This is a genomic window from Exiguobacterium sp. s80 (assembly GCF_018618725.1).
Classification (GTDB): Bacteria; Bacillota; Bacilli; order Exiguobacteriales; family Exiguobacteriaceae; genus Exiguobacterium_A; species Exiguobacterium_A oxidotolerans.
Genome location: NZ_JACSMP010000002.1, coordinates 115,343 through 173,013, shown reverse-complemented (window position 1 = coordinate 173,013; position 57,671 = coordinate 115,343). Strand labels below are relative to the sequence as shown.

General features: G+C 46.8%; 57 protein-coding genes (1 of these 57 cut by a window edge). 33 read left to right on the top strand and 24 right to left on the bottom strand.

From position 1 onward, the window contains the following. Window positions 1-126 precede the first annotated feature (126 nt). The 9 genes from KNP94_RS07380 (at window position 127) to queF (ending at window position 6,375) form a co-directional block, all read left to right on the top strand. The gene (locus KNP94_RS07380) at window positions 127-744 is read left to right on the top strand and encodes a DUF47 domain-containing protein (RefSeq protein WP_029332023.1); all 618 of its coding nucleotides are present in this window, start codon (window positions 127-129) and stop codon (window positions 742-744) included. A gap of 16 nt (window positions 745-760) precedes the next feature. Beyond that, window positions 761-1,765 (top strand): inorganic phosphate transporter, encoded by a 1,005-nt coding sequence (locus KNP94_RS07375; RefSeq protein WP_088838176.1) that lies wholly within the window; start codon window positions 761-763, stop codon window positions 1,763-1,765. 132 nt (window positions 1,766-1,897) lie between these two features. After that, a complete protein-coding gene (locus KNP94_RS07370; RefSeq protein ID WP_215115511.1) occupies window positions 1,898-2,713 on the top strand; it encodes a bifunctional hydroxymethylpyrimidine kinase/phosphomethylpyrimidine kinase in 816 nt (271 codons plus the stop codon). A gap of 64 nt (window positions 2,714-2,777) precedes the next feature. Further along, on the top strand, window positions 2,778-3,143 hold the full coding sequence (locus KNP94_RS07365; RefSeq protein ID WP_088838178.1) for a YojF family protein: 366 nt from the start codon (window positions 2,778-2,780) through the stop codon (window positions 3,141-3,143). Further along, window positions 3,143-3,799 carry a bacillithiol biosynthesis deacetylase BshB2 gene (gene bshB2, locus KNP94_RS07360; protein ID WP_353048339.1) on the top strand — a complete coding sequence of 219 codons (657 nt, stop codon included), beginning with the start codon at window positions 3,143-3,145 and terminating at the stop codon, window positions 3,797-3,799. The genes KNP94_RS07365 and bshB2 overlap by 1 nt, the downstream gene beginning before the upstream one ends. A gap of 251 nt (window positions 3,800-4,050) precedes the next feature. After that, window positions 4,051-4,719, top strand: coding sequence for a 7-cyano-7-deazaguanine synthase QueC (queC, locus tag KNP94_RS07355; RefSeq protein WP_088838180.1), 669 nt, complete (start codon window positions 4,051-4,053; stop codon window positions 4,717-4,719). Beyond that, window positions 4,703-5,158, top strand: coding sequence for a 6-carboxytetrahydropterin synthase QueD (gene queD / locus KNP94_RS07350; RefSeq protein ID WP_029332031.1), 456 nt, complete (start codon window positions 4,703-4,705; stop codon window positions 5,156-5,158). Before queC ends, queD begins: the two co-directional genes overlap by 17 nt. Beyond that, entirely contained in the window at window positions 5,155-5,871 is a 717-nt protein-coding gene (queE, locus tag KNP94_RS07345) for a 7-carboxy-7-deazaguanine synthase QueE (protein ID WP_088838181.1), read from the top strand. Before queD ends, queE begins: the two co-directional genes overlap by 4 nt. A 15-nt stretch (window positions 5,872-5,886) precedes the next feature. Continuing rightward, window positions 5,887-6,375: a preQ(1) synthase gene (gene queF, locus KNP94_RS07340; RefSeq protein WP_029332033.1), complete on the top strand. Its 489-nt coding sequence runs from the start codon at window positions 5,887-5,889 to the stop codon at window positions 6,373-6,375. 90 nt (window positions 6,376-6,465) lie between these two features. Here queF and KNP94_RS07335 read toward each other — a convergent pair whose 3' ends face one another. Next, window positions 6,466-6,750 (bottom strand): helix-turn-helix domain-containing protein, encoded by a 285-nt coding sequence (locus KNP94_RS07335; protein WP_088838182.1) that lies wholly within the window; start codon window positions 6,748-6,750, stop codon window positions 6,466-6,468. Window positions 6,751-7,005: 255 nt separating this feature from the next. Here KNP94_RS07335 and KNP94_RS07330 point away from each other — a divergent pair, with 255 nt between their 5' ends. The 5 genes from KNP94_RS07330 to KNP94_RS07310 all read left to right on the top strand — a co-directional run bounded on the left by KNP94_RS07330 (window position 7,006) and on the right by KNP94_RS07310 (window position 13,032). Beyond that, window positions 7,006-8,661, top strand: a complete 1,656-nt coding sequence (locus KNP94_RS07330; protein ID WP_088838183.1) for a PTS transporter subunit IIBC — start codon at window positions 7,006-7,008, stop codon at window positions 8,659-8,661. Window positions 8,662-8,753: 92 nt separating this feature from the next. Beyond that, window positions 8,754-9,557, top strand: a complete 804-nt coding sequence (locus KNP94_RS07325) for an endonuclease/exonuclease/phosphatase family protein (RefSeq protein ID WP_088838184.1) — start codon at window positions 8,754-8,756, stop codon at window positions 9,555-9,557. A gap of 175 nt (window positions 9,558-9,732) precedes the next feature. Next, window positions 9,733-11,145 carry a sucrose-specific PTS transporter subunit IIBC gene (locus KNP94_RS07320; RefSeq protein ID WP_088838185.1) on the top strand — a complete coding sequence of 471 codons (1,413 nt, stop codon included), beginning with the start codon at window positions 9,733-9,735 and terminating at the stop codon, window positions 11,143-11,145. Between the two features lie 106 nt (window positions 11,146-11,251). Further along, window positions 11,252-12,097, top strand: a complete 846-nt coding sequence (locus KNP94_RS07315) for a PRD domain-containing protein (protein WP_088838186.1) — start codon at window positions 11,252-11,254, stop codon at window positions 12,095-12,097. Further along, on the top strand, window positions 12,097-13,032 hold the full coding sequence (locus KNP94_RS07310; protein ID WP_215115510.1) for a carbohydrate kinase family protein: 936 nt from the start codon (window positions 12,097-12,099) through the stop codon (window positions 13,030-13,032). Before KNP94_RS07315 ends, KNP94_RS07310 begins: the two co-directional genes overlap by 1 nt. 55 nt (window positions 13,033-13,087) lie before the next feature. On the opposite strand, the gene KNP94_RS07305 is transcribed toward KNP94_RS07310, so the two are convergent. Further along, window positions 13,088-13,783 carry an alpha/beta hydrolase gene (locus KNP94_RS07305; protein ID WP_215115509.1) on the bottom strand — a complete coding sequence of 232 codons (696 nt, stop codon included), beginning with the start codon at window positions 13,781-13,783 and terminating at the stop codon, window positions 13,088-13,090. A 161-nt stretch (window positions 13,784-13,944) separates the two neighbouring features. Between KNP94_RS07305 and KNP94_RS07300 the strand changes: the two genes are divergently transcribed. Beyond that, entirely contained in the window at window positions 13,945-15,216 is a 1,272-nt protein-coding gene (locus tag KNP94_RS07300) for a purine/pyrimidine permease (protein ID WP_029332042.1), read from the top strand. Window positions 15,217-15,277: 61 nt separating this feature from the next. Here KNP94_RS07300 and KNP94_RS07295 read toward each other — a convergent pair whose 3' ends face one another. From KNP94_RS07295 to KNP94_RS07280, 4 genes are all read right to left on the bottom strand, one after another. Continuing rightward, window positions 15,278-16,771 carry a peptide MFS transporter gene (locus tag KNP94_RS07295; RefSeq protein WP_088838189.1) on the bottom strand — a complete coding sequence of 498 codons (1,494 nt, stop codon included), beginning with the start codon at window positions 16,769-16,771 and terminating at the stop codon, window positions 15,278-15,280. A gap of 232 nt (window positions 16,772-17,003) precedes the next feature. Beyond that, window positions 17,004-17,639, bottom strand: a complete 636-nt coding sequence (locus KNP94_RS07290) for an NAD-dependent epimerase/dehydratase family protein (protein WP_215115508.1) — start codon at window positions 17,637-17,639, stop codon at window positions 17,004-17,006. A gap of 14 nt (window positions 17,640-17,653) precedes the next feature. Next, window positions 17,654-18,862 (bottom strand): glutathionylspermidine synthase family protein, encoded by a 1,209-nt coding sequence (locus KNP94_RS07285; protein WP_215115507.1) that lies wholly within the window; start codon window positions 18,860-18,862, stop codon window positions 17,654-17,656. Beyond that, window positions 18,859-19,188, bottom strand: coding sequence for a hypothetical protein (locus KNP94_RS07280; RefSeq protein WP_029332046.1), 330 nt, complete (start codon window positions 19,186-19,188; stop codon window positions 18,859-18,861). The genes KNP94_RS07285 and KNP94_RS07280 overlap by 4 nt, the downstream gene beginning before the upstream one ends. 144 nt (window positions 19,189-19,332) lie before the next feature. Here KNP94_RS07280 and KNP94_RS07275 point away from each other — a divergent pair, with 144 nt between their 5' ends. The 4 genes from KNP94_RS07275 to KNP94_RS07260 all read left to right on the top strand — a co-directional run bounded on the left by KNP94_RS07275 (window position 19,333) and on the right by KNP94_RS07260 (window position 23,577). Continuing rightward, window positions 19,333-19,779 (top strand): hypothetical protein, encoded by a 447-nt coding sequence (locus tag KNP94_RS07275; RefSeq protein WP_214766360.1) that lies wholly within the window; start codon window positions 19,333-19,335, stop codon window positions 19,777-19,779. A gap of 86 nt (window positions 19,780-19,865) precedes the next feature. Beyond that, window positions 19,866-20,039: a hypothetical protein gene (locus tag KNP94_RS07270; RefSeq protein WP_012371785.1), complete on the top strand. Its 174-nt coding sequence runs from the start codon at window positions 19,866-19,868 to the stop codon at window positions 20,037-20,039. A gap of 35 nt (window positions 20,040-20,074) precedes the next feature. After that, complete coding sequence (locus tag KNP94_RS07265) at window positions 20,075-21,631, top strand: ABC-F family ATP-binding cassette domain-containing protein (RefSeq protein WP_029332048.1); 1,557 nt, start codon at window positions 20,075-20,077, stop codon at window positions 21,629-21,631. Between the two features lie 1,160 nt (window positions 21,632-22,791). Further along, entirely contained in the window at window positions 22,792-23,577 is a 786-nt protein-coding gene (locus tag KNP94_RS07260) for an alpha/beta hydrolase family protein (RefSeq protein WP_214802283.1), read from the top strand. Window positions 23,578-23,594: 17 nt separating this feature from the next. Here KNP94_RS07260 and KNP94_RS07255 read toward each other — a convergent pair whose 3' ends face one another. The 3 genes from KNP94_RS07255 to KNP94_RS07245 are packed head-to-tail and all read right to left on the bottom strand — an operon-like array spanning window position 23,595 to window position 25,368. Next, a complete protein-coding gene (locus KNP94_RS07255) occupies window positions 23,595-24,167 on the bottom strand; it encodes a ferric reductase-like transmembrane domain-containing protein (protein WP_088838194.1) in 573 nt (190 codons plus the stop codon). Further along, on the bottom strand, window positions 24,155-25,045 hold the full coding sequence (locus tag KNP94_RS07250) for an FAD:protein FMN transferase (protein ID WP_215115506.1): 891 nt from the start codon (window positions 25,043-25,045) through the stop codon (window positions 24,155-24,157). Before KNP94_RS07250 ends, KNP94_RS07255 begins: the two co-directional genes overlap by 13 nt. An 11-nt stretch (window positions 25,046-25,056) precedes the next feature. Then, complete coding sequence (locus KNP94_RS07245) at window positions 25,057-25,368, bottom strand: hypothetical protein (RefSeq protein WP_215115505.1); 312 nt, start codon at window positions 25,366-25,368, stop codon at window positions 25,057-25,059. Window positions 25,369-25,480: 112 nt separating this feature from the next. On the opposite strand from KNP94_RS07245, the gene KNP94_RS07240 reads away from it, so the two are divergent. The 3 genes from KNP94_RS07240 (at window position 25,481) to KNP94_RS07230 (ending at window position 27,805) form a co-directional block, all read left to right on the top strand. Beyond that, the gene (locus KNP94_RS07240) at window positions 25,481-26,158 is read left to right on the top strand and encodes a response regulator transcription factor (RefSeq protein ID WP_088838197.1); all 678 of its coding nucleotides are present in this window, start codon (window positions 25,481-25,483) and stop codon (window positions 26,156-26,158) included. Then, window positions 26,151-27,317 carry a sensor histidine kinase gene (locus KNP94_RS07235; RefSeq protein ID WP_215115504.1) on the top strand — a complete coding sequence of 389 codons (1,167 nt, stop codon included), beginning with the start codon at window positions 26,151-26,153 and terminating at the stop codon, window positions 27,315-27,317. Before KNP94_RS07240 ends, KNP94_RS07235 begins: the two co-directional genes overlap by 8 nt. 80 nt (window positions 27,318-27,397) lie before the next feature. After that, on the top strand, window positions 27,398-27,805 hold the full coding sequence (locus tag KNP94_RS07230; protein ID WP_088838199.1) for a DUF2231 domain-containing protein: 408 nt from the start codon (window positions 27,398-27,400) through the stop codon (window positions 27,803-27,805). 84 nt (window positions 27,806-27,889) lie between these two features. Here the strand turns inward: KNP94_RS07230 and KNP94_RS07225 are convergent, their stop codons facing one another. The 5 genes from KNP94_RS07225 to KNP94_RS07205 all read right to left on the bottom strand — a co-directional run bounded on the left by KNP94_RS07225 (window position 27,890) and on the right by KNP94_RS07205 (window position 33,530). Next, window positions 27,890-29,125: a DEAD/DEAH box helicase gene (locus KNP94_RS07225; RefSeq protein WP_088838200.1), complete on the bottom strand. Its 1,236-nt coding sequence runs from the start codon at window positions 29,123-29,125 to the stop codon at window positions 27,890-27,892. Window positions 29,126-29,227: 102 nt separating this feature from the next. Next, window positions 29,228-29,527, bottom strand: a complete 300-nt coding sequence (locus KNP94_RS07220) for a DUF3817 domain-containing protein (protein ID WP_088838201.1) — start codon at window positions 29,525-29,527, stop codon at window positions 29,228-29,230. Window positions 29,528-29,603: 76 nt separating this feature from the next. Beyond that, the gene (locus tag KNP94_RS07215; RefSeq protein ID WP_214770181.1) at window positions 29,604-30,569 is read right to left on the bottom strand and encodes a ring-cleaving dioxygenase; all 966 of its coding nucleotides are present in this window, start codon (window positions 30,567-30,569) and stop codon (window positions 29,604-29,606) included. A gap of 121 nt (window positions 30,570-30,690) precedes the next feature. Beyond that, entirely contained in the window at window positions 30,691-30,891 is a 201-nt protein-coding gene (locus tag KNP94_RS07210) for a cold-shock protein (protein WP_012371797.1), read from the bottom strand. Between the two features lie 260 nt (window positions 30,892-31,151). Then, window positions 31,152-33,530, bottom strand: a complete 2,379-nt coding sequence (locus KNP94_RS07205) for an immune inhibitor A domain-containing protein (protein ID WP_215115503.1) — start codon at window positions 33,528-33,530, stop codon at window positions 31,152-31,154. A 245-nt stretch (window positions 33,531-33,775) separates the two neighbouring features. Between KNP94_RS07205 and KNP94_RS07200 the strand changes: the two genes are divergently transcribed. The 3 genes from KNP94_RS07200 (at window position 33,776) to KNP94_RS07190 (ending at window position 37,676) form a co-directional block, all read left to right on the top strand. Further along, the gene (locus KNP94_RS07200) at window positions 33,776-35,269 is read left to right on the top strand and encodes an HD-GYP domain-containing protein (protein ID WP_088838204.1); all 1,494 of its coding nucleotides are present in this window, start codon (window positions 33,776-33,778) and stop codon (window positions 35,267-35,269) included. Window positions 35,270-35,291: 22 nt separating this feature from the next. Next, a complete protein-coding gene (locus tag KNP94_RS07195) occupies window positions 35,292-35,726 on the top strand; it encodes a GyrI-like domain-containing protein (RefSeq protein ID WP_214770186.1) in 435 nt (144 codons plus the stop codon). Between the two features lie 414 nt (window positions 35,727-36,140). Continuing rightward, window positions 36,141-37,676 (top strand): M4 family metallopeptidase, encoded by a 1,536-nt coding sequence (locus tag KNP94_RS07190; RefSeq protein WP_088838206.1) that lies wholly within the window; start codon window positions 36,141-36,143, stop codon window positions 37,674-37,676. 251 nt (window positions 37,677-37,927) lie between these two features. Here the strand turns inward: KNP94_RS07190 and KNP94_RS07185 are convergent, their stop codons facing one another. The 3 genes from KNP94_RS07185 to KNP94_RS07175 form a co-directional block, all read right to left on the bottom strand. Continuing rightward, a complete protein-coding gene (locus tag KNP94_RS07185; RefSeq protein ID WP_215115502.1) occupies window positions 37,928-38,791 on the bottom strand; it encodes a hypothetical protein in 864 nt (287 codons plus the stop codon). Between the two features lie 69 nt (window positions 38,792-38,860). After that, the gene (locus KNP94_RS07180) at window positions 38,861-39,844 is read right to left on the bottom strand and encodes a YhdH/YhfP family quinone oxidoreductase (RefSeq protein ID WP_214805310.1); all 984 of its coding nucleotides are present in this window, start codon (window positions 39,842-39,844) and stop codon (window positions 38,861-38,863) included. A gap of 175 nt (window positions 39,845-40,019) precedes the next feature. After that, window positions 40,020-40,790, bottom strand: coding sequence for a hypothetical protein (locus KNP94_RS07175; protein ID WP_214802304.1), 771 nt, complete (start codon window positions 40,788-40,790; stop codon window positions 40,020-40,022). 145 nt (window positions 40,791-40,935) lie between these two features. Between KNP94_RS07175 and KNP94_RS07170 the strand changes: the two genes are divergently transcribed. Then, complete coding sequence (locus KNP94_RS07170) at window positions 40,936-42,570, top strand: glycoside hydrolase family 55 protein (RefSeq protein ID WP_215115501.1); 1,635 nt, start codon at window positions 40,936-40,938, stop codon at window positions 42,568-42,570. Between the two features lie 40 nt (window positions 42,571-42,610). Here KNP94_RS07170 and KNP94_RS07165 read toward each other — a convergent pair whose 3' ends face one another. From KNP94_RS07165 to KNP94_RS07155, 3 genes are all read right to left on the bottom strand, one after another. Further along, complete coding sequence (locus KNP94_RS07165) at window positions 42,611-43,432, bottom strand: DUF1028 domain-containing protein (protein ID WP_214770202.1); 822 nt, start codon at window positions 43,430-43,432, stop codon at window positions 42,611-42,613. A 102-nt stretch (window positions 43,433-43,534) separates the two neighbouring features. Next, window positions 43,535-44,941 carry a YfcC family protein gene (locus KNP94_RS07160; RefSeq protein WP_215115500.1) on the bottom strand — a complete coding sequence of 469 codons (1,407 nt, stop codon included), beginning with the start codon at window positions 44,939-44,941 and terminating at the stop codon, window positions 43,535-43,537. A gap of 169 nt (window positions 44,942-45,110) precedes the next feature. After that, window positions 45,111-45,392 carry a putative quinol monooxygenase gene (locus tag KNP94_RS07155; protein ID WP_214770206.1) on the bottom strand — a complete coding sequence of 94 codons (282 nt, stop codon included), beginning with the start codon at window positions 45,390-45,392 and terminating at the stop codon, window positions 45,111-45,113. 144 nt (window positions 45,393-45,536) lie between these two features. Here KNP94_RS07155 and KNP94_RS07150 point away from each other — a divergent pair, with 144 nt between their 5' ends. From KNP94_RS07150 to KNP94_RS07130, 5 genes are all read left to right on the top strand, one after another. Next, window positions 45,537-46,022 (top strand): cupin domain-containing protein, encoded by a 486-nt coding sequence (locus KNP94_RS07150; protein WP_214802309.1) that lies wholly within the window; start codon window positions 45,537-45,539, stop codon window positions 46,020-46,022. A gap of 75 nt (window positions 46,023-46,097) precedes the next feature. Then, complete coding sequence (locus KNP94_RS07145; RefSeq protein WP_214770213.1) at window positions 46,098-46,988, top strand: aldo/keto reductase; 891 nt, start codon at window positions 46,098-46,100, stop codon at window positions 46,986-46,988. A gap of 14 nt (window positions 46,989-47,002) precedes the next feature. Further along, the gene (locus KNP94_RS07140; RefSeq protein ID WP_088838216.1) at window positions 47,003-47,935 is read left to right on the top strand and encodes an aldo/keto reductase; all 933 of its coding nucleotides are present in this window, start codon (window positions 47,003-47,005) and stop codon (window positions 47,933-47,935) included. 109 nt (window positions 47,936-48,044) lie between these two features. After that, the gene (locus KNP94_RS07135; protein ID WP_029332077.1) at window positions 48,045-48,491 is read left to right on the top strand and encodes an OsmC family protein; all 447 of its coding nucleotides are present in this window, start codon (window positions 48,045-48,047) and stop codon (window positions 48,489-48,491) included. A 439-nt stretch (window positions 48,492-48,930) separates the two neighbouring features. Continuing rightward, on the top strand, window positions 48,931-52,092 hold the full coding sequence (locus KNP94_RS07130; RefSeq protein WP_215115499.1) for a DUF3427 domain-containing protein: 3,162 nt from the start codon (window positions 48,931-48,933) through the stop codon (window positions 52,090-52,092). Here KNP94_RS07130 and KNP94_RS07125 read toward each other — a convergent pair. Further along, window positions 52,067-52,471: a (deoxy)nucleoside triphosphate pyrophosphohydrolase gene (locus KNP94_RS07125; RefSeq protein ID WP_088838220.1), complete on the bottom strand. Its 405-nt coding sequence runs from the start codon at window positions 52,469-52,471 to the stop codon at window positions 52,067-52,069. The genes KNP94_RS07130 and KNP94_RS07125 overlap by 26 nt on opposite strands. A 461-nt stretch (window positions 52,472-52,932) precedes the next feature. On the opposite strand from KNP94_RS07125, the gene KNP94_RS07120 reads away from it, so the two are divergent. Further along, window positions 52,933-54,120 carry a class I SAM-dependent rRNA methyltransferase gene (locus KNP94_RS07120; RefSeq protein ID WP_215115498.1) on the top strand — a complete coding sequence of 396 codons (1,188 nt, stop codon included), beginning with the start codon at window positions 52,933-52,935 and terminating at the stop codon, window positions 54,118-54,120. A gap of 110 nt (window positions 54,121-54,230) precedes the next feature. On the opposite strand, the gene KNP94_RS07115 is transcribed toward KNP94_RS07120, so the two are convergent. Continuing rightward, on the bottom strand, window positions 54,231-55,220 hold the full coding sequence (locus KNP94_RS07115; RefSeq protein ID WP_215115497.1) for a zinc-binding dehydrogenase: 990 nt from the start codon (window positions 55,218-55,220) through the stop codon (window positions 54,231-54,233). A gap of 108 nt (window positions 55,221-55,328) precedes the next feature. Here KNP94_RS07115 and pepT point away from each other — a divergent pair, with 108 nt between their 5' ends. Then, a complete protein-coding gene (pepT, locus tag KNP94_RS07110; protein ID WP_214802319.1) occupies window positions 55,329-56,561 on the top strand; it encodes a peptidase T in 1,233 nt (410 codons plus the stop codon). A gap of 48 nt (window positions 56,562-56,609) precedes the next feature. On the opposite strand, the gene KNP94_RS07105 is transcribed toward pepT, so the two are convergent. Both KNP94_RS07105 and KNP94_RS07100 read right to left on the bottom strand, forming a co-directional pair. Beyond that, window positions 56,610-57,623 (bottom strand): WxLIP family cell surface protein, encoded by a 1,014-nt coding sequence (locus KNP94_RS07105; protein WP_215115496.1) that lies wholly within the window; start codon window positions 57,621-57,623, stop codon window positions 56,610-56,612. 16 nt (window positions 57,624-57,639) lie between these two features. Next, window positions 57,640-57,671, bottom strand: partial view of a WxL domain-containing protein gene (locus KNP94_RS07100; RefSeq protein ID WP_088838226.1) — the end only. The gene runs 676 nt beyond the window's last position; the window shows 32 of its 708 coding nt (coding positions 677-708); the start codon falls outside the window, past its right edge; the stop codon is at window positions 57,640-57,642.

The following is a 57,671-nucleotide window of genomic DNA, read 5'->3' as shown; positions in this document are numbered from 1 at the left end:
TAAGTTTTATTAAGTTTTCGTAAACGCGGTACATAGTTGTATTCTTTTACAATAACGTCTGATACAATCGAACTCGTGAAGTTACTTCACTATTCTATTCTTGTTCTTAATATGGAGGCAGAAGAAATGTTTAGTAAAAAACAAGATCCATTCGCAGTGAAATTATCCGAGATTGCCGGACACTTGCAACAGACGTCTCAGTTTTTCGTTGATTTTAAAATCAATGGTATTGCGGACGTTAAAGAATTCGCGCATAAAGTCAAAGACTTTGAAACTGCTGGTGACGACTTGATGCACCAATTGATCATCGACTTGAACAATGCATTCATCACACCGATTGATCGCGAAGACTTGCTTGCACTCGCGAACTCACTGGATGATGTACTCGATGGATTTGAAGAATGTTCCGCGATTTTTGAGATTTATAACATCGTCCGTGCCGACGAACATATGATTAAATTCGTCGATGAGATTCATATCGCCGTCAACGAACTCGCTTTAGCGATGGACCTTCTTGTCGCACGTAAGCTTCAACCGATGCGTGAACATGTCATCAAAGTAAAAGAACAAGAAACGATTTGTGACGACTTACGTCGTAAATCAATCAAAGCATTGTTCGCGACTGAAACTGATCCAATTAAAATCATTCAATATAAAGAAATCTATGAATCGCTCGAATCAATCGCCGATTACTGCCAGGACGCAGCAAACGTCATTGAAACGATCATCATGAAAAACGCATAAGTGAGGAGCTAACGAGATGGATAGTCTGTTTATCATCACCGCTATAATCGTGATTCTCGCACTTGGCTTCGATTTCATTAATGGTTTCCACGATACGGCGAACTCGATCGCGACTTCAGTGTCGACTCGTGCATTGAAACCACGTCACGCCATTATCCTTGCTGCGACGATGAACTTTTTAGGGGCAATCACATTTACTGGAGTCGCTAAGACGATTTCCGGGGACATTGTTGACCCGTCAACACTAGAACACGGAAGTTATGTCGTCATCGCTGCTCTCCTCTCTGCGATTGCTTGGAATCTATTGACGTGGTACTTCGGTATTCCGTCCAGTTCTTCGCATACGTTGATTGGTTCGATTGCCGGTGCTGCGGTTGCTTCAGTCGGATTCGGCGGTATTGAAACAAAAGGCTTCTTAAAAATCGTCCAAGCCTTATTGATTTCGCCAATCCTTGCTTTTACACTCGGTTTTCTCGTCTACGGCATTTTTAAAGTAGTTTTCAAAAAAGGGAACTTGGCGAAGACGAATCGTCGCTTCCGTCATATGCAGATTGCGACTGCAGCCCTTCAATCATATACACACGGAACGAATGATGCGCAAAAAGCGATGGGGATCATTACCCTCGCCCTGATTTCTTCTGGTTTTCAGACCGATCATGATGTGGCCCTTTGGGTAAAACTCTCTTGTGCCATCGCGATGGGACTCGGGACGTCTGTCGGTGGATGGCGGATCATCAAAACAGTTGGTGGTCAAATCATGAAAATTCGTCCTGTCAACGGCGTAGCGGCTGACTTGACGTCTGCTGCCATCATCTTTGGTGCGACGGCGATTCACCTTCCTGTATCAACAACGCATGTGATTTCCTCTGCCATCATGGGTGTCGGAACATCGCATCGTAAAAAAGGCGTTAAATGGGGTACGGCTAAACGAATGCTGATCACATGGGTCATCACATTACCGATTTCGATGGCATTCGCCGCTCTGATTTATACGATTCTTGATTTTCTTTTCATTAAATAGTCTCGTCCCCCACTCGTTCATTTGAGGTGGGGGTTTTACTTACACTTCATAAGTTGCCGCAGTTGTCGCTCTGGTCATAATTCGCTATGATGAGAAAAAGAAGTAGCGCTATTTTATTAGGAGGAATTCCAAATGACAAAACGTAAAGCATTAACGATTGCTGGTTCTGACACGAGTGGCGGAGCCGGTATCCAAGCAGACTTAAAAACGTTTCAAGAACTTGAAGTCTACGGCATGAACGCGCTGACAGTCATCGTCGCGCAAGATCCTGATCAGGCTTGGCACCATGCGGTTTATCCAATCGATGCAGAACTCATCCGGACACAAATCCATACAGTCCTCGGAGGAATCGGTGTCGATGCAATGAAAACGGGGATGCTTCCGACTGTCGAAATCATCGAAGTCATTGCTGAAAAAATTAAAGCATCAGGCGTTAAAAACGTCGTCATCGATCCGGTCATGGTCTGTAAGGGTGAAGATGAAGTACTCAACCCGGATACAGCGAATGCCTTACGTGACATTTTGACACCGCTCGCGACAGTCGTCACACCGAACGTTTTCGAAGCGGGACAATTGTCCGGTCTTGGAAAAACACCTTCGACGATTGACGAGATGAAACTTGCAGCAGCACGGATTCATGAAAAAGGTGCACAATATGTCCTCGTTAAAGGTGGCAGCAAGATTGATCACCCTCGAGCAGTTGACGTGCTTTATGATGGGAAAGAGTTTATCCTAATTGAGGATGAACGCATTGAGACACCATATACGCACGGGGCAGGATGTACGTATTCTGCAGCGATTACAGCAGAACTCGCTAAAGGCGCTTCGGTCGAAGAAGCTGTCCGAACTGCCAAATCGTTTATCACAGCAGCGATTCGTAACTCATTCCGTTTGAATGAATATGTCGGTCCGACTGATCATGCTGCACATCGTACAGTTAAGTCTTAACACGTTCAGGAAGTCCGCGCAGTGATTCGCGGGCTTCTTTCTGTATTCGAAGGGAGAGATACTATTGCAAACACTTGATTTAAAGGTCGTTCAACAGTACATTGACGATCATGCGAACACACCACTTTACGTCCATGTCGAAACAACGAACGGTGCGTATGCGACGCACCAAGACCCGACGTTCCACAGTGCGGGGATGTTTTTCCGCAATGCGGAAATCACATACGAACGCGGCTTGATCACAGGAAACGGTCCATACCGGATTGGTCTTAAACTTGCCCACGGATGGCTATACGGTGAAGGATTAACCGATTATGAATTCGCGGGAGAGCAACTCTTGATCGCAGGACATGATGTCGAAGGCCGCCTCGCGATTGCTTTTGAGCTCAGTCCGACACCATTCGCTCAAGGCGCAGAGGAGGTAGAATGATGGCTTACAATGAACACGATCACCTGCTCGTCATCTTCCCTCACCCGGACGATGAAGCATTCAGCTCGGCCGGGACAATCATCGAGCATGCAACGAACCGCGGACCTGTTACGTACGCCTGTTTGACGCTCGGTGAAATGGGACGCAACATGGGACGTCCCGTCTTTACGAACCGGGAACAACTCGCGACGATCCGCAAACGTGAATTAATCGCAGCAGCTGAAAAAATGCAGATTACCGATCTTCAAATGTGGGGATTACGGGATAAGACGGTCGAATTCGAAGATGAAGCAGCACTCGCTGAACGGATTGGACAGTTGATTCAAAAAACACGTCCGACTCGCGTGATTTCATTTTATCCGGGCTATGCCGTCCATCCGGACCACGAAGCAACAGCACGTGCTGTCGTTCGTGCCCTTCGCGCAATCGACGAAGCCGATCGTCCTGAATTTCTTGCCGTCGCTTTTGCGAACAACACAAAAGACGAACTTGGCGAAGGTACGTTCATTCATGATGTCAGTGCATATACGGATCAAAAAGTTGCCGCCCTTGAAGCCCACGCTTCTCAAACAGGTGGACTGATGAAGGTCATCTCGGAAGACTCGAACATCCGGGATCTCCTTGTCAAAGAACGCTATTACCACTATCCATTATAATGAAGAACCTCGAAACGACTCCGACGTCGTTCGAGGTTTTTTTTTCGTAGATTAAATGATTCGCACGACGTTGACTCTGCGCACTTTTCCCTGTCGGAGTCACAGGAGGCTGAGTCTTTTGAAACCCGCAACGATTGACGCGAGAAAGAGTCGACTTTTTTTCTCCCGTCTGCTAGTGTGAATAGTTGAGACTGTGTCTCCGGAGTTCGTAACCTCCTCCGTCACAAAAACTAGGAATGGAAGTGTAAACTATGAAAAATGAACGTGCTCTTGTCGTCTTCAGCGGCGGCCAAGACTCGACGACTTGTCTGTTTCAGGCACTCGCGAACTATTCCGAAGTCGAAGTCGTTACCTTCAACTACGGACAGCGTCATGCCGAGGAACTCGAAGTCGCGCGAACGATCGCAGCAGAACTTGGTGTCAAACACCATGAGCTCGATCTCTCACTCCTCAGTCAACTCACAAGCAATTCGTTGACCGATCACACTCAAACAATCACGACGAACGAAGATGGACTTCCTTCTACATTCGTAGATGGCCGAAACCATCTGTTCTTATCTTTCGCAGCCGTCCTTGCTAAGGGACGTGGCATCCGCCATATCATCACGGGTGTATGCGAAACTGATTTCTCCGGATACCCGGATTGTCGTGACTCCTTCATCAAGTCACTTAACGTGACACTCAACCTCGCGATGGATTATCCATTCGTCATTCACACGCCACTGATGTGGCTCGATAAAAAAGAAACATGGGCGCTAGCCGATTCGCTAGATGCTTTTGATTTCGTCCGTGAACGGACACTGACGTGTTACAACGGCATTATCGGAGATGGTTGCGGCGACTGCCCAGCTTGTGAATTACGGAAAAAAGGCTTAGACGCCTACATCGAGGAGGGAACTACCCATGAAATTCAACTATGAAGCACCTGAAACTGTCGAGCGCCCGACCGGCGACTCGCTCATCTATACAAAATCACGCGTCATGATCGTCAAAAAATTGACGTTTGATGCTGCCCATCACCTGTATGACTACGATGGAAAATGCCGTGCTTTGCATGGGCATACGTATCACGTCGATCTCGGAATCAGTGGATTCCTGGACCACCGCGGGATGACACTTGACTTTGGTGACCTGAAAAAGATCTTCAAAGAACATCTCGAACCGTTGCTCGACCACCGTTATTTAAACGAATCGCTTCCCTATATGAATACGACGGCTGAAAACATGTCGGCCTGGATTTTTGAAACGCTCGGACAGCATTTACCGGACGAACGCGGTCTTCGTGTCGAATTCGTCAAGTTATATGAGACACCGACTGCATTCGCTGAAGTCCGTCGCGAATGGATGAATGAAGCATGAGTCAACTGAAAAAAATACCAAAGATTCCTGTGCTTGAAATTTTTGGTCCAACGTTTCAAGGAGAAGGTCGTTCGATCGGACAAAAAACAATGTTCGTCCGGACAGGCGGATGCGACTATTCATGTGCCTGGTGTGATTCTGCCTTTACCTGGGACGGATCAGAAAAACCGGACCTTCTGACGGCAGAAGATATCCTGACGCGTCTCGATGCGCTCGGCTCGTATGGGCACGTGACGATTTCCGGGGGGAATCCATTGCTCCACGCATCGATCGGTACGCTCGTCGACGCCTTGAAGGTACGTGGCATCACGATGTCCGTCGAAACACAAGGTTCGTATTGGCAAAACTGGTTACTCGATATCGAAGACGTCACCATCAGTCCGAAGCCGCCATCAAGCGGCATGACGGTCGATTACGATCGGCTCGACGTCTTCTTCAAACGTCTCCCTGAACTGCAACGTGCTGTCAAAATCGTCATCTTCGACGAAGCGGACCTCGACTTCGCAGCAGCGATTTCTGAACGATATGCGTTAAAAACACTGTATCTATCACTCGGTAATCCGGATCCGGCGGAAGAAGGTACGATTGCTCCGCGGATGTTGTCCGACTTAAAAACTTTATGGGAACGCGTTGCGCAAGATGAACGATTTAATCATGCCCGTGTTCTACCACAACTGCACGCCCTCGTTTTCGCGAACGATCGTGGCGTTTAAAAAGGAGTTCTATTCATGCGTCCAGAAGATTTAAACGACTTATCTTTGCTCGGTCAAAAGGCCGTTCCTTATATTTTTGAATATCAACCGGAAGTGCTCGAAGCGTTCCCGAACCGTCACCCAGAGAACGATTACTTCGTTAAGTTCAATGCACCGGAATTCACGAGCCTTTGTCCGATCACGAATCAACCGGACTTTGCGACCATCTATATTTCGTACATTCCTGACGAAAAACTCGTCGAGTCAAAATCATTGAAGCTTTACCTCTTCAGCTATCGTAATCACGGGGATTTCCATGAGAACTGCATCAATGTCATCGGAAAAGACCTCGTCAAATTGATGGAGCCGCGCTACCTTGAAGTCTGGGGGAAATTTACACCACGCGGTGGCATCTCGATTGATCCGTACTATAACTACGGAAAACCCGGTACAAAATACGAAAGAATGGCAGAACACCGTTTGTTCAACCATGATCTTTATCCAGAAACGGTCGATAACCGTTAATCCGAAAACCATCAAAAAAAGCCAAATTCCTGACGTGATCATTTCACGAGAATTTGGCTTTTCTTCTATCTAATCGACTGTGTATGAACGTCAGCTCGATGGTAAATCCACGATTTTTTCTCGTTCTGCCTGAGCATGAATCGCTTCTGCTGACCAAATATGTCGTAAGAGGTGCTCATAAGGAACGCCCAGCGCCTTCGCTAAGCGATCAATCATCGAAACGGACGGATGCGCGATACTTGACTCAATCCGTTGAATCATCTCAAACGTTGTTTCCGTCATAAGCGCAAGTTTTTCTTGGTCGATGTTCTGTCGCTCACGTAATGTTTGGATACGCTCTCCATAATTCGCAAGTGGATTCATCGCTTGATTCATGAGTTTTCAGTCTCCTTTATCGTCTCCCAGCTACTCCTACCCGATGCTACTTTTAGTTTATTCCCGCTTTTCATTTTCAAAACACATTTTAGTTTAATATTTTTCACTATATGAAATATAATTTCAAATTATTCATTAAAAAAGACTAGCTTTTTAAAAGGTTATCGCTTACAATTTTAAATGCAAACGGTTGCATTAATCGCTTACATATTTGCACAATAAAGAGAAAATAGTCTGTCTGAGGAGTGAGAAAACATGCGTAAAACAATTTCATTCGACTTTTGGCAAAAGCTCGGAAAAGCTTTAATGGTTGTCATTGCAGTTATGCCAGCTGCCGGAATAATGATTTCAATCGGAAAATTAATCGGGATGTACGGTGGCGATATCACCATTGTGCAAACGATTGCAAGAATTGTTGAAGATCTCGGTTGGGCCATCATTACGAATCTCCACGTCCTCTTCGCCGTCGCGATCGGTGGTTCATGGGCTAAAGAACGTGCCGGTGGTGCCTTTGCCGCATTACTCGCGTTCATTTTAGTCAACCGCGTAACGGGTGCAATCTTCGGTGTCAATTCAACGATGCTCGCTGATCCGAAAGCAACGGTTAGTTCGTTACTCGGATCTGACTTGATCGTAAAAGATTATTTCACTTCTGTACTCGGTGCACCCGCTCTTAATATGGGCGTTTTCGTCGGAATCATTTCTGGTTTCCTCGGTGCCGTTCTCTTTAATAAATTCTATAACTTCAGCAAATTACCAGATGCACTGGCCTTTTTCAACGGCAAACGGTTCGTCCCATTCGTCGTCATCGGTGGTTCCGTCGTCGCAGCATTTGTTTTATCGCTCGTCTGGCCGTTCGTCCAAGGCCTCCTAAACGATTTCGGTCGTTGGATTGCGACGTCACGTGATACAGCCCCAATCATCGCCCCATTCGTTTACGGAACGCTCGAACGTCTCCTACTGCCATTCGGTCTTCACCATATGTTGACTGTGCCGATGAACTATACGGAACTCGGCGGAACGTATAAAATTCTGACGGGTGCTGCACAAGGCTCGACAGTAGCAGGGCAAGATCCACTTTGGCTCGCCTGGGTGACCGATCTCGTCAACTTAAAGCAAGCCGGTAACACACAAGGCTATAACGACTTACTCAACAGCGTCGTTCCTGCCCGCTTCAAAGAAGGACAGGTCGTCACGTCACTTGCTTCTTTGATTGGTGTCGCAGTCGCGATGTATATGTCGGTCGACGAAGATAAAAAGAAAGCATACAAACCCGTCTTCCTGTCTGCCGGTCTCGCTGTGTTCTTGACAGGTGTCACGGAGCCAATCGAATTCATGTTCATGTTCATCGCACCTGTCCTGTACGTCGTCTACGCTGTCTTGACGGGTGTCGCGTTCGCACTTGCTGACGTCATGCACCTTCGGATCCATGCATTCGGGGCAATTGAACTCTTGACCCGGATTCCATTGATCGCGAAAGCTGGTCTGATCGGTGATTTGTTACGTTTCATCGGAGTCTGCGTGTTCTTCTTCTTCCTCAACTTCTTTACGTTCCGCTTTGTCATCAAGAAGTTTAACTACGCGACACCAGGTCGTAACGGAAACTACCTCGATGACATCGTCGTCAAAGAGGACGGGACAAGTGAAGTCGCTGCAACTGTCGTCGCTGACGGTTCGCAAGCAGCACGCATCATCGAACTGCTCGGTGGTCAACAAAACATCGAAGACGTCGATGCCTGCATGACACGTTTACGCGTCACGGTCAAAGATCCAAGCCTCGTCGCAAAAGAACAAGACTGGAAAGCGAATGGCGCACTTGGTCTTATCCTAAAAAATAACGGCGTGCAAGCCATCTATGGTCCGAAAGCGGATGTCTTGAAGTCTGATATCCAAGATCGGATCGGCGCATAAACCAGACGAATTAGGGTAAATAAAAAAAGGTGGAGCTCATCCGTGAGTTTCACCTTTCTTTATTCAGAATCAACACTCAGGAGGAACGACAGATGCGCCTACTCACACTCAATTGCCATTCCTGGCAAGAAGAACACCAGCTTGAAAAAATCAATCAAATCGTCGCTCAAATCATCCAACAGGATTATGATGTCGTCGCCTTACAAGAAGTAAGCCAATTAATGGATACACCAATCGTTTATGGTGCAATCCGTGAAGATAATTTCGCCTACATGATTCAACAAGCACTTAAAGAACGTGGGCATGACTATGAATTCGTTTGGGACTTCTCGCACATCGGATACGATGCGTACGAAGAGGGACTCGCCCTCTTGACGAAACATCCGATTTTGAAATCCGATTCGTACTATGTCAGCCGAAGCCAAGATACGATGGACTGGAAGTCACGCAAAATCGTCCGCGCGACGATTGATGTCGATGGAACCCAAATTACGTTCAACTCTTGTCATCTCGGTTGGTGGGAAGATGCCGACGAACCGTTCAGCGAGCAGTTCAATCATTTGATTGCTCGGATGGATCCACTCGAATGGACCTTCTTCTTAGGTGACTTCAACAATGATGCCTTCGAACGGGAGACCGGTTACGATTATATGGTTGAACGGGGTCTCCATGACCTGTTCCTTCTAGCGGAAGAGACGGTTGGTGTCGAAACCGTCGAAGGTAAGATTGACGGTTGGGAAGAGAACCACCATGGCTTACGGATTGATTTAGTGCTCTCGAATCGCAAAATTGATGTCGCGCGTGTCGGTGTGACGTTTGACGGAGTACTGGCGCCAATCGTTTCCGATCACTTTGGTGTCGAAGTCGATATCGCGATTCAAAAAGATCCAATTTGACTGTTGACAACGCTTTCTTTTTTGCTTTATGATAAAGCCAACAAGCAAATAGTGCGGATTGTGACAGTACGGCTGGCAAGACCGATGCAACACCTAGAACGTTTAGGTGTTGTTCGGTCTTGCCTTTTTTTGTGGGCTGACCAGTCGCACACCTTTCCTAAAAGGAGGAATTCAAATGGATTACAAAAAAACAGCTGCGCAGGTCCTTACCCTTGTCGGTGGTCGTGAAAATATCATCACAGCAGCGCATTGTGCGACACGTCTCCGTCTCGTTCTTCATGACGAATCGAAGGTCGATCAAGCGGCACTCGAAGATCTTGACGGCGTCAGTGGTGCTTTCTCGAGTTCAGGTCAATATCAAATCATTTTTGGGACCGGGACCGTCAACAAAGTATTCGCGGAGTTCGCTCCCCTCGCTGGTGTCAACGTCAATGGTGAAGAATCAGTCGACGTGAAGAAAGCAGCTTCCCAAAAATTAAATCCGTTCGCGCGCCTTGCCCGGTCGCTTTCAAATGTCTTCGTACCATTGATTCCGGCAATCGTCGCCGCCGGTCTGTTGATGGGCTTACTCGGAATGATTAAAGCCTTCGGTTGGGTCGACGGGGCTTCACCGATCGTCCAACTGCTTGACATGTTCTCGTCTTCCGCTTTCATCATCTTACCGATTTTGATCGGTTTCTCTGCCGCGCGTGAGTTCGGTGCCAATCCATATCTCGGTGCGGTCATCGGTGGAATCATGACGCACCCTTCTCTGCTCAACCCTTGGACACTCGGAAACAGTGAACCGGAAGTGATGCACTTCCTTGGGATGAACATCGAACTGATTGGTTATCAGGGGACGGTCTTCCCTGTCCTCTTAACGGTTTGGGTCATGGCGAAAATTGAGCAGCAAGTCCGTAAACGGACACCGGAAACACTTGATTTGTTAGTCACACCGTTCGTGACGATTCTCGTCACAGGATTCCTTGCCCTCATCGTCATCGGACCACTTGGTACATTGCTCGGTAAAGGGATTTCATTCGTACTCGTCTTCTTCTATGAACAATTCTCGGTCGTCGCCGGTCTCTTGTTCGGTGGTCTCTACTCAACGATTGTCATCACAGGAATGCACCATAGTTTCCATGCGATTGAAGCGGGACTGCTTGCTGATAAGAGCATCGGGAAAAACTTCCTGTTACCTATCTGGTCGATGGCGAACGTCGCGCAAGGCGGAGCCGGTCTTGCTGTCTACTTCATGACGAAAAACGTTAAATTAAAAACGCTCGCTTTACCCTCTGCCTTCTCAGCATTTCTTGGTATTACGGAACCGATTATCTACGGGGTGAATCTTCGACTCGGTAAACCGTTCATCGGTGGTGCGATCGGTGGCGCAATCGGCGGTGGCTACGTCGTCTTGACGCAAGTCGCTGCAAACGCTTATGGTTTGACGGGCATACCGATGATTGCAATCGTCGCTCCACTTGGTGCTTCGAACTTAATCAACTACCTTGTCGGTTTTGCGATTGCTGTCGCGACAGCGTTCATCGCGACTGTCATCCTCATGCGTCTTGATGCACGAAAACAAAAACAAACCGATTTAGCCGCTTAAGTAAAAAAGACATGCGACCCTCACGAGTATACTCGTCGGGTCGCATTTGTCGGTTTTGTTCTGAGCACCGTTACCCGTATAATAAAGGGAGAAGGGAGGAGTCAGGCTGATTATTCATAAAGTACTCAACAACAATGCCATCGTCACAAAAGAACAAGGACAAGAACGCATCATCATGGGACCGGGGATCGCTTTCGGTAAAAAGAAAAAAGATCCCGTCGATCCCTCGAAAATCGAAAAGATGTTCATTCCCTCGTTCGAAAATGCTGAACTGTTTAAAGAAATCTTAACGACGACCCCATTAGAAATCATTGATTTGTCCGAACAAATCATTTCTTATGCGGAAGGCGAACTTCAGACACCTTTTCATGATTATATCCATGTCAGTCTGACGGATCACCTCGCCCATGCCGTTCGCTTAGCACGTGAAAATCTTGTCGTCCACAATCGGCTCGCGGAAGAAATTCGCTTGTTATATACAGCCGAGTACAAAATCGGAGCATGGGCGGTTGCGCAAATCGAACAGACACTTGCTGTTGTATTACCAAAGGAGGAAGCCGCGAACATCGCACTTCACCTCTTTAACGCCCGCCAACAGCATCCGAATATGGCGACGGCACTACAAACTGCTACTCTGTTGAACGAATTACGTGAACAAATCGAGAGTTTCTTTGGTCAAACGATCGAAACGACTTCCATGACGTATTACCGATTCTTCACACATATGAAACTTGTCCTCGCCCGGATTGAGCAGGGACAGACACTCCACGATATGGATGATGTCATTTTATCTGCTGTCAAAACACGTTACGCGGATGCGTTTCGTTGTGCAGAAAGTATGGCCGCTTGGCTCGAACAGGAATTAAAAACGACCGTCCCCGACTCTGAAGTTGGCTATATGGCACTTCATGTCGAACGGATTCGACCGGATTTAGAAAGGAGCGAACTATGATGAAAATTTTTAGTCTTGGAGAAGCATTAATCGATTTGATTCCACTCGATGACAGCAATACGACGTTCCAAAAAAATCCCGGCGGTGCTCCCGCCAATGTCGCCGTCGGACTTGCCCGCCTTGGCGCCGACAGTTATTTTCTCGGTGCTGTCGGGGATGACTCGATGGGGCATTTCTTGAAAGATACACTCCACCACTATGGGGTCAAGACGGATCACATCGTTCTTGACGCAACGAATAAAACGGGGCTTGTCCTCGTCACAAATGCTAAAAACGGCGAACGGTCCTTTGAATTCATCAACACGTATCGTGCCGATATGAGCTTTCATGAACAAGATGTTCCGGACGCACTGGCGGAAGCCGATTTACTTCACATTGGTTCGATTTCCTTAATCTCCGGTGATGCCGTCGCAGCAACACGTCGTGCCATCGCGCTCGCAAAAGAGCATCGGGTCCCGATTTCTTACGACCCGAACCTCCGCGAATCGTTATGGTCGAATCTCGATGTCGCCCGGACGACGATTCAGTCCGTCCTGCCTGACGCGCAAATCGTTAAGTTAGCAGAAGAGGAATTGACCTTCTTGACCGGCCAAACGAACCTGGCTGAAGGGGCAGCCGAACTGCTCGCTGAATACCCGATCCAGTTGCTCGCCGTCACACGGGGCAGCGAGGGATCCTTACTCTATACGAATCGTGCGATGGCAGAGATCAACGCGATTTCGGTGGATGCCGTCGATACGACCGGAGCAGGTGACGCTTTTATGTCTGGTTTGCTACACCAGTGTGCGACGCGGTCCTTTGCATTCGATTGGGATGAAGATGAACTGCAGGACATCGGGCGGTTTGCCGCGATTTCTGGCGGGCTTGCCGCGTCCGTCAAAGGGGCGATGGCTGCTTTACCGACACTCGACGAGGTATCACGTCGTCTCGACTAAAACGTAAAAAACCTTTCCGTCTAGCTTCGTAAAATGGCTAGACGGAAAGGCTTTTTTAATTCGATGAAAGGAATGACTCAATTGCTTCAATCGCCTCATCTTGTTGTACTTTTGGTGTTAATGGACTCGTGTTGTCGCCCTTTTGTGCGCCGTACATCCCGAAATTCGCGTGATTGCCCTCTTCGATGAAATGGAATGTCGCGTCCGATCGAAGATTTTTTTTACTTGCTTCGATGTCCGCTACAGGTAAGACGCCATCCCGTCCGCCATAGACCGTCAAGGACGGTGTATCGATGGCATCAATCGGATAGGACGCGAGAAATATGATTCCTTTAATCTTCGAATTATCCTCAAGTACCGTCGAAGCGGCACTTCCACCTAACGAATGTCCCATCACATACCATCGTTTGATTTTCGGATGTGCATCGATAATCGGTAAGGCCGCGTTTGCGTCGAGTAATGCGATATTAAACGGTAATTTCGGGATGACGACGAAATGTCCGTTCTTCGCTAACTGACTCCCGATATAACTGTAGGCACCCGGATCGACCTTCGCCCCTTGATAAAACACAAATCCGACTTCACTCTCCGGATCACCAAACTGATAATCCTGTCCGATCTGTTGTTCAACATATGTGTTTGCTTCTTTTGACGGATCATAATCAAATTGCGCCCAGACCATGAAGGCTCCGATGACAAGCCCGATGAGTATGATGAAACCGATGCTGATTCGCTTGAGCCACTTTTTCATATTCATTCCTCCCTCTTAACTCCTACCCCATCTCATGTGAAAAATCACATATGAAAATTATTTTCTAAATTTTCAGTCAATGTAAGCGTATCTATCGCTTTTTCAATAATTGGTTTAAGATGAAAAAAGTATCGTTTCTTTTGAAAGGGGAATCATTTGTTTTGCCACGTACCGTAGTCTCCACGATTCAGTGGTTTTTGTTTATTATCTGTACTAACATCGCCCCGCCACTCGCCATTGCCGCATCGTTTGAACTATCGAGCGCGGACACATTGGCTTTCCTATCTCGTTGTCTGTTCGTTTTTGCGATTTTAAGCTTATTCCAAGTGTTCCTCGGTCATCGTCTACCGATCATGGAAGGACCGGCCGGGATTTGGTGGGGTGTCTTCGCCCTCTACTCCTCAATCGGCATTACATTGTACGGGAGTTACTCGAACACACTCCAATCACTTGGTTTTCTCCTCATCTTAAGTGGCATCATCTGTATCATTTTGACAGTAACGGGTATTTTACGACGACTCGTTCCCTTGTTCACGCCACAAGTCATCGGCGTTTATATGCTCCTGTTGTCTGCCCAACTGTCGGGCTCCGTCATGAAAGGGCTACTCAACCTGGAAAACGGTAAGATTCAAGTGTTACCTGCCGTCATTTCCGTATTGACCGTCATCATCTCACTTTATCTCGAACGTAGCGATCGTTTGCGTCAGTATGCCTTACTCATCACGCTGCTCGTCGGTTGGAGCATGTTTGCCTTGATCGGACGCGCCGAGATGCCGAGCTTCGATGGTCCATTCTTTACTCTTCCTGATTTATTCCCGTTCGGCGGAATTCATCTGGACTGGACCCTTCTCCCGACAGCCTTAATCATTTCTTTACTGTTGATGACGAACGTGCTCGCGAACATCAAAGTCATCGAGCGCATCATCAGTGCGAAACGTGGCGAACACGTCAAAGGACAAGTCGGAACAGCCGGTGTCACGGCCGGTGTCGGACAGATTTTTGCCGGGATGTTCGGTACGGTCGGTCCCGTCGCGATTTCCGGAACAGCCGGATTCATCGCTTCGACGGATAACACGGATCGTAAATCGTTTGCGATTGCGAACGTCATTTGCTTATTTTTAAGTATCGTCACGCCATTCGTCGGTTTGATTGCAAAAATTCCTGTTGCCGTCGGTTATGCGATGGTTGCCCCGATTGTTGCCGGGATGGCTATCATCGGCGTCACGGAAGCAGCACGCGACTTAAATCGGCAAACGGCAATGATTACGGTCGGGTTACCGGTCCTCGTCGGAATCGGTGCCTTGCTCTTACCAAAAGGTGCGACAGCCGATCTCCCTCCACTCGTCACGACACTGATGTCGAACGGACTGGTGCTCGGGACGCTTGTTGCCCTGTTCGCAGAATCATTACGCCATATTCGGACAAATGACTAACAAAAAGACAGGTAACTCGGAAAAAGAATCCGAGTTCCTGCCTTTTTTTGTGGATTCGAGCTTAGCGAATACCACGCATATATTTTTGGAGCCTTGGTGCAAAAGCAAACAAGAGAAGTCCGAGTGCAATCGCGACGACACCTGTAATTCCGAAGTACGCGACTTCTGTTTCTTTCCCGTAATATTTAACGATCTGTGCATTGACGGCTTGTCCCGTTGCATTCGTTAAGAACCAAAGACTCATTGTCTGTGCCGAGAAAGCCGCTGGTGCCAGTTTCGTCGTTGCCGATAAACCGACTGGTGATAGTAACAACTCACCAATCACGACGAGGAAGAAACTGAGTGCGAGCCAGAGCGGACTAACGATTGTGTCTGTACCAAACAATAGTCCAGGCAACATCATGACGATGAACGAAAGTCCTGCGAAAATCAGACCGAACGAGAATTTTTGCATCGTCGTCGGCTGACGATCACCGAGTCGGACCCAAAAGCTTGCAAAGACTGGTGCAAGCACGATGATGAACAATGGATTCAATGACTGGAAGAACGCAGGCTGAATCTCAAAGCCTAAGAAAGATAAGTCTGTCCGTTCATCTGCAAAGATTGATAAGACATATGACCCTTGCTCTTGAATCGCCCAGAAAACAGCTGCTGCGATAAAGAGTGGGATGTAGGCGAATAAACGCGAACGCTCATCATCTGTAATTTTCGGACTGCGTAACATGAATGTGAAATACGCAATCGGAATCAAGATTCCGAGGAACGTCACCATCAACGTAAAGCGGTCGATCGTTAGTAAACCTGTCAATGCGGCAATCGTTCCGAGAACTGCTAGCGCAATGACGACAACTGTCGCAATTTTAAAGAAACGTTTCCGTTCCTCGCCTTCTAGCGGATTCAAGACGTATGTTCCGGCTTGACCTAAATTCTTTTTCTTCGTCAATATGAACACAACAAGACCGGCGAACATCCCGACCGCAGCGAGTGCGAAACCAGCATGGTATCCTGCCGTATCTGAAACTTTACCGACGACGAGTGGTGCTAAAAATGCACCGGCATTGATTCCCATATAGAAGATACTGAATCCAGCATCACGGCGGTTATCCGTTTTGCTGTACAAATCTCCGACGATGTTCGATACGTTCGGTTTTAAGAATCCCGTCCCGATGACGATTAAGCCCATCGAGATGAATAATGCCGTGATTCCGGCTGGTAGAGCTAACACGATATGTCCAAGCATGATGAGAATACCACCATAAAAGACGGTCCGTGATGTCCCTAACAGACGGTCGGAGACCCATCCTCCGATGATTCCCGACATATAGACAAGTGAACCATATACGGCCATGATGGAAGCGGCAGTCGTTTTATCAATTCCGAGTCCACCGTTCGCAACAGAGTCGTACATGTAGAATATAAGGATGGCGCGCATCCCGTAGTAGGAGAATCGTTCCCAGAACTCTGTGAAGAAGAGTGTGAACAATCCTTTCGGGTTTCCGAAGAACCCTTTTTGCGGAACAGTCTTGTAGACCTGATCGCGATCAAAATCTGCCATAATGAAGGCTCCTTTCGTCTACCATTGTATTCGTGCATAATCTAAAACCTTTTTTCCCGCTTTCCCCAAATGATAAGCGTCTCGTAATCGATTAAAAGATTTACACGTTTTTAACTGAATTGTCTCACTTCTTTTTATATAGGAGACAGCACCTTATCATTCAACCGTAAATCATTTGACTAGTCAAATATTAATTTTAAGCAAAAAAAAGAGCGTAACGGAATCCGTTCGCTCATTTTTGCATGTCTTTTGATTCAACGATGGTAATACCCGGGGGCGCATGGAGTGTTCGCTCCATCATCGCTTTCGCTACTTTACCCGCTTCGATTGGGGCATAAGGACTCCGTTTTAATAACGGGCGAAGAACCGTCGAGACACGAGCCGCCGCCTGTTCGCCAAACCGGAACTCTTCTCGCTCCCCTAACAAGAGCGATGGACGGAAAATCAATAAAGCTTCGTAGCCAAGAACCCGTAGTCCGTTCTCTGTGTCTCCTTTGACACGATTGTAGAACGTTTTTGCATTCGGATGTGCGCCGAGCGCTGAAATGAGAGCGAAGCGTGTCGCCCCTAAATCGAGCAATTCACGTCCGACTTCAATCGGATACGTGTAGTCGACCTGACGAAATGCTGCTTGTGACCCCGCTTGTTTAATCGTCGTTCCGAGCGCGCAGTAGACGTGATCCACCGTCGGCAATTCGATTTCCGTCACGCGATCAAAGTCAATCACCCATTCTTCCAGCTTTTGATGAAACCGGTTCATGGGTCGACGAACGAGCACATGAACTTCCTCATACGCATCATTCGCTAATAATTGATCGACTAACTCTTGTCCAACTAAACCGCTCGCTCCTAAAATGGCTGCTTTCATCTTGTCTCCTCCTCTCAATCTTGCAATCGCCCAATCGGTAAAAAGTAAGAACGATTTCCGGTGATTCGTTCGCCTGCTCGGACAGCAATCGCACTTGACCGACCACCGAGGACGAACACGCCAAACATATAGGCCACTTCCACTCCATTACTAAGTACATGCGTCGGCAATGCTTGATACTGTTGATAAACCGATGCTTGGTCACTAAAGGAACGCTGTTCATTCGATAACAGGATACGACCATCTGCTTGATAGATCGTTACCGTATCACCTTCTCTGCCAAAAACCGGTTTCTCGACAAAGGCGTGTCGCTGTTCAAGAAATACATCTGGTTCAAGATACGTTGGTAAAAAATAACGTTCTATGATTTGATGATCACGTCCTGTTAAATAAGCGTGGTCTGCTTCATGCAGTGCCCAAATCACTGCAAGAACGGACTTTGCCTGCATCAGAAACGCCGATGGTGGATTGATGATCTCGAGCAATCCTTGTTCGACGAGTTGTAACAATAAGACACCGAGTTCACGTCCCGTGTCATCGCGATCGAGAAGCGCCATTTCAATCGGAAAGGTCTGACGGTATAAAATATCAATCCGTCGTCCGTCCTGGTCGTACAATCCATCTTCCGGTCGAATTTCAAGGGCGTTAAGCGGGCAATACGCTGCCCCGTCCACGAACCCTTGCAAGTATTCTGTCGTCAGACGATCCTCGATATTGTCCCCATGTGACGTAAAGACGATATGCGGGCGTTGCTTCGTTCGATGTGTCGCTGCTGCGACGGCGCGACGGACGCTTGTCGCTAATTTCGCCGCTTCATCCGGGTTCACTGCCATCATGTGGCGTTTTTGCGCAATCCGGTCATTGACGTCAAACGATTCTTTAATGAACGTCGGCGTATCGGCATTCCATTCCATGACGGAAATCCGATCATCCGTCACGATGAAGTCGAGCCGACTGATGATTGATAAGGGGCGCATCGTCTCTAGACGGAGAAAGGGAAGTGCTTGTTTTGGATACCCGAGCTCGAGTAACGCATCATCCTCCATCGTTCGTAGAATCGGTGCGACTTTCTCAAAAATCAGATACACGTCTCGAGCAGCTACCCGTAAGCGCTCCAGCGTCCGCGACGAAACCGTTAAAACATCAGTCAACGCATAGATTTCACCATCCAATTCATCCCAAAACGACTCAATGTCACCATATAAATCCTCTCGTTCACTCATCCGCCAAAGAAACCAGACGACGATCCCGTCCCGAATCCTTTTGTCTTCGCATTATAACTTTTGACTGCGTTCGACTTCGGCGTATAGCCTTTCGTCCGCATCGCACTATGCATCAGGGCACGGGATGCAAAATAACTGCCTCCCCAGTAATAAAAACCAGAATGGGTCGATGTTGCATCATCACAATACCAGACGCCTTCTTCATTATCATATTCATAATCGTCACAATCCGGATCATCCGGACGTTCGGCTTGCGCATCGTCTGCACCGCAACCACTGAGTGTCGTTCCAATCAAAAGCGTCGCCGCAAGTGATGCTTGTTTCATCCATCTCACGATTCATACCCCTTTCTTAACAATTTGTTATTCTAAGTATACGCTTTTTCTCTTAAAAAAGTTTCCTTGTCGTACCGGAACTTTTTTCTGATCGTCCGAGTAGAACATATCATGCCGTTACAAGGAGGAATCACGATGTCACTTGCTTATTATGTCGAAGATCAAGATGAATATAAGTCGATTTATCAATACAGTCGTTTCGCAATTGAACCGGATGAAATCATCGCTCATCAATTATGTGAATTTCATATCATCGAGGGCCAACTGTATGAATTACGCTCCAACGAAATGGAGGGCGAGTACGATCAGCTGATCGTCGATCACGTCGAAGCCTCTCCGCTTGATGCAGAGGACCGGATTTATCCGCCTCATCAAATTCACATCGAGTTTCGCCGGTACATGCCAAGCAGTACATCACCACTTATCAAAACGATGACCGTCCCGAACCACGTCCAAGCGATGCGCTATTTAATTAAGGATAAGGTGACCGTGCCAGAGCATGGAACCTTTGAACGTGACAGCTGCGAAATCGACATCGACCGGAATTGTTATGTCATTTATCTCGGTCAAGTTGTCCGTTAAAGGATGAATTAAGTAGAGTTCGTTTTCAAAAAGCGTTTTTTTTGGCATACTATAAGATAAGAACGAATTAATCGAGGTGAACACACATGAGCGAACAACCAAAAAAATTATCACTTCAAGAAGCGATGATTGAACAATTGAAAGCAAAAAAACAATCACAAACAAAACGTCCGACTGGTCTTCGTGGAACGGAAACGAAACAAATGACGAGCCAGAAGACGAAAAAGACGAACAACCAGAAAAAACGTACAGGTGTCTAATCACAGCGTTGAATTCATGAAATAAGGGAGTAGTTATGAGTATTTTAACGGTATCAAACTTAAGCCATGGCTTTGGTGATCGTGCGATTTTCGAAGATGTCTCGTTCCGCCTGTTAAAAGGGGAACACATCGGCCTCGTCGGAGCAAACGGTGAAGGGAAATCGACCTTCATGAACATCATCACTTCTCAGCTCGAACCGGATGAAGGGAAAGTCGAATGGGCGAAACACGTTCGTGTCGGTTATCTCGATCAACATGCCGTCCTTGCAAAAGGTTTATCGATTCGTGATGCGCTAAAAGGGGCATTCCAATACTTGTTCGATATCGAACAAGAAATCAATGACCTGTATGCGAAGATGGGTGAAGTCGAGCCCGAAGAACTCGAAAAGATGCTTGAGGAAGTCGGTGTCTTACAAGACATTTTAACGAATAATGATTTTTATACGATCGACGCAAAAGTCGAAGAAATCGCCCGCGGACTTGGTCTCGATGAAATCGGCTTAGACCGTGATGTCCATGAATTAAGTGGCGGTCAGCGTACAAAAATCTTGCTTGCGAAGCTCTTACTTGAAAAACCAGATATCTTGTTACTGGATGAGCCGACCAACTATCTTGATGTGCAACACATCGAATGGCTGAAACGGTATCTCAACGATTACGAGAATGCATTCATTTTGATTTCGCATGATATTCCATTCTTAAACAGCGTCATCAACTTGATTTACCATATGGAAAATCAAGGCTTGAGCCGTTATGTTGGTGACTATGATAATTTCTTGACGGTCCATGAAGCGAAAAAGAAACAGCTGGAGTCTGCCTTTAAGCGCCAACAGCAAGAAATTTCTGAACTTAAAGATTTCGTCGCCCGTAACAAGGCGCGTGTCTCAACACGAAACATGGCGATGTCCCGTCAGAAAAAACTCGACAAGATGGATGTCATCGAGCTTGCACAAGAACGTCCGCAACCGGAATTCCATTTCCAGACGGCTCGGACACCAAGCAAGCTGATGTTCGAAGCAAAAGGTCTTGTCATCGGCTACGACGAACCCCTCTCGCGTCCGCTCGATTTAACGATCGAACGGGGGCAGAAAATCGCATTGCATGGTGCGAACGGAATCGGGAAGTCGACGTTACTGAAAAGTTTACTCGGTGAAATCCCCGCTGTTTCAGGGATGGTCGATCGCGGTGAAAACTTGCACATCGGCTATTTCGAACAAGAAATCAAAGAGAAGAATTCGAACACGTGTATCGAAGAAATTTGGGGGACGTTCCCATCCTTGACGCAACAACAAGTCCGGGCGATGCTCGCGAAATGTGGTTTGATGACAAAACACATCGAATCTAAAATCGAAGTACTCAGCGGTGGAGAGAAGGCGAAAGTCCGTCTTTGTAAGCTGATGAACACGGAATCAAACATTCTGGTTCTCGATGAGCCGACGAACCACTTGGACGTCGAAGCGAAAGAGGAATTGAAACGGGCCTTGCAAGAATATAAAGGAACGGTCCTCTTGATTTCACACGAACCTGAATTTTATGAAGCAGTCGCAACTGACTTATGGAATTGTGAATCATGGACGACAAAAGTCTTTTGATTGATTGCCTCTTACTTTTTTAAGAACGATGATTTGAGCCGCCCTGTTGATTGGGGCGGCTCTTTTTGTTTTTTATCGAAAAAGAGAATGGCAGTAATGCGGATTTTGTCAGCTCCTTTGGGTGAACGGTAGTGATTCAAAGCTTCTTCCTTTCCGTTGCTTTCCTCAAGCGCATGACTTGTCAGGTCCCTTGGATGAACGGCACAGTGGTACGTGATTCAAAGCTTCTTCCTTTCCGTTGCTTTCCTCGGACGAGGCGCAAGCCGTTGCTTCTTGTCCCGTAAGGACAAGAAGCAGGGTCTCGCCTGCCTCTGACAGCGCGTTAAAACGCGCCTTATCCCGTAGGAGTCAACGGAAAAGCGAAGCTTTTTTAAGATTTCCCTAAGAAGCACGACATGTAACGCGAATATCTTGAAGCGCATGCCGACTTGGATCGCTTCCGTAGCGAACAGCGGGCGTCCGCGACCCTGCAACGCAGTGAAGCGGCGTGGACGCTCGCCGCTCGGAGACGAGACAAGGTGGAGACGCGCGGCACACTACGCACCTCTTTATCTCAGTATGCTGCAATTCGAAACGGGGCATCTCTGACCTGGAGTCAACAAAAAAAGAAAGCTTTTTTAGTTCTCCCTAAGAAGCACGACATGTAACGCGAATATCTTGAAGCGCATGCCGACTTGGATCGCTTCCGCAGCGAACAGCGGGCGTCCGCGACCCTGCAACGCAGTGAAGCGGCGTGAACGCCCGCCGCTCGGAGACGAGACAAGGTGGAGACGCGCGGCACACTACGCACCTCTTTATCTCAGTATGCTGCAATTCGAAACGGAACATCTCTGACCTGGAGTCAACAAAAAAAGAAAGCTTTTTTTAGTTCTCCCTAAGAAGGGCGACATGTAACGCGAATATCTTGAAGCGCATGCCGACTTGAATCGCTTCCATATCGAAAAGCGGGCACCCGCCGCTCGGAGACGAGACAAGGCGGAAACGCGCAGCAGACTACAAGCTAGTCGATTTCAAGCACACCTCCATCCCGGCTCTCAAACGGCGGGGCGCAAAACGTTCTTTTCCTACTTTATTTTTTGTTCATAGACTTAACGATTGCTTTGCTTCCTAACTTGTATCACACTATGAAACATACGAAACTTTTTAAAGGAGCGAATGAGATGGAAACAATCACGAACAAAGCTAGTCTTTCTTTAATTGCCATACCGAGCGGAGGGAACGAAGCGCTATTTTGCCGTCTGTATTCTCCGGCAAGTACAGGTCCTGCTCCGTTAATCGTCCTCTTCCACGGGTTTCCCGGGAAACAATTGAACATGGACTGGGCGGTCCGTCTCCAAGAAATCGGCTACCATGTCCTCGTGACCTCTTATCGCGGCAGCATCGGCAGCCCGGGTGCGTTCCGTTTTCGTCATGTCCTGGAAGATGCGACAGCGATCATGGAGCACGTCGCTTCTCCGACCTTTACAGAACAGCATGATGTGCTCGGCGACCAAATTACGATTGTCGGTCACAGCATGGGTGGATTTGCTGGTCTACACGCGTTTGCTGCTGTTTCGCACATCAAACACTACATCGGAATTTCTCCGTTCAACTTCGGTCTAATCGGTCAACTGATCCTCGACTACCCGGAACACGAGGACGCCTTACGCGGTGTTCTCAGCCGCGGTGCGTCTTTCCTTACAGCGACTGACGGTGACACGTTACTCGAGGAGTTAAAAGCTAACCATGCGAGTTGGAACCTTCTTGCGCTCAAGGAAGAACTAAAGAACCGCTCGGCATTGCTCGTCACATCTGAACGGGATGAAACATCCGTCAAGGCGCTCCACCACGACCTCCTTCAAAACGCCGGTTATTTCGAAGAACTGGTCGTCGACAGTGATCACAACTACATCGAAAATCGGGAAGACGCTTTTGTCGCGTGGACGAAGTGGCTCGAGCAACAATGAATAAAACCGGAATCCTCTTAAGACGTCGAGGATTCCGGTTTTATTTGTACTTTTGTTTTAGGACGTAGGCGCATCCGGTAAAGAATCAATGTGATAAATGTCAGTGTCGAAGCCACGTACCAGATTGTCGTAAACAACGTTCCCGTATCTGTCCCGATGAAGAGACCATGGAGCGTCATCAATCCCCAAGCTGGTAAGACAAGCCAGTGCGTTAATTTCCATAAGGTTTTTCCGAGCGTCTCTTTTAGGAAGTCCGACGTGATCAGGACAAAACCGAAGAGATAAAGACTGATTGTCCCAAAGGCATTCCACAGTGGTTCGTAAGAAGCGTTGCCTGGTATCAAAATCTCGAGGATGGATAGCGGTGCATACGTATCCACGACAATCAACGTCGCGTGGAGGACAATCGCGAGCAGTCCGGCCCATCCGCCATAGAGGTGGACGTTATGAAGTCGTGCTTTTTGTTTTCGGAGATTCGGAAACGAGCCTAGTAATCCAGCTAATACGGATAATGTCATCAAAAAGTGACCCGCTAGCCCACTGAGACGAATCATCGTCCAGGTCGAAAACATCCATTTCAACCAGTCCATAGTGCACATCCTCCTTTCTTCTCAGATATGATTTCACCTGACGCGTCGAGTAACAATAATCGTCCATTCGGAAACCATCTGAATAACTTCTCTTGCCGTTCCTGTTCTGTCATCTGAAAAGCAAGTTTCGTCATTACTTCTGCTTCATACAGCTGTGGAGCAGAAGCCGTCACTTGAATGAGCGGTGTCTCAATCGGTCGCCCCGTTTTACCGTCAAGTAAGTGATGATTCATCCGTTCGCCGACATGCCAGGAGCGATAAATTCGATTCGAGGTTGCGATTGCCCCTTGTCGAAGGCTGATTTCCGCGATTTCTTCGTCTGTATGCGGATGTGTAATGCCAATCTTCCATGGTGTTTCGTCCGACCAGACGACGACATCACCGCCAGCTTCAATCAATCCGCGTCGTCGTTCTTTCCGAAGCCGTTGCGCCACCATCATTGCGGCTGCGCCTTTCCCGATTCCACCTAAGTCAATTGCTCCTCCACCGACACGTGTCACTTCAAGTCCTTCGAGAATAAATGGTGTAATCTCTGGGGGACCAACCCGTTCCGACTCAGTCGCATAGTGAAACGGAAAGGAATCCCGGTATCCGTTTGCCTGTTGTTGTTCAAGAAGAAACGGAGAAAAATAGTGCTCCGTCTGTTCAAAATAACGAATCGAACGCTTTAGTAACCGAGCGAGTGGTAACGAAATCGATAAGGTTTCACCGATTCGAAGGCGATTCAACCGATTCACTTCACTCGCTTCAGCAAACCGTGACCACTCTCGATCAACATAGCTGAAAAATCGTTCAATCTCCTGCCACTCTTCTTCAGGAATCTGATTTTCCGTCACGAATCGAATCGTATTATGCATCGAATAGAGTTGTCGTTCCATCACTTGACCTCCTATTTCGAGTGACTCGAGCGTCCGTCGCTATTTCCGCTCGGCTGGCTGAATCCGGAAGAATCCTCTCCTGACCATCCCTCATCATCATCATCATAATAATATCCGCCATCATCGTCTGACTCCTCGTCACCATAAGAATCCCCTTGCGTCGGTTGACTCGGGAAATTCGTTTCATTCGAATACGTATCCCCTGTACTGACCGGTGTCGTCGATTGTCCATCTGAGCTGACACTTAATTGACCAATCGCTAGACCGATAAACACCGTACTACTTAAACCGACCATCCATTTTGCAAACGGCTTTGGTTTCATCTTCCTTCATCCTCTCTCGTTTGTTGTTATCTTTACTGTAGCGCTAAAAACTGATAACTAGCTGACGGCAACTATGGGATAATAAGAAAAAATGAACGCGGGGGGAAAATTCATGCGTGTATTGATTGCAGAAGACGATCAGCGGCTCGCAAAAATGCTTCGACTCCATCTCGAACGTGCCGGCTACCAAGTCGATGTCGCACACGATGGTGTCGATGCACTCAATCAATGCCAGACATTTCGTTACGATTTGCTTGTTCTCGATTGGATGATGCCTCATAAAAGTGGGGTTGAGGTCGCAGCTGAACTTAGAAAAAATCGTTTTGAAGGTGGTATTTTAATGTTGACGGCACGTGATACAGAAATCGACCTCGTCCATGGTCTCGATAGTGGTGCCGACGACTATCTCGTCAAACCGTTTCAATCGAATGAATTGCTTGCCCGTCTCCGCGCATTAAGTCGTCGACAAAAAAAGGCCTTCGTCGATACGGTATCTTTTCAAGGACTTGAACTCGATGTTTCATCGCAAATGATTTCCTATAATCATCATCCACTTGAATTGACACGTCGTGAATTTGAATTTCTATCACTCTTATTACGTCGACCGGAACAAGTGATGGGTCGCGAACTGATCATCGAAGTCGTCTGGGGAATTGGTGCCGACGTTACGGACAACGCTCTCGATGCCTTGGTCCGTCTCGTCCGCAAAAAATTAGAGGCGGTTGGCGCTCCACCACTCATCAAGACCGTCCGCGGTTTCGGGTATCGTCTTGGTGACCACCATGCTTGAAGTGATCCGAAAACGGCTGACCCTTTTATTCAGTGGGACCTTCTTACTGTTATTAATCCTCATACTCGTTGGCGTCTACTTTACGACGGCACGGTTACTCGACCAAACAGAGCTCAATCAATTAAAAAACATCTCGAACCGTGACGTCTTCGAACGAATCGAACATGGTGAAGATCGCTTGACACCTAATCCGATTTATTTTCAAGTGCTGGACGAAACGGGTGAAGAACAGTATTCGAGTCTTCCGGATGATTTAACGGAAGAGACCGTTCAGCGTTTCGTATCCTCTGCTCAAGAAACTGAAAAAGTGACTGTCGAGGATCACCATTTTTTATTGTACAAACGCGATACGAACGAAGGCTCCATCGTTCTTTTAAAAGAAACGTCCGCTACACGCGATACACTCCAACGTTTAATCGCTGTCTTATCTGGAATCGCCGTCTTATCGACGTTGATTTTGATGGGACTCAGTTATGTTCTCGCCGGTCGAGCCGTCCAGCCCGTCCAACAAGCTTTCGACCGGCAACGTCGCTTCACGTCGGACGCCTCCCATGAACTGCGCACACCGCTGACGATTTTATATAGCGGAATCGAATTGCTTGAAGCTGAACCGCTCAGTCGTGAGGGACAGACGATTCTCGACGATTTGAAAGCCGAGACGACTTCGATGCAATTACTCGTCGCGGACTTGCTGTTGCTTGCCCGCGGGGGTCAATCCATGACCCTGCAATCCGTTGATTTCAGTACGCTCGTCTCAAAGACCGCTGAACGGTTCGCCCATACATTATCCAACCGGACACTGCGAATCGAGATTGAACCGAACCTCTTAATTAAAGGGGACGCTAACCAATTGACGCGCTTATTAATGGTCTTTCTAGAAAATGCTTCCGTCTACAGTGACGGACCAATCAAGGTCCGCTTGTCAAAAGCCCCTGGCGAAGTTCAGCTGACAATCGCTGATGAGGGGATCGGTATCGCGAAAAGTGATCAGGCAAAAATCTTCGAACGCTTCTATCGCGGGGACCACGCTCGCCACGGAACAGGGACCGGTCTCGGCCTCGCAATCGCTAGCTCGATTGCTGATGCCCATAACGCGAGCATCGAGGTCGACTCCAGTCCAAATGAAGGAACACGGTTTACGATTCATTTCCCTCATTAAATAAAGCCGTCAGCTAACTATCAGGTAGCAGGGGTAAAGTAATGAATAGTCATACACTCATTACTTAAGGAGGATTTATCATGCTATTCGGTGTTCCGCTCCACCCCTTACTCGTCCATGCTCCAATCGGTCTGTTACTGTTCGCTACACTACTATTATTCTTTAGTTTAAAATGGGTTCAATTGAAATTGTTTGCTCTGATTACCCTATTCACCGGTCTCCTCGCAGGGGTCGCTGCGTATCTATCCGGAGATGAGACAAAAGACTATGCCCGTTCGACGTTCAATGCGACACGGGCTGCGATTGAAGATCATGAACACTTTGCGCTTTACAGTCTGATTGCTTTCGGTATTTCCTTTGTATTGTTGATTTTCAATTATCGATCAAATAAAAAAATGCTTCTTATCTTCAGTCTAATCGTCGCTGTGATTGGTAGTGGATTACTTGCTTATGCCGGTCATCTCGGCGGACAGATGGTCTATAAATAACACAGACCAGTAAAGCGTCTCTTCAACGATAAAAAATCCCGTTTCCGATGAATGGAAACGGGATTTTTCTGTAGATTGATTTGTTTACTTCCGGTGTGTCCGTCCTGGGCGACGATTATTCGACCGGCGTGTATTGCCACGGCCTTCCGTTGTCGGCTTTTTCGTGCCTTTACTTTGGTCATGCTGTGCCCGAATCATTTCATCTGACAATTCGACGACGATTGGTGTAACTTCGACCCCAAGTTCACGTTCCATGTCACGGAAACTCCGACCGTCTTTCGGTGTGACGATTGAAATCGCGACGCCGTCGTTCCCGGCACGTCCCGTCCGCCCAATCCGGTGGACATAGCTTTCTGCATCGTCCGGCAAGTCATAGTTGAAGACGTGTGTGACACCTGTGACATCCAGTCCGCGTGACGCAACATCGGTCGCAATCAAGAATGGTGTTTTCCCTTGATAGAACTTCGACATCGCCTTTTCACGTTTTCCTTGCGTCAATCCACCGTGTAACTCGTCCGTCGGATAACCTTGCATTTGCAATTCTTCGTTTAATTTCGTTACGCGACGTTGCGTCCGACAGAAAATGATTGCGGCATACGGGCGCATTTCGTCGAGCATCGTCCGAAGTGTCGCTTGCTTACGACGATCCGTCGTTTCGACGACGAATTGTTCAATCGCATCGACCGTTACTTTTTCAGCTTCGACTTGAATTTCAATCGGGTCACGAAGGTACGTTTTCGCGAGTTGCTCGACTTTTGGTGGCATCGTCGCAGATAACATGACGAATTGACGATCGACCGGTGCTGCTGCGATGATATCTTCGATTTCCGGTAAGAAACCAATTTGAAGCATCTGATCGGCTTCATCTAAGACGAGTGTCTTCAGCGCGCTCAAATCGAGTGTTCCCCGTCCGACATGGTCTAAAATTCGTCCAGGTGTCCCGATGATGATTTGCGGCATCCGTCCGAGACGTTGGATTTGTTTAAAGACATCTTGTCCGCCGTATACAGCCAGTGCCCGAATGTCTTCCATATTCCGAATCAACTTATGTGTTTCGTCGGCAATCTGACGCGCAAGTTCACGTGTCGGTGCGACGATCAATGCTTGGACCGTTTTACTCTCTAAATCGATTTGCTCGAGAATCGGTAACAAGAAGGCAAGTGTCTTCCCTGTACCTGTTTGTGCTTTTCCTATTAAATCACGTCCCGCAAGCAAATGCGGAATAGCTTGTTCTTGAATCGGTGTCGGCTGTTTGATGCCTTGCTTTTGTAGTTTTTTTATCCACAATTCTTGAATGTTTAATGTTTCGAATGTTGACATAGTATCCTCCTAAAAATTATCCACAGAAAAAAGCTGTGGATAACCTGCTTCGCATAGACAAAAACAGTTATCCACAGCCGTGCTTTTACTAGTATACACAATTTACGCGTTTGTTGCTTCCTGTTTTAGCTTTCGATCGAGTACAAACGTACCAAACGGAATGAAGGATGCGATAAAGGCGATACCTGCTTTGACAAACGACCAGCGGTATTTAAATTTAACGACGACAAGCCATAACGCATACATGACAAACAACACACCGTGCATGGCTCCAACGACCGAGACTGCTTCAGGAATTCCTGCCATATATTTTAACGGCATCGCAATCAGCAACAATACTAAAAATGAAATTCCCTCTACAATCGCAATTAACCGAAATTGACCTAACGTAGTTCTTAACATCCCGTCACTCCTTTTCGTGATTCCTTCTTTTAGTATACGGGACGTCGACGTATCTGTGACCCGTGTCACAGGATTGTCAGATTTCGAGTGGACGAAGACGTGCTTCAATCTGCTCACGTTGTGGTTCTAAAAATGGTGGTAGTGCGAGTGTCTCGCCTAACTCCTCAATCGATTCATCTGTCGCAAATCCCGGTGTATCCGTCGAAAGCTCGAATAAAATATGATTCGGTTCCCGGAAGTACAAGGCTTGGAAGTAATGGCGATCAACTTTTCCGGAGTTCGGAAGACGGTAGTGGTTTAAACGCTCGACCCATAGATCATATTCCGCACTGTTCGGTACGCGGAACGCGACATGGTGGACACCGCCGCGACCAAGACGTTCTCGATCGAGATCCGGTCGCGCTTCGAGGTGGACTTCGGCTCCGATTCCTCCTTGCCCCGTTGCATACACTTCAATATCCGCAAACTCACCCGCAAGCGACGGATAACTGTCGATTTTTTTAAAACCGAGGACTTCCGTCAAAACGAGCGCTGTTGGTCCCGGGTCGTTAACGGTCAATGTCACGGCACCTAAGCCGACGATTGCATGTTCTGCTGGAATCTCGTCGTGTTTCCACGGCACGCCACCCGGGACGCCTAGTTCCCCATCTTCTGCGACGAGAATCAGACGTGTTCCTTCTTGATCACGAAAGGCAAGCGTTTGTCGCCCTGCCCGTTCGATGAGTGAATCATGATCAATCTCTTTTTGCTCAAATCGCTGTGCCCAAAACTTGAGTGCTGCCGTTGTCTTAACGCGAAGTGATGTTGAAGAAATACTCGATGCACCAGGTACACCTGTTCCGAGATGCGGAATGTCGAAGAACGTCAGATCAGTCCCCGGATTTCCTTCCGCGTCCCCATAAAATAAATGATACGACGTCGTGTCGTCTTGGTTCACTGTTTTCTTAATTAAGCGCATTCCAAGGACTTGCGTGTAAAATTGATAGTTCCGTTCCGCCATCCCGGTCAAAATTGAAACATGATGAATACCGAGTAATTCCATCTTTGCCACTCCCTTTTGAATTTGATTATATGCAAAGCATAGCGCACAGATATCTTAAATTCAAGATATTAAGACAATAAAAAAACCGCTCTTCCGAAGAAGAGCGATTGAATAGTTGAAATTAAAGTTTTACGACGTTAGCAGCTTGTGCTCCACGTGCGCCTTCAGTGATTTCGAATTCAACTTCTTGACCTTCGTCAAGTGATTTGAAACCTTCACCAGTGATTGCTGAGAAATGTACGAATACGTCTTCTCCGCCTTCAACTTCGATGAAACCGAAACCTTTTTCTGCGTTAAACCATTTTACTTTACCTGTGTTCATGGGAACAACCTCCAAAAATAAATTACTTAATACATATGACGATGCATATGAAAGAAATTCATTATTGTCCCGAAATACATGGAGCGACGAAAAGATTGTTCGTGACGCAATGTGAATCAGTAGTGACAATAACAATATTAAGCTAACGTCAGTATAGTATGGATGCGCTTTAAAAGTCAAGTTGTCTGACCAATATTTTTTCCAATTGATTCCACTTTTCAAAAGAAAAACAGACCTGGTTTCCCAGATCTGTTTTGTTCTTAACGGTGGATCCAGACAGCTCCAGCAGAGTTATCTTTCGCTTCACCGATGACTTGAATTTTAAGACCATTGTTCGGAAGAAGTTTCCCTGCATCCGGGATCAATTGGTTGATATACGATTTAGAATCATCGAATTTCGTTACACCTGAGAGACCTTTGTAGTCGTAAAGACCACGTGTTGGTGAATCGATCAACCAAGAAGGTGCTTTATCGTAGCTGAATGCAGCATCCGCAACTTGGTAACGTGTGCTACCTGATACGACTGGCTTGCCTTTAAGCGTACCGACGATTGCTTCAGGGTGTGAATCGACGACACCGAGGAATCCTTCACCCGGGTGAACACCGACCCAGTTATCTGTGAAGCTAGAATCTGCGTACCAAACGACGAGACCTGTGTTGTATTTCACGCCACGCGCATGCTCAAGTGCTTTATCTGAGCCTGCGTAGTTACGCCATTCGAGGTAGTACGCATTGTCAGCATAGCTGAAGCCGTCAGACGCGATGAACCCGTCGAGTTTAAACTTCGGTGTACCTTCTGCATCATCTTCGAAGACGACTTTACCGTCGACTGTCAATTTCGCGTTATCAAGTGCGAAACCGTCGAGTGCAAGACCAGCATCACCTGTGTAATCAAATTTAAGCGTTACTTTTTTGCCTGCAAATTCGCTGAGGTCGTATGATTTATCGACCCATGCACCTTTTGAAGACTCAGCACGTTGATCACCATCAGTATCTTCGTCACCGATGACGTCGATGACTTTTTCTACTCCACCAGCTGTTGCTGTAACTGTCAAGAAGTCATAATCGAACTCGACATCAAAGTACGCTTTGTAATCAAATTTAGCAGCTTTAGCAGCTGTCAAATCGAATTCTGGTGACGTCATTGACGTATGAAGATCGTTTCCTTTTGTGCTGTAATAGTATTTTTTACCGAACGCCGGTGCAATTCCTTTGACCGGTTTTTTCGGTAAGTCTACTTTGATGATTCCTGGGTTTTTCGATTTTGTAACACTTTGATCGATATAAGAAGCAGTTCCTGCTTTTGATAACGAATCAAAATCGATTGTCTCGATATTCGCCCAGTTTCCACCCATCACGTTTTGGAAGAATTCTTTATTTTGTGGTGAGAAACTTGTTGGTTCTGTTCCGGCAACTTTCCCGTTCCAGCTACCGCCACTCATGATTGACCATGATGCGACCGGCTCGCCTTGACCTGTGTACTGTGTATCGTACTCATCTGGAAGACCTAAGTCATGACCGAATTCGTGTGCGAAAACACCGACCGCGCCGTCTTCAGGTTGAACCGTGTAATCGTAGGCAGCCATTTTACCGCCCCAGTTGCTCGAGTTAGAAGTTGTATTAGCAACTGGATAAACGCCATCAAGCGTCCAGCGGTGTGACCAAATCGCGTCATCTCCGAGCGTTCCGCCACCAGCTTCTTGTCCTGTTCCTGCATGGATGATCATCAAGTGATCGACGAGGCCGTCCGGCTCGTTCAAGTCGCCGTCTCCATCCATATCGTATTGGTCGAATTGATCGTACTCTGCTAAGTTGATGCCTGATTTTACTGCAGCATTTAACGAGTCTTTGACGAGACCACGTGGACCCTTAGCGCCTGGAAGGTTATCGTTTCCGCCCGCTGGATTATCCGAACCGTAGTCTTTGGCTGTACCTGGAACTGTTAACCAGTTCGAGACCTTACCATCAACCGTGTAGCTTCCGCCTGACTGTTCTTCATAATACTGTTTAAACGTCTTGACCTTGTCTCCGTTAAAGAGTTCGAACTCTTTATTACCAAACATTAAATCTTGATAATGCTTTTGGTTGAAGTCATTCGAATACATGTATCCATCTTCTTGCACAACATTGTTATGCTTAAAGTCACTGTACTCAACGAGTAGAACAAGGACTTTATCTGTCCGTGTATCACCGTTGTATTTTGCTTGTTTAGCTTTGTCGACTTTGACAAACCCATCTTTTTTACCTTTTTTATAATTATCGTGCTTCTTGTTCAACTGTTTTGCGAGTTGATCTTTTTGTTTCGTCAAAAAGTCTTTTGTTTTTTGATCGAATTCTTTCGCTTTTTCTGACTCATGTTCAGCTGCTGGTTTACCGTTCGACTTTTTATCCAAATACTTTTGGACAGCCTTTTGTTTCTCAGCTGCAGATGATGCTTTTGAGACGACCCCACGATCCTGCAATACTTTTAAGAGACGTTCCTGATCGACTGTGTTCAAGTCCATCGGCGCTCCTACTGCTGCTTTTTCAGCAGCATCAACAGATTTTACCTTCCCACCAGGTAAAACCGGACTAACTGCGAATGCAGCTGCCGTGATTCCAGATAAAACGGCTAAGCTAAGCTGTTTCTTTTTCCCCACGTGAACTTACCCCCTATGTAGTAGTGAAAAGCACACTTTTAATATACTTTTCTGAATATTCAAATCATATGTTATTTTAGTTCGTTAATCAATTAGTTTTTGTATAATTAGGACTTTATAACTATACCTATTTTTGGAATTTAGTTTAATATTCTTACATCGTGCCGATATTAATAAGATAGACCATTATATAGTACTAGAAAAATTCTTTGCTGCACGCTTGGATTAAGAAGAGGAGGAATTCCATGCAACCTTTAAAACGTTTTGAGCGACAAGTCTTAACGAACTATTTAATCGGCTCATTCGTTGCCGTTTTCGGTGTCGGCAGTTTGTTCATCTTCGAAACACTGACCTTCAGTCCACAAGAGCGGATACTCTTGCTTGGTATCATGGCAGGATCTGTCACCCTGATGTTCAGCTTGGAATACACAATCTATCGCCGACACGTTCGGTCCCTTTACATAGTATTTCAATCAAAACAGCCCACTGCTGACGAATTGACAATTGCTTTTCAGACGACGCATCGCTTCCCGGTTTTGACGATGCAACGTATTCTCGGTCCACACTTTCTCGGATTATCACTTCCTTCTTCTACCTTGACAGCTTTCGCCATATACCGTGGTTGGCTCGACATGCCCTACTATTTGATTGGTCTCGCTTGTTTCGGGGCGATTCTCGTCGCGATTCTTCATGCTCTGATTGAATTTTTCCTCACTTACCGGGTCACGGAACCGATGTTGCTCGAGTTGACGAAACGATCTCAGGCGGCAGGTTACGGCGACATCGTCTTAAAGAAACAACATATGGTCAGCTTGCGCCAAAAAATGTTGATTAGTACACTCGTCATCGGTGTATTTCCAATCTTACTGTTCGTCCTCGCTTCTGCCGTTCAGTTAACGGAAAACGAAAGTCTTCAGTCTTATTGGAGTTGGGCGACGTTAATTTTGATTGTCATCCTCTGCCTTGCGACATTTTGCAGTCTTCTACTATATGAAAACATCAAAAAACCGATTCTTGCTTTGCAAGAAGGGGTTGCTCAAATCGAGTCGGGTCAATTGAATACGATTTCCAATCCCTACTCCGATGAATTCGCACACTTGATTGGCGGATTTAATTTGATGGTTGAAGGAATCGAAGGACGCGATTTAGAAAATGAACGCCTTTTAAATAGTTTATTTACGTTGTTTGCCGCGACTTTAGATGCTCGCGACCCTTATACGGCAGGGCATTCTTTACGGGTAGCGGAATATTCCGTTGAAATCGCCCGTGCCGCTGACTTACCTGATGAACAAATCGAGTTATTACGAAAATCTGCTCTTCTTCACGATATCGGTAAAATCGGTATCCGAGATGCCGTTCTTTTGAAGGAAGGACGGTTAACGGAAGAAGAATTCGATGAAATCAAACGCCATCCGGTAATCGGTGTCCATATTTTATCGCAAGTTGATTTACCAGAGACGTTACAACCGATTCTTCCCGGGGTAAAGTACCATCACGAGCGTTATGATGGCAAAGGCTATCCGGAAGGCTTGACCGGTGACGCGATTCCGCTTTTCGGACGAATCATGGCAATTGCCGACGCCTATGATGCCATGACTTCCGATCGCCCCTATCGAAAGGGGATGCCCGCTGAACGAGCATTGTCGATTCTTGAAGAAGGAAGCGGCACACAGTGGGACGCAACTTTTACTAAACTCTTCTTAGACTTAAAACGACGGAACTTGACTACTGCTTCTTGATTTCTGACGAAAGGAGTCTCAAATGCATCCTAAAATTGTTGAACGTCACGAGCTTTATGTAATCGGACTCAGCATGACGTGCGAAGAAAATGAACTCCATACATTGATGCCTGAACTATGGCGTGAATTTTCACGTCGGGCCCATGAAATTCCGGCAGTCATACCGGACAGTTTTCCGTTAGATGTTTCGCTTGCCCATCGCGGAACGACCTATACGCAATGCGTCGGCTTACCTGTCTCTTCACTCGAACGGGTTCCTAAGGGAATGAAAGGATACCATCTCCCTCCCGCTCGCTATGTCTTTTGGAGACATGAAGGACCAGACATCGAGATTTGGAAGTCGTTTGAAAAGATTCAACGTTTTGCACACAAACAAGGGGTTGAACTTGATCCACTTGATTTTAAAATCGATGAGACACGCGAAGGCACGCATCACTTATATCAACGAATTCTCTAAGGACTACTCAAATGAGTAGTCTTTTCCGCGTGTAGACAAACTCTAGCGTGAACTTACGATATCGAGACGGATTGTGCTCTAAACCGTCTGCATGCCCGGCTTTTCCCTCCTGGTATTACCTACAAAGCGTCACGTTTCGTTGACTGCTACGGGAAAAGACGCTTTATCTACCGATAGTTCGTTGTCTACAGTTTGAGGACTACTCACAGAATTTAAGGCCAGAAAGCCCGTTGCTTCAGGGATGGGAGTGCTAGAAGAGTATTTCTTCACTCGATTTGTCTCAATGACTAAATTGTTCAGTACGGGTACTAAATACCTATTTTCAGAAAATTCTATTTAATCCGAATGCCTTATTCTCGTTCTCTATTTTGTTTGGCATAGTTAGACTCAACCCAAACAAGGAGGCGATTTATTTTGAAAAAGTTTCTCGCTACATCGCTTGTCGCAAGTGTACTTGTCGTTCCTACAGTCGTAGGCGCAGAAGGTCTTCAATCTGGCAAGTTGACGAAAGCATCGTCCGAGCCAGCTGCATCAATCGTTAAAGAGTATGTCGAAGGTAAAGGTGACTTCTCTGTACAAGATGTTCAAAAAGATGGATCATCTCACATCGTACGTCTCCAACAAGAAGTGGATGGCGTCCCGGTCTTCGGTAGTGTCGTCGTCGGTAACGTTGCGAAAGACGGTACTTTAAAAGCAATCGTCAATGATGCAGTCAAGGTCAAAGGGAAACCAGGTCTTGATAAGAAAATTGCAATCTCTGAAAAGAAAGCTTTAAAGTTGTATAAAAAATCAATCAAAGCAACAGAATTCGAAGTGGCTCCAACGAGTGAACTCGTTGTCTATCCAGTCAAAGACGATGCTGTCTATGCTTATAAAATCACATCGACTGTCTTAGCTGGCGACGAGCCGTCACGCTGGACATACTTCATCGATGCAAACTCTGGTAAGGTCATCAACAAATATGACCAACTGGCACATGCGAAACCAGTTACGACAATCACCGGAACAACGACAGTCGGTTCAGGTACGACGGTTCTTGGAACAAGTGCTACATTCAACACAACGAAAAATGGTTCTTACTACTACCTTCAAGATTCAACACGCGGTAAAGGCATCTCGACGTACGATGCAAAAAACCGGACATCACTTCCAGGATCACTTTGGGCGGATGCCGACAACGTTCTCAATGCTACTTACGACCGTGCCGCTGTCAGCGCACAAGTCAATGCAGTGAAAACATATGACTTCTACAAAAACACATATGGCCGCAACAGTTACGATAATGCGGGTGCAGCACTCAATTCAACGGTTCACTATTCTTCACGCTACAACAATGCGTTCTGGGATGGATCAAAAATGGTCTACGGTGACGGAGACGGTTCGACATTCACATATCTTTCTGGCGCACTTGATGTAGTCGCTCACGAATTGACGCACGCTGTCACTGAATACACAGCAGGACTCGTTTACCAAAACGAATCGGGTGCGATCAATGAGGCTGTTTCGGATATCATGGGAACAGTTGCAGAGTACTCAGTCGGATCAAACTTCGACTGGCTCGTCGGTGAAGACATCTACACACCAGGTGTAAGTGGCGATGCTCTTCGTTCAATGTCTAACCCTGCCGCTTACGGAGATCCAGACCACTACTCAAAACGTTACACAGGTACGGCTGATAACGGTGGTGTCCACACGAACTCTGGTATCGTCAACAAAGCCGCTTACCTCTTAGGTAACGGTGGTACACATTACGGTGTCACTGTACCAGGCGTCGGCGTACCGAAACTTGGTGCCATCTACTACCGTGCCCTTAACGTCTACTTGACTCCGACTTCGAACTTCAGCTACCTCCGCGCAGCAGTCGTTCAATCGGCAAAAGACCTTTACGGTTCTTCAAGTGCTGAAGCAGCCGCTGCAGCAAAATCATTTGATGCAGTTGGCGTCTACTAAGAAAACCTCCTCCCAAGGATTTTCTCTTTCCTCTCGAGTCGATGACTCGGGAGGTTTTTATTGTGGAACCAACGCAAAAAAGCACGTTCACTCGACGGAATGAACGTGCTTCAGACTTTAGATAAAATGAAAGACAGGACTGTGCATCTTTGTGAGATGACGATCCTGTCTTTTTTGTCGTTGCGTTCAAATCCAACTCGCCATGTCCGGCTCTTGATTAGAGAAACTGACTAGCTCCAGTCTCAATCGATTCATTTCCCAAGATCACGTGCGAGACGCAAGCGCGTCGAACCGTTATCCGGGAATGCCTTGAGCTGTAATTTCTCACCCTCGTACCATGTGCCGTAATCCGTCTTTACGACCGGATCACCAAGTGCTGTTAAACCTGACGCTGAGACATTCATCCAGTCAATTGCTTCGACTACTCCATCTGATACGACGAGCAAGTACCCGGCGTTCGAGAAATGGTACGTATTGACGGCATCTTTTTGTGTGTTGCCGAGCTTGCCATACTTCGCCTCAAACGTTTCAAGCGGTTTCCCGAGGTATTGTTCCGGCTTGTCAATCGGCTGATTCGCGACGACTTGTCCGAGTGTCGAAAGGAGTTCCTCATCTTTTAGACCAGACGGAGCCTCCATCTGAACATCTGTCTCCGGGATGTAGCCTTCGACCGCATCACTTAACTTCAGATGTACCATGCCGTCTTTTGCGTCGAGGACTTCATAAACATCCCCTAAGTCCGCCTTATAGATGACACTGGTCCGATTTGCATCTTGATAGACATCTGCAAACGGTCGTTTGATCCATGCCGCTGAACTAATCTCAGGTGCTACTTCTTTTTTCGATTTCTTCGGCTCTTTTTTCTTCTCTTGATCGGCCGAATCTTTTTCTTTATCCTTTGATGTTTCTTTGGCAGAAGCATCTGTTTTTGGTGTTTCGACCGTCGATGTCGCTTGCGAAGGATCGTTATGCGCGACCATATAGCCCCATCCGCCGACGATCAAAGCCGTCGCCAAAAGGCCACCGAACGCAATCCCACGCCGGTTGCGCTTTTGTTTTCGACGCATGTGACGCGATTGCCGTGCCTGATCGTGCTCTTGTTCCTGTTGACTCATATTTGGTTCCTCCTGAATTGACCGAGTGATGTTTTATTCACTATACCATCTAATCCAGAACCAAATTGTTTAAATTTCGATGACAGTTCTGCCTTGATGTGTTCCTTCAAGCAACGACTTGACGACTGCCGGAACATCACTCAACGCTTTCATTCGGACCATCTCGGCAATCGATAAATGCCAGTCGTTCGCGAGATGATTCCATAAACGCTCACGCTCTGTGATTGGTAACTGAACAGCATCGATTCCAATCAAACGAACACCACGTAAGATGAACGGATAGACGGTCATCGTCAGTTCAGCACCACCGACGTTACCGCACGTCGTGACGAGTCCACCGTATTGGACGTAACGGATGACCGAGGCAAGTAGCGGACCACCGACCGTGTCGATAATACCGGCATACAGTCCTTTTTTCAAAGGTCGCGTTGTTTCTTCCAGAAGTGACTGGCGTGAGATGACTTCTGCGACACCTGCTTGCTTCAAGCGGTCATGCTCTGCTTCTTTCCCGGTCACGGCATGAACCGTGAACCCGAGTTTCACGAGGAGTGCGACCGCGACACTGCCGACGCCACCTGTCGCTCCCGTGACGAGGACCGGACCATCTTGCGGTGCTACACGTTGAACGAGTTCATCAATCGACTGGGCAGCTGTCAGACCGGCTGTTCCGTAACTCATCGCTTCAAGCGTCGTGATGCCGTTCGGTAGCGACGTAATCCAGTCCGCCGGCACGCGGATATACTCTTGAAAACCACCTGATGTATTCATTCCGAAATCAAAGCCGTTGACGACGACCGCTTGTCCTTCGCTGAAGCGTTCATCAGATGATGTTACAACATGACCTGCCGCATCGACGCCTGGTGTATGTGGGTAATTTTTCGTCACCCCTCGATTTCCTGTGACCGATAACGCATCTTTGTAGTTGATGCACGAATAGGCGACACGAATCAACACATCACCTTCTGGTAAGTCGTCGACTTGTTTTTGTTCGAGTGCCCCGACGAATTGTCCTTCTTCCTCACGTACGACGAATGCTTTAAACGTTTGTTCCATCTGTCTACCTCCTAGGAATTAAGCTTAATTGACATGCTTTGACTTAGCGATGCCCCCATGATAGCCCAATTACCCGTACAGTGCACAAATCATGTCTCATGTTCATCCGACTTTTTAAAAAACGTCAAGTGATGACACTTGTGGATTCGAGGATAGTACTTGAGGAAGAAGTGGTTCAAGTATTCGGATGAACTTGTTTTAAGTAAGATCTGAAATCGTGTTCGATTTTTTCGACGGTTTCTTTCGCGACTGTTTTGTCTGCTCCTTCGTCATAACGGATAATGCCATACAGCGTCCGTAATTCCTGCGACGGTAAAAATCCGATTCGTCCGAACCACTCGCTGAACGACTCCGTCTCTCGGCGTTTCAGGCGCGCCGGCAACTGACGATTGAACAAAACGACCTGTTGCCGAACTTGTTCGACCGGCAATGGCGGGAACGTTTCCTCTGAATCCACCTTAGTCTGTCGGTATTGCTGCGGTGGCGTCACTTCGTCTTCGAGTGCATCTTTTCGCCGGCCACGGCGTTTTCGGAAGCGACGGATGAGCAGGACAAGCAACAGGACAGCCGCTGCACTAAACCCGATTAAGAAGTAAGGAAAGCCTCCGTCCTCTTCGACTCCCACACCTTTTTCAGCATGTTTAACTCCGAGTGAAATGAATTTAAATTTATCTTTAGGTTCCCCTCCCCGGTCACTCTTCTCATCCGTATCGTAACCATAAATCACACCCTCAGGTTTCGGTTCTTTCTTCCAAAGTAACTTCAGCCACCACCAGTCGAGCGGCTTGCTTTCACAATCTTCTCTGCACTGTTGCGCCGTTGCCGTCGCCGGAAAAACCTCGACATCACGCAGTGCTTGATAACCCGTCTCGACTAACGGTTTCATGATCCCAAGTGCAAGCAAAACTATACCCATCATCAAGAGTAATCGACTTTGAAATCGCATGCTCCCACCTCTTTAATGTCATTTTTATCCATTATATAACGTCTCAGTCCTAATTAACGGAATTTTTTGATTTTACTTAAAAAGAGCTTGAACAACAGACGGGATGGGAAAAGGAATGTAGTGATTTTTAGAGAGGAGTTCAATCATGGTCATATTAGAAGCTACGCACGATCCCTATCAAAACGGGCGATTGATTGCTGAATATACGGAAAGTAACACGAATCTTGCGGCCGTCATCCGTGCGGAACAATTGATGACCGAAAGCCCGTTCGTCGCACCGCGTCGCGCGCCGCATCCGAGCCGCTACTTACGTTCGTTAATCTCGCCACTTTTTTTAACAGACCGCGATAAACATATCTTGCCCCTGACGAAAGCATTCGTCAGTCAACAGGATGAGGTCCGGCCGAGCTGGTTCGGTCGGCTAACTTATGAATTCGAACAACTGGCCTGTCAGGTCGAAAAAGTCGATGTCCGGACGTATGGAGCCATCGGTGACGGAAAGACCGATGACACGCTTGCCTTCAAGGAAGCACTTGCGGACGGACATCGGCAAGTCCACGTCCCTGCCGGCACATACATCGTCCGCGGGATCCGGCTCCCGAACTTTACGATTTTGACGGGTGACGGGAAAGGCCGGACGATTATAAAATTGCATGATGATGCCCCGAAAGGACGCCGGTTAATCACGAACCAAAATTACTTACTCGGTAATCATCATCTGCTCGTCGAAAAAATGACCCTTGACTGGAACATCGAGCGGATCGGTGATGCTAAAAAGAGCAGCACATGGGGCAACCATTCGAGTTGTCTGACTTACGCCCATGTCACGTACGGCTGGGTCTTCGACGTCGAGGCAGTCGATCCCGGGCTCCATTGTTTCGACATTTCGACACCTTACTACAATTACAACGGGGACGGCGCACGGGCGAATTTAAGTAGTTCCTTCATTTGGTTCGACGGCTTGACGGGATCCGGATTCGGCGACGATGGCATCACGACGCATCATAGCGATCACTTATTCATCTCGAACTGCTTCATGCATGACCCGAGCGGGCGAGCCCACGCCGTCGGCTTTTCGAATTCGAACGGAATCGAAATCGATGATGGCTCGCGCGACGTCTGGTTGTTCAACAATGCGACGTCCCGTTGTTTCGGCGGACTCGAAATCAAGGCGCATGCGACATCGTCCGCTGCTTCGACCGTCAAAATCGTCGGGCACCTCTCCATCGATGACCACCGCTCGTTCAACTTCCGCCATATCGGTCACCATCAAGCAACGGACCCGACGTCACAAACTGCCTATAACATCATCGCGACACGGCTCGTCGCGCAGACGCCTCAATACACACCGCTCTATGCAAACTCAAAACCGCGGGCACTCGTCGTCTCGGCATATCGGAACGTCGTCATCCATGACTTCACCGTCCTCGGTGACCCGAACTATGATTACCAGGAACAGCCGGTAATCGGAATCCAGTACAAGGCGAAAAACGTCACCTTGAGCCAAGTCAAGATGACGGGATTCCGTCAGGCTAAAACGGACATTCAAGTCTTTGGTGGTGAAAACGGGGCAGATGACGTCCGGCTCATTGATGTCCGGATTGAAGATTCCGCACGCCACGGGATTACGATCGGCCCCCACATTGAGCGCATCCGTTTGATGAACGTCGCGATCAAAGGGGACGGGACGGTCGGATTGAATGCTAAATCCGAACCGGAGCTTGAACGCTTCATCGCAACCGGTTATCAAGTGCCTGTCCGGACCCATCCGTCCGCATAAAAGAAGCTCTGCCTGACCTCGGTCAGTGCAGAGCTTTTTCTCATTGGGCGCGGAGATAAGCAAGGACACGTGTATCGATCGTACGGTCCTGATGCTCACGCATCTCGAAATTCTCCGTATGCAGGTACGTCCGGAAAGCTTCTTCGAACGATCCCCGGTAACCGAGTTCGAGTAATTTATCCATCACTTCCGATTCAAGCGCATCATCAATCGGCTTGATTTCTTCCGGTTTACTTGGTTGCAGGTAAAGGGTGTGCAGTTGATAAATCCGCTCGAGCTCCTGAATCGGACTCGGGTGATCGTCGACACGCAAATCGATGTAGCGGTCATTGAAACCACCATATCCACCGTTTTCCTTGACGACGAGGAGCGCAGCCGACTGCATTCCGCGTGAGTCACCGCCTGCCGCTTGTCCGGCAGCGAGGGCACGTAACAACCGTTCACCGAGCGGTCCATCCGTCGCCTCGAACACACGGGCCATCTCCTTGACCGTGTTGCCGTCGACTAAGATATTCCCTTGCGCGGCAAAGTGTTTACCGGCAATTCCGCCTGCCCAGTCGTTACAGGCGTCTCCCGTGAAAGTTGCGCTCCGACCAGTTGCGTCAACGATTCCGACTTGCCGCTCTGCCCGTCCTTCGTCCGCGTCCGTCAACAATTTTAAGACTTCTTCCGCCGACTTCCCTTCAGAAATCATCCGTAATCCTTCTGGACCGTATGTCGTATTCGCGAATGATTGGGTCGCGATTGCTCCGACACCTGCTTTTGCAAACGGGACGGCGCTGCCGACCGCAAGAAACTTCGATTGAACAGCGACTCCCCATGCTTGTTCTTTTTCACAATAGCCAACGATTGAATATGTCATGTTGAAATCCCCCTTATGAACTTATAACTAACGTTCGTCTTAGAAGTTCCCGATTCCTGCACGAAAAAAACCTTCCGCACCCATTGCACGGAAGGTCGGTGTTCATTGAATGCCTAAGGTGACGGCGAGGAGCAAGGCGACGCAGGCAAGTGTCACCCAAATCGCAAACAACTTCCAGACGAATCGTAACCATTTTTCATACGGGATGCCGGCAATTGCAAGGAATGCCATCAAATGGGCACTCGTCGGGAAAATCATATTCGTCAACCCATCTCCATACTGGAAGGCGAGGACTGCGACTTGTCGTTCAATCCCTAATAGATCGGCGAGCGGAGCCATGATGGGCATCGTCGTCGCTGCTTGTCCACTCCCGGATGGAATGAAGAAGTTCGTAATCAACTGGACGATGTACATGCCGATGACGGCAAGCGACGTCGGTAAATGTCCGACGGCGTTCGATAAACCGTAGATGACTGTGTCGATGACACGACCGTCTTCCAAGATGACGACGATTGCACGTGCGAAGCCGACGATTAAGGCACCGAACGTCACTGCTTTCGCCCCGTCAATCAAACTTTCGAACGTCCGATTGATACCGAGCGTCGTGATTCCGGCAAGCATACCGATGATGAGGAACGATGCCGTCAACTCCGTTAAGTACCAGCCCCACTCAAAGATTCCAATGACATTCAGTGTGATGCCACCAATCAAAACGATGAGGACGAACGCATGTTTCTTCGAAAACCGTGAAAATGTTGTCGTTACTTCTTCTTTCCGATGTTTCTCTAAGTCATAGACTAAGCTGCGCTCCGGATTTTTTTTAACCTTTTGGGCATAGTTCATGACATATAAAATCGTCACGAATAAAAAAGCCAAGTAGATTGCAGTCCGGTAACCAATCCCACTGAACAATGGAACTTCGGCAATCGACTGTGCAACACCAACCGTAAACGGATTAAGCATTCCGCCGGCAAATCCAACCGCTGCCCCGAGACTGACGATCGCTGCGCCCGTCATCGCATCGTAACCGAGTGCCCGGGCGAGCATGATACCGATCGGGACGAAAATAATCGTCTCTTCTGCCATGCCGATCGTCGCTCCAGCAATCGAAAAGACAAACATCGTCATCGGAATCATGATATGTCCCTTTTGACCAAATCGATTAATCAATTGATTGATTCCGGATTCGATTGCTCCCGTCTCACGGATAATACCGAAGACACCACCGACGAGAAAGATATAGAAGATGATGCCAGCACCCGCTTCCATGCCTTTTGGTATCGCTTCAAACAACCCAAACAAATTAACGGGTGCCGACTCGACCGCCCGGTATGTACCATCGATGACGACCGTTTGTCCATCTTGTTTCTCACGATCAAATTGACCTGCTGGTAACGTATACGTCAAGATAACTGAAATCAGTAAAATCCCCATGATAATGGCATATGTATGAGGCATTTTAAAGAAAGAGCGTGAAGACGAATCTTCCTGGACTTTACGTTCGTTCATTTAGCTGCCTCCTCTCAAGTCTGAATCTAGCTACTCTTAAGATAATGCCCTATTTTTGGAAAAAGTAACAGGCATTCGAGGTGTTTTAATTTTTTTGTAACAAAAAAGAGAACTTTCGTTCGATTTAAACATAAAAAAAAAGCCTGACATTGCCAGACTTTTCTCCTACTTATGCAGTGAACATTTGAACATCAAGTGGTTTAGCGAGAACAGTTTGTGCAAATGCAACGAACTGTCCGAAATGTGTACTCGTGTTGTGTGATTCAATTGCTGCTTGATCTTCCCATTTCTCAATCATCATGAAGACATTTTCGTCTTCTGTGCTTTGGAACAGGTCATAGCTGACGTTTCCTGCTTCTAAGCGTGAACCTTCGATCAATGCTTTAGTAGCCTCCAAAAAATCAGTACGTTTTGCTGGTTGAACTTCTAATTTTGCTTCGATTGCGATCATGTAAATTCCTCCTTCAACTTTCGTTAACTTACATAGTTTAGCACCTCGATTATGCAAGTGCTATAAAGATGCCTAGACGATTAATTTAATTCGATTTCGGGTAAAAAATGGTATCATTTTTGACACCAGAGAGGAGTACACACGATGAGTATCGAGCTTTTTCGTTTTGAGGACGATGGTGTGATTCCAAATAATCCACGTTACCCGGTCTTAATTTATCGTCATGTCTTCGAAGACCCTTCTGCCATCGAAAAGACCTTCCGTGCGAACAATTGGCAAAACAGCTGGGTCGACAGTATTTTTGATTTCCATCATTACCACAGTGTCGCTCATGAAGTCATCGGTATTCTCGAGGGCCACGCCAGTATCCAGATTGGAGGACCGCTCGGGAAAACGTTTACGCTGACTGCTGGGGATGTCATCGTCTTACCTGCCGGAACCGGACATAAAGCGCTTGATACGAGTCGTCGCTTCAAAGTGGTTGGTGCCTACCCGAATGGTCAAGACTACGATACGTTGACAGGTGAAGCCTGCGAACGACCGGGTAATCTCGAGCGGATTGAACGCGTCGAGCGTCCATCGACCGACCCCGTTTATGGCCAGTCAGGTCCTTTGTTTGAGCATTGGTAAACAAACGATTGACGTTTTTTTCTTATCCATCCGTGGTAAAGCCTATTATTGTGAATTTTGGAGGAGGAGGCGAGAATGAATGAGACAGAACGGACGATTCTACTTGCCGCGTTAAAACAACAGACGGTAGCATTTCCCGATTCAACACACGTTCGGGCATTCGGTCAAGGAACGTGGCACATGGGTGAAGAACCGACAAAACGACAAGCGGAAATCGAAGCTTTGAACGTCGGACTCGACAGTGGAATGGAATTAATTGATACCGCAGAAATGTACGGTGAAGGGGCATCGGAACAATTAATCGGCGAAGCAATCGAAGGACGACGTGAAGAAGTGTTTCTCGTCTCGAAGGTTTATCCTCATAATGCTAGCGGAGACAAGTTACGCGAAGCATGTGAACGTTCGTTACGTAACCTGAAGACGGATTATCTCGATCTTTACTTACTCCACTGGCGCGGTGACATCCCGCTTCAAGAGACGATCGATGGTCTCGAGCAGTTGAAGGCAGAAGGAAAAATTCGCCGCTGGGGTGTCTCGAACTTCGATGTCGCAGATATGAAAGAGTTACTTGCGTTAGAAAACGGCGATCAATGTGCCGTCAACCAAGTACTTTATCACCTTGGCTCACGCGGGATTGAATACGAATTGATGCCGCTTTTAAAAGAGCACGGCATTCCAGTCATGGCGTACTGCCCATTAGCAGAAGGCGGGAGTCTCCGGGAGAAGCTACTTGATCACCCGACCGTTGAACGCCTTGCTGAAACACATGGTGTCGACCCGGCACAAATCCTACTCGCCTTCGTCGTGCGGAGTGGTGATGTCATCGCCATTCCGAAAGCCGGTCAGGCGAAGCACGTCGAAGAAAATGGTCGTGCCGCACTCTTACAACTAACTGATGAAGAATTCGCAGCACTTGATGAAGCATTCCCTGCTCCAACTAAAAAAGAATCGCTCGATATCGTCTAAGGAGGAATTTGCTTATGGATACGAAAGTCAAACTCGGAAAATCAGATCTCATGGTTCACCCGATCGGTCTCGGAACAAATGCCGTCGGGGGGCATAACCTTTACCCGAATCTCGATGAACAAGCAGGACGCGATTTAGTCCGTGTCGCCTTGATGAACGGCATCAACTTTTTAGATACGGCCTTTATTTACGGACCAGAACGTTCAGAAGAACTTGTTGGTGAAACGTGGAGCGAGACGGTCGAACGCAAAGACGTCATCCTCGCAACGAAAGGCGCGCACAAAATCGTCGACGACGAGGTCGTCATCGATAACTCACCCGAGTTTTTGAAACAGTCGGTCGAAGAGAGCCTGAAGCGTTTAAAAACGGATTACATCGACTTGTTCTACATCCACTTCCCAGATGAAGCGACACCAAAAGATCAAGCAGTCGCTGCACTTGCCGAATTAAAGGAACAAGGAAAAATCCGAGCGATCGGTGTCTCGAACTTCTCACTCGAACAATTAAAAGAAGCCAATAAAGACGGGCACGTCGACGTATATCAAGGCGAGTACAACTTGTTCAAGCGGGATGCAGAAAAAGAAATCCTGCCTTATATCCGCGAACACGGGATTTCATTTGTTCCGTACTTCCCGCTCGCTGCCGGATTACTTGCCGGAAAATATGATGAAAATACGAAGTTCGATGATTTACGTGCGAAGGATCCCCTTTTCCAAGAAGATGTCTTCAAAGACAACTTAGCAAAAGTCGAGCTACTTCGCCCGATTGCAAAAGAAAAAGAGGTTGACGTCGCGCATGTCGTCCTCGCTTGGTACCTTGCGCAAGATGGCATCGATGCCATCATTCCTGGTGCAAAACGTGCCGACCAAGTAACAGATACGCTCCGAACGATTGAAGTCGAGCTGACGGATGCAGACATTAAAAAAATCGATCAAATCTTTAGTTAACGCCATGCAAACCCTCGGTCGCAAGATGACCGGGGGCTTGTTCATGAGCAAATAGCGCGAAAATCAAAAAGACAACACGTATGATAACAACAGAGGAGGCGATTTTGAAATGAAACATCATTTTCACTTAACAGCAGACTGGCCGGGAAACCGAAATGACATCGGCGACATCGAGACCGGTGACTTAAAAACGAAGATTTCGATTCCGGAAGCGATGGACGGTCCTGGCGTCGGAACGAATCCGGACGAAATGTTACTTGGCGCAGCCGCGACCTGCTACATCATCACGCTTGCCGCGATGCTCGAGCGCAGCAACATCAAAAAAGTATCGCTGACGATGGAGTCTGAAGGCATCGTCGATGTGACGAACGGCGTCTTTACGTATGATCAAATCATTCATCGTCCCACGTTGATTTTACCTGCCGATACGACAGAGGCAATGGTCAAGATGGCACGTCGCCTCGCGGAAAAAGCGGAAGGTTCGTGCATGATTACCCGTGCGCTTGCAGGAAATGTAAAAGTCTCGCTTGAAGCGGTGATTGAAGTCGAAGCTTAATCGATGACTTTTTCCATATAAAAATAGATTTTTATACTTCGCTCAATTTTGGCAACGTGCTTTCCTACGGGATTCGCGTTGCCCTTTTTCATTAGAAAATCTTTCTCTAAATAAAGAGCGGTCTGAACCTGTCTAAAAAAGATTCTTCCTTTTTTCGTGCTTTCCTCGGGCGAGGCGCAAGCCGAGGCTCCTTATTCTGACGAATAATGAACCTGGTCTCGCTTGCCTCTGTCAGCGCGAAAACGCGCTTCTTCCCGTAGGAGTCACGAAAAGGTAATCTTTTTTTACATCATCGTTTCAGGAAAATAAGAAAAGAAAAAAATTCCAATTATTTTTGAACAATTGCAGAGTAATTTTCATTTGGAATTAGATTGTTGCTGCACGATTTCCAATTACTTCGTATACTGAATTTAGTTTGGAATTTATTGGAGGTAATCAGATGTCTTCGTTTCAGGAACAATTACAGAATCAACACTCTACAACAGATCCTTCTACAAAAAGCTCACCTATTCAAACAGCAGATTATACAACAGAGCTCTTAACTCATTTAAATGAGCTTTTTTATAAATCGATTGTCGATCTTCAACAAAATCAATTGACTGAAGAAATGATCGAAACGACGAATCGCTGGCTATCCGCATTAAATGAACCAAGCTTGACGGTTCCATTACAACGACAGTTAACAGCGTCTTCAACACCGCTCCCACTTCAATATGAAAAATCATTAAGAGCTTGGGATTTAATCGCACCCGGTCAGGAAAATCAGGAAAAGTTATTACACCATTTGATTGATGAGTTGGCTACTGCTCAATCGGCGGACTGGATGGTGAGTTTCACTCGACATTCTGGTATTCAAGCGTTAGTCCCAGCACTTCAAGAAGCGGAACGATTAAATAAACCAATTCGTGTTCTCACTTCATTTTATATGAATATCACTGAAGCGAAAGCACTTCGTACACTGATGCAATTCCGTAATGTTGAGATTAAAATTTATGAACCGATCAAAAAGAATCAAGCGTTCCATCCAAAAGCCTATTTATTTACACGAGAAACTGATTTACATAGTGCCATTATCGGTTCGTCTAATTTATCAAAATCAGCACTTACAAATGGCCTTGAATGGAATGTCCGAATTCCTCATTCTCCGCTTACTTCTCTTGTCTCTCAAGCACAGACGTTGTTTACTAATTTATGGACGAGCGACGAAGCAATCACATGTACAACAGAAATTTTAGAACAGTATGAACAACATCATTTAAATACGCCAAAGATCAAACAGTTTGTTGTAAACGACCGTGTTGCTGAAGACTCTGTGGACTATGACACGATCCACCCTAATGAGATGCAGCTCCCGGCCTTAGAACAGCTTCACCGGTTGCGCTTAAAAAAACAAACTAAAGCCATGGTGATCGCTGCGACAGGAACAGGTAAAACATATTTAGCTGCTTTTGATGTAAAACAATTTGAAGCTAAACGTGTACTCTTTATTGCACATCGCGGGAAGTTACTGACCCAGGCAGAACAAACATTTAAAAAGATCTTTACCGATTCAGGGTCTACTTTCGGTCGCTACCAAGCAGATCAAAAAGAAATGGATAAGCAATTTACCTTTGCTACCGTTCAAACTTTTTCCAAAGAAATTCATTTAGCACAATTTCCCCCTTCAACATTCGACTATATTATTATCGATGAGTTTCATCATGCAGCATCAGAATCGTATCAAAAGGTTCTGAATCACTTTACACCGAAGTTTTTACTCGGTATCACAGCAACTCCAGAACGAATGGACGGACTAAATATCTTTAAATTAGTCGATCATAACATCGCGTATGAAATTCGTCTCTATGATGCACTGGCTCAAGATTTATTAACTCCATTCCATTACTTCGGGATTCAAGATGATGAAGAGATCGACTATGAAATGATTCCCCAAAAAAATGGACTTTATATTGAGAAAGATTTAGTTCAAGCACTTGAACGGTCTTCCCGAACGGAATATATCCTCGAGATGATCAATAAGTTCGGCAATAGTGGTTCTACCCAAGTCGGTCTTGGATTTTGTGTCAATATCAATCATGCTGAATTTATGGCTGCAGAATTCAATAAGCACCACATCGAAGCATTGGCAATCACAAGTAATCAAAGTGAAGTAGAACGAGAACAAGCCATTCAGCGATTAGAAGATGAATATGATCCACTGTCCTTCATTTTCACAGTCGATTTATTTAATGAAGGGGTCGATATTCCTAAAATTAACTTGATGCTTTTCTTACGTCCGACGGAATCACCAACAATTTTCATTCAACAGCTTGGGCGTGGATTACGGAAGCATGATTCGAAAGAATATGTAACGATTTTAGACTTTATCGGGAACAGTCAACGTGCTTTTGTAGCCCCACTCGTTTTATCCGGACAACAATCGTTCCATTCCATTGATCGTTATCATGTAGCAAACGCTGTCCAAAATCACTTCCCGATCCTACCAGAAGGATCACTTGCGATTCTCGATCGTGTAACCGAAAACTTTATTATCGAGCAAATGAAGAAAATTGAGTTTTCTACAAGTAAACAGCTACGTGAAAGTTATCAGCGCCTTACGACAATGATTGGTGATACACCATCACTCAATGACTTAGTGACACACCGTGATGCTCCCGCCATTGAAGCAATCATTCAACAATGGAAAAGTGTACTGCGCTTAAAGCAACTTGAGAAAGTCGCAACGGATGAAGAACTCTCCCTTTTACTTAATCCGGATGCACGAAAAGTCATTGAACATATCGAAAGTTGGTTCCCGATTCGTGAACCCTTTAGTTTATTGATGGTCGAGCTACTGTTACACCAAGAAACGATTTCAGTCGATGATATCATTCAGGCAGCTGCAAACCGCTTTGCGATTCCAACTTCTGCATTGTCCCATCGTTCGTCTCTGATTCAGCATTTATTCAAACGATGGTCGACACCACTTAAAAATGACCGTCTACCGTTACTTGTTGTATTAGACGATGGACGATTCCAGCTTTCAACGCAAATGACAGAAGCGTTATCATCCAATGAACACTTAGCTTCATACTTAAATGAATTGATTCAGGCTGGACTGCATGCTTTTGAACAACTATCGGGAGGTGAAGTCTGGTTAGCAAGTGATCAATCATTGATTTCACGAATGACGTATAGCCGCTCTGTCATACAGCGTTTACTTGAGTCACCACATCAAGAAGGTTCATGGCGGGAAGGTGTCGCGCAAGCAGGGGAAGATTATGTACTGTTCGTTAACCTACACAAAAACGAATCAATTGAAGATCAACTGAATTACCAAGATTACTTCATTGATAAAAATCATTTCCATTGGCAATCTCAAAGCATTGCGACTGCACATGGAAAAGCAGGAGAACTCTATCGTCACCATCAGGAGCGTGGCATTAAAGTTCACCTATTTATTCGTAAAGCAGAAAAAGAACAAGGCCGTTCATTACCCTTTACGTATTTTGGTGAGTTGATTCATAAAAGTAGTCATGGTTCTAAACCAATCAACGTAGAGTGGATCTTAAAAGAGCCTTTGACGGCGGAAGAATTTATTTCGTGGAAAAAACTTTCATAATTTTTTCAACAGCCGGAATATCTGCCGGCGCCCACTCTAACTGTTGTAAATCTTGAACGCGTAACCATCTAAGTTCCGCATGTTCTAACGCTTTAGGTGTACCTGCAACAATTTCCGCATAATATGTCGACAGCTCAACAATGATTTTTTCGTATTCATAAAGTGTTGTTTCAATATGTTCTTTCACTTGAATCGTACAATTTAATTCTTCGTTGATTTCACGGGAGAGCGACTGTTCTGGTCGTTCTCCTTGTTCGATTTTCCCGCCAGGAAACTCCCACAAGTTCGGTAACGACATCGCTTCACTTCGTAAGGCACAGAGTACTTCATTGCTTGAATTAAATATTACAGCACCGACAACTTGGATTGTTTTTTTCAAAATAACGTCCACCCTTTCTTTAAATCTTGTCTACAGCATTCAATATAAGTATAGAAGATGATTGATTTTATACCTGAGTTAAAAGAAGATCATCTTCGTAATTACGAAGGCGGTCTTTTTTCGAAGCAGAACCTTCGTTTCCACTCGACTCCTATGGGAAAAGAAAACATGACCGGTCATGTTTTCGTCAGAGCTGAACAAGACCCGAATCGGGACAAGCATTGGACCACTTCGCGGCTTGTTGCTCGCCCATGGAAAGCGAGTGGAAAGAGATGGTTCGTTGAAGAACGTTCACTTAAGAACGTTCACTTAAATTATCTCCACCTGGATCATCTTAACTTATCCACAGAAACCGACGAAGGACATGTTAAATATCTATCGATTTGAATTATCCACATGTGGACAACTTTTCCTATGCTATAATTTGACTACTTATCCACAACTAGAAATGAGGAACTCACGTGCCACGCGAAATCTATCCTGTCGTCGTCAAAGCGACGGCTATCGAACAAATCAAAAATGGTCAGCCTTTACTTTATAAAGAACTGTTCCAAAAAAGTAACCACCTCAAAGAAGCCGGTGCGCTACTTCGACTGACTACAGAAGATAAAGAATACCTTGCGACCGGCTATTTTGGCAAGCAAGAAAAAGGACTCGGCTGGTTGCTCTCGACGGACGAGATTCAAGAAATCGATGACGTCTTCTTTAAAGAAAAAATCGAGGTTGCTCTCGACCGGCGCGATGCTTTTTTTGAGAACGAACTCATCGATACGTTCCGTGTCTTCAATGGTTCAGGTGACGGCATCGGTGGTTTGACAATCGATTGTTTTGATCACCACTACTTGATCACGTTCGAAAATGAAGGCATCTATTCATTTAAGCAGGAAATCGTCTCTGCCCTTGAGTCGTTAATCCACTTTAAGAGCATCTACGAAAAACGTGCCTTCCAAGTCGATGGTCAGCCCGTCAAAGGCGATGATTTCTTAGCCGGTGAACGGGGAGATTTCCCGGAAGTCCTCGAGGAGAACAGTCTTCCGCTTCTCTATCACCTGGACGCCGGCATGCGGACGGGTCTCGACATTAACCAACGCGACCTTCGTGCCACCGTCAAACAACATGCGACAGGACAAAATGTCTTGAACCTATTTTCCGATACAGGGACGTTGACAGCCGCTGCGCTGCTTGGTGGAGCGCTTGAGACGACGAGCGTCGATTTCTCGACCCGGAGCCGGAACAAGACGATTGAACAACTTGAACTGCATCAGCTTGATCCAGCGGCGCAAACGATCCTCGTCCAAGATGCGTTTGATTACATCGATCAAGCTGATAAGAAAACACGTTTTGATTTTGTCATCGTCCATCCACCGGCACTCGTCAAAACACAAGTACGCCATTTCCGTGCCGAAGTCGATTTACCCGCTTTAATCCAACAAACGATTCATATGACCCATCGCGGTGGACTGTTGTTGATCACGACGGATTGTCAGCTATTTGATCAACAGCGCTTCATGAAAATGGTCGAACAAGCTTTCAAGAAACTTCGTCAAACGTACGAAATCGTTTGGGAAAGTTCCTCGCTTGAAGACTTTCCGGAGCATCCTTCGATGAAAGAAGCGGAACGTAAAGCCGTTCTTGTCCGCCGTAAATAAGCTCAAAACAAATAATTCTGCTAATCTTCTATCGATTAGCAGAATTATTTTTTGTATTAAAAGGAAAAATAAACCAAACGCCGAATCTTTTAGGTTAGTCGACATTCTGATTACACATCATATACGCTGACCTTTCCGAAATGCGAGTGTTGGTCGAAGGTTTTATACGCTTCGTTTAACGCTTCCACTTGGCGCGGGACACGCGAATCGATTCGAAGTTCAATCGTTCCGTCTGCGACTAAACCGGCGACTTTCGTAAGGTGTTCTTGTTGGCGGCGCATCTCATCTGCTTTTCCTTTTAACAACGGCAATGCGACGAATAAGGCTTCAAGCGTCAATGCCTTACTATGCATTTGCGTCAAATCTTGTGTCGTCCGTGTCGCGATTGAGATGATTTTCCCGCGTTCCTTCGCTAAGACGAACGACTCTTGTAAATGATCACCGCCCACCGTATCGATGACGACGTCGAAACCGTCAGGCGCAACACGTTCGAGTAGCGCTTCACTCGTTTCGTCGCGATACCGATGGACTTGTATCCCATGTCCTTCTAGCCAGTTCGCTTTTTCATCATTCGCGGCACTCGCCGTCACGTCGCATCCATAATGTTTTGCAAGCTGAACGACGAGATGACCAACCCCACCTGTTCCACCGACGACATACAGTCGCATCCCGTGTTGAACCATAGCCCGTTCTTTTAAAGCCTCCATCGCCGTTAAACCAATCACGGGCAGGCATCCGGCAATTTCCGAACGCAGTGCTGCTGGTTTTAAGACGGCCATGCTTTCCGGGACAAGCATCTCTTCCGCGAGTGCACCGGATCGTTCGCCTAATCCGCCTCCGAAGGCGATGACGTGATCGCCGACAGAAAAAGTCGTCACACTCGATCCAATTTCGATGATTTCCCCCGTTACATCGCCCTGGAGAATTCCAGTTGTCGGAGCTGCTGCCACATGACCGAAAAACATCTTCGTATCAAGTGGATTTAAGCTCGTCCCCGTAACACGAACGCGTAAATCGTAATGCCCCGTTTCAGCGAGTGTGACGTCTTTTTCTGTTAACGTAGCGTCTGTCCCATACTGATCGACAACAAATGCTTTCATCTGTACTCCCCCTTTTTTCTTTCCCATTTTAGCATGGTTCAGAATACTCGAATATTATCGCTTCATGATATGATGAACGTAACTCAACTCAGAAAGGACGTTTTTTCATTGAAACAAGATTTGATTCGTCGATTGACTACATATGCAAAAATCGACACACAATCCAGCTATGAAAGCACGACCGTCCCGACGACGGAAGGACAGTGGACACTCGCTCGTCTTCTCGTCGAAGAATTAAAAGAAATCGGCATGACGGATGTCACGGTCGACGCCAATGGTTACGTCATGGCGACACTCCCTGCGAATACAGACGCCGACATTCCGACGATCGGTTTTCTCGCCCATCTCGATACGGCGACGGATTTTACAGGAACGAACGTCAATCCGCAGCTCGTCGATGCATATGATGGAGGACCGATTGTCTTAAATGACGCGATTCCCGTCGTACTGTCACCGAACGATTTCCCATCCTTGACGAACTACGTCGGGCATACTCTGATGACAACGGACGGGACGACATTACTCGGCGCCGACAATAAAGCCGGGATTGCCGAAATCATGACGGCGATGGCTTACTTGATTGCCCATCCGGAAGTGAAACACGGACGGATACGTGTCGCCTTCACGCCTGACGAAGAAATCGGTCGCGGACCGCATCATTTTGATGTCGAAGCATTTGATGCCCAGTTTGCTTATACCGTCGACGGTGGACCACTCGGTGAACTCGAATATGAGAGTTTCAACGCGGCAGGTGCTAAAATCACGTTCCATGGAACGAACGTCCATCCAGGTACAGCAAAAGATAAGATGGTCAATTCACAAAAACACGCGATGGCCTTCCAAAACCGCTTACCGGGTGATGAAGCGCCCGAGTTCACGGAAGGGTTCGAGGGTTTCTATCATTTAATTTCCTTTGATGGATCCGTCGAAAAGACGATCGTCCACTACATCGTCCGTGACTTCGATCGCCATAACTTCGAGGCACGAAAACACTTCTTAACGGCGCTCGTCGAGGAATGGAACAAAAAGTACGGCGCCGGTAGTGTCGAAATGGAATTAAATGATCAATACTACAACATGCGGGAGAAAATCGAACCGCACATGCACATCATTGACATCGCGCATGCTGCAATGGAGTCGCGTGGTATCACACCAATCATCAAGCCGATCCGTGGCGGAACGGACGGTTCGCAGCTGTCCTACATGGGATTACCGACACCGAACATCTTCACAGGTGGCGAAAATTATCACGGGAAATTCGAATTCATTTCTGTCGACAACATGGTGAAGGCGACAGAAGTCATCGTCGCCATCGCAAACGGGTTCGCCGAAAAAAAATAAGTACCTTCACACGTGCGGCCCTGCTGAATCAGCAGGGCCGCTTGTTTATCATTCGGAAGATGCTTTTCGTTTCAAGTGATAAATGTAACCGAGTAAAAGAACGATGATAGAAAACGAAACGATCATCAACATTTTCGATGTGTCTCCAAGGAACGAATTCGGATGTTGTTCGACGTCAGGAACCGTTTTTTTCATCTGTTCCACTTGTTTTTCACTAATTGTAAAATCATCCTGCCACGTCCAGTTTTTTTCTTTCCCGATTACTTTAACATCGAGTTGATATGTTCCCGGCTTCAAAATTCCCATTGATGTAAGTGGGAACGTCATGTATGTCGTCGGAGCGAATTGAGCCGTCATTTCTTTACGAACGATGACCTTTCCACCTTTTTTGACGACAGCTTCCACCTGAAATTTTTCACTGATGGCAGGTGCTTGGTTCGCGAGGGTGACGAGGACGCTCGGACGAGACAGATAGGAAGTTGCTTTTACTCCCTCGAACAGCAAATCCGGTTCAATCTCCCGGATTGATGATCGAACCTTTACACCAATGACGTACGCTTGACGACTTTGAACACCGACTTCTGCGGATGCCTCTTCTGGTTTGTCCTGTTTCTTGATTTCAATACCTGCGAGCAGGACCCCTTCAATCGCTCGTTTCGGCAAAGTCAGCTTCAACGAAACGATTTTCGACTCTCCTGCTTTAATTGTAATTGGCTTTTCCGACACGCGAGCTAACTCGGATAGGGACACTTCCGCGAGCGTCAATGGTCCTTTCTCTTCATATACAATCAACCCGTTCCCGTTCGTCGTCGCATTTCGGAGCGAGACAAGATAGGACTGATCGTCTGATCCGTGATTATAAATCCGAATTTTCATATCAGTTCGTTGTTCCGGAGGTATCCTTAAATCGAAATACGTGACACCAGAATCCACTTGAAATTCATTCGGTATCGCTTCAACCGAAAAATTGACGTTACTCTCGGCACTGACGACTACTCCGGTCATGAGTAGATAGATGACTCCACTGAATCCAACAAGATACTGTATACCACGTTTAATCAACTCATCCCCTCCTTAATCAAGGAATCGAATCCGTTAATACCCAGTCGA

Coding starts and splice junctions, on each gene's coding strand:
- KNP94_RS07380 (WP_029332023.1), top strand. CDS start 127: ATGTTTAGTAAAAAACAAGATCCATTCGCAGTGAAATTATCCGAGATT.
- KNP94_RS07375 (WP_088838176.1), top strand. CDS start 761: ATGGATAGTCTGTTTATCATCACCGCTATAATCGTGATTCTCGCACTT.
- KNP94_RS07370 (WP_215115511.1), top strand. CDS start 1,898: ATGACAAAACGTAAAGCATTAACGATTGCTGGTTCTGACACGAGTGGC.
- bshB2 (WP_353048339.1), top strand. CDS start 3,143: ATGGCTTACAATGAACACGATCACCTGCTCGTCATCTTCCCTCACCCG.
- queC (WP_088838180.1), top strand. CDS start 4,051: ATGAAAAATGAACGTGCTCTTGTCGTCTTCAGCGGCGGCCAAGACTCG.
- queD (WP_029332031.1), top strand. CDS start 4,703: ATGAAATTCAACTATGAAGCACCTGAAACTGTCGAGCGCCCGACCGGC.
- queE (WP_088838181.1), top strand. CDS start 5,155: ATGAGTCAACTGAAAAAAATACCAAAGATTCCTGTGCTTGAAATTTTT.
- queF (WP_029332033.1), top strand. CDS start 5,887: ATGCGTCCAGAAGATTTAAACGACTTATCTTTGCTCGGTCAAAAGGCC.
- KNP94_RS07335 (WP_088838182.1), bottom strand. CDS start 6,750: ATGAATCAAGCGATGAATCCACTTGCGAATTATGGAGAGCGTATCCAA.
- KNP94_RS07330 (WP_088838183.1), top strand. CDS start 7,006: ATGCGTAAAACAATTTCATTCGACTTTTGGCAAAAGCTCGGAAAAGCT.
- KNP94_RS07325 (WP_088838184.1), top strand. CDS start 8,754: ATGCGCCTACTCACACTCAATTGCCATTCCTGGCAAGAAGAACACCAG.
- KNP94_RS07320 (WP_088838185.1), top strand. CDS start 9,733: ATGGATTACAAAAAAACAGCTGCGCAGGTCCTTACCCTTGTCGGTGGT.
- KNP94_RS07310 (WP_215115510.1), top strand. CDS start 12,097: ATGAAAATTTTTAGTCTTGGAGAAGCATTAATCGATTTGATTCCACTC.
- KNP94_RS07305 (WP_215115509.1), bottom strand. CDS start 13,783: ATGAAAAAGTGGCTCAAGCGAATCAGCATCGGTTTCATCATACTCATC.
- KNP94_RS07295 (WP_088838189.1), bottom strand. CDS start 16,771: ATGGCAGATTTTGATCGCGATCAGGTCTACAAGACTGTTCCGCAAAAA.
- KNP94_RS07290 (WP_215115508.1), bottom strand. CDS start 17,639: ATGAAAGCAGCCATTTTAGGAGCGAGCGGTTTAGTTGGACAAGAGTTA.
- KNP94_RS07285 (WP_215115507.1), bottom strand. CDS start 18,862: ATGAGTGAACGAGAGGATTTATATGGTGACATTGAGTCGTTTTGGGAT.
- KNP94_RS07280 (WP_029332046.1), bottom strand. CDS start 19,188: ATGAAACAAGCATCACTTGCGGCGACGCTTTTGATTGGAACGACACTC.
- KNP94_RS07275 (WP_214766360.1), top strand. CDS start 19,333: ATGTCACTTGCTTATTATGTCGAAGATCAAGATGAATATAAGTCGATT.
- KNP94_RS07270 (WP_012371785.1), top strand. CDS start 19,866: ATGAGCGAACAACCAAAAAAATTATCACTTCAAGAAGCGATGATTGAA.
- KNP94_RS07265 (WP_029332048.1), top strand. CDS start 20,075: ATGAGTATTTTAACGGTATCAAACTTAAGCCATGGCTTTGGTGATCGT.
- KNP94_RS07260 (WP_214802283.1), top strand. CDS start 22,792: ATGGAAACAATCACGAACAAAGCTAGTCTTTCTTTAATTGCCATACCG.
- KNP94_RS07255 (WP_088838194.1), bottom strand. CDS start 24,167: ATGGACTGGTTGAAATGGATGTTTTCGACCTGGACGATGATTCGTCTC.
- KNP94_RS07250 (WP_215115506.1), bottom strand. CDS start 25,045: ATGGAACGACAACTCTATTCGATGCATAATACGATTCGATTCGTGACG.
- KNP94_RS07245 (WP_215115505.1), bottom strand. CDS start 25,368: ATGAAACCAAAGCCGTTTGCAAAATGGATGGTCGGTTTAAGTAGTACG.
- KNP94_RS07240 (WP_088838197.1), top strand. CDS start 25,481: ATGCGTGTATTGATTGCAGAAGACGATCAGCGGCTCGCAAAAATGCTT.
- KNP94_RS07235 (WP_215115504.1), top strand. CDS start 26,151: ATGCTTGAAGTGATCCGAAAACGGCTGACCCTTTTATTCAGTGGGACC.
- KNP94_RS07230 (WP_088838199.1), top strand. CDS start 27,398: ATGCTATTCGGTGTTCCGCTCCACCCCTTACTCGTCCATGCTCCAATC.
- KNP94_RS07225 (WP_088838200.1), bottom strand. CDS start 29,125: ATGTCAACATTCGAAACATTAAACATTCAAGAATTGTGGATAAAAAAA.
- KNP94_RS07220 (WP_088838201.1), bottom strand. CDS start 29,527: ATGTTAAGAACTACGTTAGGTCAATTTCGGTTAATTGCGATTGTAGAG.
- KNP94_RS07215 (WP_214770181.1), bottom strand. CDS start 30,569: ATGGAATTACTCGGTATTCATCATGTTTCAATTTTGACCGGGATGGCG.
- KNP94_RS07210 (WP_012371797.1), bottom strand. CDS start 30,891: ATGAACACAGGTAAAGTAAAATGGTTTAACGCAGAAAAAGGTTTCGGT.
- KNP94_RS07200 (WP_088838204.1), top strand. CDS start 33,776: ATGCAACCTTTAAAACGTTTTGAGCGACAAGTCTTAACGAACTATTTA.
- KNP94_RS07195 (WP_214770186.1), top strand. CDS start 35,292: ATGCATCCTAAAATTGTTGAACGTCACGAGCTTTATGTAATCGGACTC.
- KNP94_RS07185 (WP_215115502.1), bottom strand. CDS start 38,791: ATGAGTCAACAGGAACAAGAGCACGATCAGGCACGGCAATCGCGTCAC.
- KNP94_RS07180 (WP_214805310.1), bottom strand. CDS start 39,844: ATGGAACAAACGTTTAAAGCATTCGTCGTACGTGAGGAAGAAGGACAA.
- KNP94_RS07175 (WP_214802304.1), bottom strand. CDS start 40,790: ATGCGATTTCAAAGTCGATTACTCTTGATGATGGGTATAGTTTTGCTT.
- KNP94_RS07170 (WP_215115501.1), top strand. CDS start 40,936: ATGGTCATATTAGAAGCTACGCACGATCCCTATCAAAACGGGCGATTG.
- KNP94_RS07165 (WP_214770202.1), bottom strand. CDS start 43,432: ATGACATATTCAATCGTTGGCTATTGTGAAAAAGAACAAGCATGGGGA.
- KNP94_RS07160 (WP_215115500.1), bottom strand. CDS start 44,941: ATGAACGAACGTAAAGTCCAGGAAGATTCGTCTTCACGCTCTTTCTTT.
- KNP94_RS07155 (WP_214770206.1), bottom strand. CDS start 45,392: ATGATCGCAATCGAAGCAAAATTAGAAGTTCAACCAGCAAAACGTACT.
- KNP94_RS07150 (WP_214802309.1), top strand. CDS start 45,537: ATGAGTATCGAGCTTTTTCGTTTTGAGGACGATGGTGTGATTCCAAAT.
- KNP94_RS07145 (WP_214770213.1), top strand. CDS start 46,098: ATGAATGAGACAGAACGGACGATTCTACTTGCCGCGTTAAAACAACAG.
- KNP94_RS07140 (WP_088838216.1), top strand. CDS start 47,003: ATGGATACGAAAGTCAAACTCGGAAAATCAGATCTCATGGTTCACCCG.
- KNP94_RS07135 (WP_029332077.1), top strand. CDS start 48,045: ATGAAACATCATTTTCACTTAACAGCAGACTGGCCGGGAAACCGAAAT.
- KNP94_RS07130 (WP_215115499.1), top strand. CDS start 48,931: ATGTCTTCGTTTCAGGAACAATTACAGAATCAACACTCTACAACAGAT.
- KNP94_RS07115 (WP_215115497.1), bottom strand. CDS start 55,220: ATGAAAGCATTTGTTGTCGATCAGTATGGGACAGACGCTACGTTAACA.